This window comes from Brevibacillus sp. NRS-1366, from assembly GCF_050467985.1.
This window is the reverse complement of record NZ_JBITPN010000038.1, coordinates 1-57,671: the sequence shown is the minus strand read 5'-3', so window position 1 is coordinate 57,671 and position 57,671 is coordinate 1. Positions and strand designations below refer to the sequence as shown.

Annotated in this window: 50 protein-coding genes and 1 riboswitch; of the genes, 8 read left to right on the top strand and 42 right to left on the bottom strand. The window is 50.2% G+C overall.

Going from position 1 to position 57,671, the window contains the following annotated elements:
- Position 1: 1 nt before the first annotated feature.
- Positions 2-1,054: a M42 family metallopeptidase gene (locus ACIFQN_RS25590; protein WP_429835858.1), complete on the bottom strand. Its 1,053-nt coding sequence runs from the start codon at positions 1,052-1,054 to the stop codon at positions 2-4.
- A 44-nt stretch (positions 1,055-1,098) separates the two neighbouring features.
- Positions 1,099-1,569, bottom strand: a complete 471-nt coding sequence (gene bcp / locus ACIFQN_RS25585) for a thioredoxin-dependent thiol peroxidase (protein ID WP_429835857.1) — start codon at positions 1,567-1,569, stop codon at positions 1,099-1,101.
- A gap of 367 nt (positions 1,570-1,936) precedes the next feature.
- On the opposite strand from bcp, the gene ACIFQN_RS25580 reads away from it, so the two are divergent.
- The gene (locus tag ACIFQN_RS25580) at positions 1,937-2,554 is read left to right on the top strand and encodes a helix-turn-helix domain-containing protein (protein WP_429835856.1); all 618 of its coding nucleotides are present in this window, start codon (positions 1,937-1,939) and stop codon (positions 2,552-2,554) included.
- 68 nt (positions 2,555-2,622) lie between these two features.
- The gene (locus tag ACIFQN_RS25575) at positions 2,623-3,264 is read left to right on the top strand and encodes an HAD family hydrolase (RefSeq protein WP_429835855.1); all 642 of its coding nucleotides are present in this window, start codon (positions 2,623-2,625) and stop codon (positions 3,262-3,264) included.
- 63 nt (positions 3,265-3,327) lie between these two features.
- Here the strand turns inward: ACIFQN_RS25575 and proS are convergent, their stop codons facing one another.
- The 6 genes from proS to ACIFQN_RS25545 form a co-directional block, all read right to left on the bottom strand.
- Positions 3,328-4,794 carry a proline--tRNA ligase gene (gene proS, locus ACIFQN_RS25570; protein ID WP_429835854.1) on the bottom strand — a complete coding sequence of 489 codons (1,467 nt, stop codon included), beginning with the start codon at positions 4,792-4,794 and terminating at the stop codon, positions 3,328-3,330.
- Positions 4,795-5,140: 346 nt separating this feature from the next.
- A complete protein-coding gene (locus tag ACIFQN_RS25565; protein ID WP_429835853.1) occupies positions 5,141-5,752 on the bottom strand; it encodes an ECF transporter S component in 612 nt (203 codons plus the stop codon).
- Between the two features lie 253 nt (positions 5,753-6,005).
- Positions 6,006-6,161, bottom strand: a riboswitch (FMN riboswitch).
- A gap of 322 nt (positions 6,162-6,483) precedes the next feature.
- On the bottom strand, positions 6,484-7,281 hold the full coding sequence (locus ACIFQN_RS25560) for an ABC transporter permease (RefSeq protein ID WP_429835852.1): 798 nt from the start codon (positions 7,279-7,281) through the stop codon (positions 6,484-6,486).
- Positions 7,282-7,284: 3 nt separating this feature from the next.
- A complete protein-coding gene (locus ACIFQN_RS25555) occupies positions 7,285-8,079 on the bottom strand; it encodes an ABC transporter permease (protein ID WP_429835851.1) in 795 nt (264 codons plus the stop codon).
- Positions 8,072-9,082 carry an ABC transporter ATP-binding protein gene (locus ACIFQN_RS25550; protein ID WP_429835849.1) on the bottom strand — a complete coding sequence of 337 codons (1,011 nt, stop codon included), beginning with the start codon at positions 9,080-9,082 and terminating at the stop codon, positions 8,072-8,074. Before ACIFQN_RS25550 ends, ACIFQN_RS25555 begins: the two co-directional genes overlap by 8 nt.
- A 103-nt stretch (positions 9,083-9,185) precedes the next feature.
- Complete coding sequence (locus ACIFQN_RS25545; protein ID WP_429835848.1) at positions 9,186-10,028, bottom strand: protein phosphatase 2C domain-containing protein; 843 nt, start codon at positions 10,026-10,028, stop codon at positions 9,186-9,188.
- 151 nt (positions 10,029-10,179) lie between these two features.
- Between ACIFQN_RS25545 and ACIFQN_RS25540 the strand changes: the two genes are divergently transcribed.
- The 4 genes from ACIFQN_RS25540 to ACIFQN_RS25525 all read left to right on the top strand — a co-directional run bounded on the left by ACIFQN_RS25540 (position 10,180) and on the right by ACIFQN_RS25525 (position 17,399).
- On the top strand, positions 10,180-11,472 hold the full coding sequence (locus tag ACIFQN_RS25540) for a glutamate-1-semialdehyde 2,1-aminomutase (RefSeq protein WP_429835847.1): 1,293 nt from the start codon (positions 10,180-10,182) through the stop codon (positions 11,470-11,472).
- Between the two features lie 108 nt (positions 11,473-11,580).
- Positions 11,581-11,721: a hypothetical protein gene (locus ACIFQN_RS25535; RefSeq protein ID WP_429835846.1), complete on the top strand. Its 141-nt coding sequence runs from the start codon at positions 11,581-11,583 to the stop codon at positions 11,719-11,721.
- Positions 11,722-11,966: 245 nt separating this feature from the next.
- The gene (locus tag ACIFQN_RS25530; protein ID WP_429835845.1) at positions 11,967-16,499 is read left to right on the top strand and encodes a glutamate synthase-related protein; all 4,533 of its coding nucleotides are present in this window, start codon (positions 11,967-11,969) and stop codon (positions 16,497-16,499) included.
- A 216-nt stretch (positions 16,500-16,715) separates the two neighbouring features.
- Positions 16,716-17,399, top strand: coding sequence for a zinc metallopeptidase (locus tag ACIFQN_RS25525; RefSeq protein ID WP_429835844.1), 684 nt, complete (start codon positions 16,716-16,718; stop codon positions 17,397-17,399).
- 59 nt (positions 17,400-17,458) lie between these two features.
- Here the strand turns inward: ACIFQN_RS25525 and ACIFQN_RS25520 are convergent, their stop codons facing one another.
- The 23 genes from ACIFQN_RS25520 to ACIFQN_RS25410 form a co-directional block, all read right to left on the bottom strand.
- Entirely contained in the window at positions 17,459-18,433 is a 975-nt protein-coding gene (locus ACIFQN_RS25520; RefSeq protein WP_429835842.1) for an electron transfer flavoprotein subunit alpha/FixB family protein, read from the bottom strand.
- Between the two features lie 12 nt (positions 18,434-18,445).
- On the bottom strand, positions 18,446-19,213 hold the full coding sequence (locus ACIFQN_RS25515) for an electron transfer flavoprotein subunit beta/FixA family protein (protein WP_429835841.1): 768 nt from the start codon (positions 19,211-19,213) through the stop codon (positions 18,446-18,448).
- 37 nt (positions 19,214-19,250) lie between these two features.
- The gene (locus ACIFQN_RS25510; RefSeq protein WP_429835840.1) at positions 19,251-20,330 is read right to left on the bottom strand and encodes a tartrate dehydrogenase; all 1,080 of its coding nucleotides are present in this window, start codon (positions 20,328-20,330) and stop codon (positions 19,251-19,253) included.
- Between the two features lie 12 nt (positions 20,331-20,342).
- The gene (locus tag ACIFQN_RS25505) at positions 20,343-21,335 is read right to left on the bottom strand and encodes a hydroxyacid dehydrogenase (RefSeq protein ID WP_429835839.1); all 993 of its coding nucleotides are present in this window, start codon (positions 21,333-21,335) and stop codon (positions 20,343-20,345) included.
- 17 nt (positions 21,336-21,352) lie between these two features.
- Positions 21,353-22,546 (bottom strand): thiolase family protein, encoded by a 1,194-nt coding sequence (locus ACIFQN_RS25500; RefSeq protein ID WP_429835838.1) that lies wholly within the window; start codon positions 22,544-22,546, stop codon positions 21,353-21,355.
- Between the two features lie 134 nt (positions 22,547-22,680).
- Entirely contained in the window at positions 22,681-23,829 is a 1,149-nt protein-coding gene (locus ACIFQN_RS25495; protein WP_429835837.1) for an acyl-CoA dehydrogenase family protein, read from the bottom strand.
- Between the two features lie 20 nt (positions 23,830-23,849).
- On the bottom strand, positions 23,850-24,626 hold the full coding sequence (locus tag ACIFQN_RS25490) for an enoyl-CoA hydratase/isomerase family protein (protein WP_429835836.1): 777 nt from the start codon (positions 24,624-24,626) through the stop codon (positions 23,850-23,852).
- 49 nt (positions 24,627-24,675) lie between these two features.
- Positions 24,676-25,338 (bottom strand): 3-oxoacid CoA-transferase subunit B, encoded by a 663-nt coding sequence (locus ACIFQN_RS25485; RefSeq protein ID WP_429835835.1) that lies wholly within the window; start codon positions 25,336-25,338, stop codon positions 24,676-24,678.
- Positions 25,335-26,036 carry a CoA transferase subunit A gene (locus ACIFQN_RS25480; protein WP_429835834.1) on the bottom strand — a complete coding sequence of 234 codons (702 nt, stop codon included), beginning with the start codon at positions 26,034-26,036 and terminating at the stop codon, positions 25,335-25,337. Before ACIFQN_RS25480 ends, ACIFQN_RS25485 begins: the two co-directional genes overlap by 4 nt.
- Before the next feature lie 52 nt (positions 26,037-26,088).
- The gene (locus tag ACIFQN_RS25475; RefSeq protein ID WP_429835833.1) at positions 26,089-26,856 is read right to left on the bottom strand and encodes an IclR family transcriptional regulator; all 768 of its coding nucleotides are present in this window, start codon (positions 26,854-26,856) and stop codon (positions 26,089-26,091) included.
- Positions 26,857-26,861: 5 nt separating this feature from the next.
- Positions 26,862-27,713, bottom strand: coding sequence for a 3-hydroxyacyl-CoA dehydrogenase family protein (locus ACIFQN_RS25470; protein ID WP_429835832.1), 852 nt, complete (start codon positions 27,711-27,713; stop codon positions 26,862-26,864).
- Positions 27,714-27,949: 236 nt separating this feature from the next.
- Positions 27,950-28,255 (bottom strand): arginase family protein, encoded by a 306-nt coding sequence (locus ACIFQN_RS25465; RefSeq protein WP_429835831.1) that lies wholly within the window; start codon positions 28,253-28,255, stop codon positions 27,950-27,952.
- 180 nt (positions 28,256-28,435) lie between these two features.
- On the bottom strand, positions 28,436-29,548 hold the full coding sequence (gene menC, locus ACIFQN_RS25460) for an o-succinylbenzoate synthase (RefSeq protein ID WP_429835830.1): 1,113 nt from the start codon (positions 29,546-29,548) through the stop codon (positions 28,436-28,438).
- Between the two features lies 1 nt (position 29,549).
- Positions 29,550-30,416: a GNAT family N-acetyltransferase gene (locus ACIFQN_RS25455; RefSeq protein WP_429835829.1), complete on the bottom strand. Its 867-nt coding sequence runs from the start codon at positions 30,414-30,416 to the stop codon at positions 29,550-29,552.
- Positions 30,403-31,584, bottom strand: a complete 1,182-nt coding sequence (locus tag ACIFQN_RS25450; RefSeq protein WP_429835828.1) for a M20 peptidase aminoacylase family protein — start codon at positions 31,582-31,584, stop codon at positions 30,403-30,405. The genes ACIFQN_RS25455 and ACIFQN_RS25450 overlap by 14 nt, the downstream gene beginning before the upstream one ends.
- Before the next feature lie 20 nt (positions 31,585-31,604).
- On the bottom strand, positions 31,605-33,017 hold the full coding sequence (locus tag ACIFQN_RS25445) for an amino acid permease (RefSeq protein ID WP_429835827.1): 1,413 nt from the start codon (positions 33,015-33,017) through the stop codon (positions 31,605-31,607).
- Between the two features lie 109 nt (positions 33,018-33,126).
- Positions 33,127-34,209, bottom strand: a complete 1,083-nt coding sequence (locus ACIFQN_RS25440) for an aromatic ring-hydroxylating oxygenase subunit alpha (RefSeq protein ID WP_429835826.1) — start codon at positions 34,207-34,209, stop codon at positions 33,127-33,129.
- A 114-nt stretch (positions 34,210-34,323) separates the two neighbouring features.
- A complete protein-coding gene (locus tag ACIFQN_RS25435) occupies positions 34,324-36,084 on the bottom strand; it encodes a sigma 54-interacting transcriptional regulator (RefSeq protein WP_429835825.1) in 1,761 nt (586 codons plus the stop codon).
- A gap of 13 nt (positions 36,085-36,097) precedes the next feature.
- Positions 36,098-38,053, bottom strand: coding sequence for an FAD-dependent oxidoreductase (locus tag ACIFQN_RS25430; protein WP_429835824.1), 1,956 nt, complete (start codon positions 38,051-38,053; stop codon positions 36,098-36,100).
- Positions 38,054-38,072: 19 nt separating this feature from the next.
- Positions 38,073-38,792, bottom strand: coding sequence for a (Fe-S)-binding protein (locus ACIFQN_RS25425; protein ID WP_429835823.1), 720 nt, complete (start codon positions 38,790-38,792; stop codon positions 38,073-38,075).
- Positions 38,792-40,063 carry a 4Fe-4S dicluster domain-containing protein gene (locus ACIFQN_RS25420; protein ID WP_429835822.1) on the bottom strand — a complete coding sequence of 424 codons (1,272 nt, stop codon included), beginning with the start codon at positions 40,061-40,063 and terminating at the stop codon, positions 38,792-38,794. The genes ACIFQN_RS25425 and ACIFQN_RS25420 overlap by 1 nt, the downstream gene beginning before the upstream one ends.
- Before the next feature lies 1 nt (position 40,064).
- A complete protein-coding gene (locus tag ACIFQN_RS25415; protein ID WP_429835870.1) occupies positions 40,065-40,952 on the bottom strand; it encodes a hypothetical protein in 888 nt (295 codons plus the stop codon).
- A gap of 5 nt (positions 40,953-40,957) precedes the next feature.
- Positions 40,958-41,941, bottom strand: coding sequence for an electron transfer flavoprotein subunit alpha/FixB family protein (locus ACIFQN_RS25410; RefSeq protein ID WP_429835821.1), 984 nt, complete (start codon positions 41,939-41,941; stop codon positions 40,958-40,960).
- A 282-nt stretch (positions 41,942-42,223) separates the two neighbouring features.
- Here ACIFQN_RS25410 and ACIFQN_RS25405 point away from each other — a divergent pair, with 282 nt between their 5' ends.
- Positions 42,224-43,420: a CdaR family transcriptional regulator gene (locus ACIFQN_RS25405; RefSeq protein ID WP_429835820.1), complete on the top strand. Its 1,197-nt coding sequence runs from the start codon at positions 42,224-42,226 to the stop codon at positions 43,418-43,420.
- A 50-nt stretch (positions 43,421-43,470) separates the two neighbouring features.
- On the opposite strand, the gene ACIFQN_RS25400 is transcribed toward ACIFQN_RS25405, so the two are convergent.
- The 4 genes from ACIFQN_RS25400 to ACIFQN_RS25385 form a co-directional block, all read right to left on the bottom strand.
- Positions 43,471-44,682: a branched-chain amino acid ABC transporter substrate-binding protein gene (locus ACIFQN_RS25400; RefSeq protein WP_429835819.1), complete on the bottom strand. Its 1,212-nt coding sequence runs from the start codon at positions 44,680-44,682 to the stop codon at positions 43,471-43,473.
- 13 nt (positions 44,683-44,695) lie between these two features.
- Complete coding sequence (locus ACIFQN_RS25395; protein ID WP_429835818.1) at positions 44,696-45,862, bottom strand: NAD(P)/FAD-dependent oxidoreductase; 1,167 nt, start codon at positions 45,860-45,862, stop codon at positions 44,696-44,698.
- 184 nt (positions 45,863-46,046) lie between these two features.
- The gene (locus ACIFQN_RS25390) at positions 46,047-47,528 is read right to left on the bottom strand and encodes an aldehyde dehydrogenase family protein (protein ID WP_429835817.1); all 1,482 of its coding nucleotides are present in this window, start codon (positions 47,526-47,528) and stop codon (positions 46,047-46,049) included.
- 33 nt (positions 47,529-47,561) lie between these two features.
- Positions 47,562-48,737 (bottom strand): LL-diaminopimelate aminotransferase, encoded by a 1,176-nt coding sequence (locus tag ACIFQN_RS25385; protein ID WP_429835816.1) that lies wholly within the window; start codon positions 48,735-48,737, stop codon positions 47,562-47,564.
- Positions 48,738-48,890: 153 nt separating this feature from the next.
- Here ACIFQN_RS25385 and ACIFQN_RS25380 point away from each other — a divergent pair, with 153 nt between their 5' ends.
- Positions 48,891-49,763 (top strand): NAD(P)-dependent oxidoreductase, encoded by an 873-nt coding sequence (locus tag ACIFQN_RS25380; protein ID WP_429835815.1) that lies wholly within the window; start codon positions 48,891-48,893, stop codon positions 49,761-49,763.
- Positions 49,764-50,135: 372 nt separating this feature from the next.
- Here the strand turns inward: ACIFQN_RS25380 and ACIFQN_RS25375 are convergent, their stop codons facing one another.
- The 7 genes from ACIFQN_RS25375 to fabL form a co-directional block, all read right to left on the bottom strand.
- Complete coding sequence (locus ACIFQN_RS25375) at positions 50,136-50,681, bottom strand: flavodoxin family protein (protein WP_429835814.1); 546 nt, start codon at positions 50,679-50,681, stop codon at positions 50,136-50,138.
- 89 nt (positions 50,682-50,770) lie between these two features.
- Complete coding sequence (locus tag ACIFQN_RS25370) at positions 50,771-51,991, bottom strand: MFS transporter (protein WP_429835813.1); 1,221 nt, start codon at positions 51,989-51,991, stop codon at positions 50,771-50,773.
- A 197-nt stretch (positions 51,992-52,188) separates the two neighbouring features.
- Positions 52,189-53,409, bottom strand: a complete 1,221-nt coding sequence (locus ACIFQN_RS25365; RefSeq protein ID WP_429835812.1) for an MFS transporter — start codon at positions 53,407-53,409, stop codon at positions 52,189-52,191.
- Positions 53,410-53,441: 32 nt separating this feature from the next.
- Positions 53,442-55,217 (bottom strand): ABC transporter ATP-binding protein, encoded by a 1,776-nt coding sequence (locus ACIFQN_RS25360; protein WP_429835811.1) that lies wholly within the window; start codon positions 55,215-55,217, stop codon positions 53,442-53,444.
- A gap of 56 nt (positions 55,218-55,273) precedes the next feature.
- A complete protein-coding gene (locus ACIFQN_RS25355) occupies positions 55,274-55,810 on the bottom strand; it encodes a DUF402 domain-containing protein (RefSeq protein ID WP_429835810.1) in 537 nt (178 codons plus the stop codon).
- A gap of 48 nt (positions 55,811-55,858) precedes the next feature.
- Positions 55,859-56,272 (bottom strand): GNAT family N-acetyltransferase, encoded by a 414-nt coding sequence (locus ACIFQN_RS25350; protein ID WP_429835809.1) that lies wholly within the window; start codon positions 56,270-56,272, stop codon positions 55,859-55,861.
- 133 nt (positions 56,273-56,405) lie between these two features.
- A complete protein-coding gene (fabL, locus tag ACIFQN_RS25345; protein ID WP_103109239.1) occupies positions 56,406-57,161 on the bottom strand; it encodes an enoyl-[acyl-carrier-protein] reductase FabL in 756 nt (251 codons plus the stop codon).
- Positions 57,162-57,671: the final 510 nt, after the last annotated feature.

Genomic DNA, 57,671 nt, shown 5'->3' with positions numbered 1-57,671 from the left:
CCTATGCTTGCAGTTCTTTTGATTGGAGGTATGCCATAACGAGCTTCGCTGTGTTGTCGAGTGCTTCTTTATGTGTCCGTTCATGGGAATGGGAAGCATCGACACCAGGTCCAATCAGTCCATGCACGATATCGTATCCAGCACGAAGCGCCGCACTCGCATCCGAGCCGTAGTAAGGATAAATATCGACCTGATAGTTCAAACCGTTTGCTTCTGCCAGCTTGGTCAAATGTGTGCGCAATCCGTAATGGTACGGTCCAGAGGAATCCTTGGCACAAATGGAGACACAATATTCATCTGTCGTCTGTCCATCGCCGATCGCTCCCATATCCACAGCCAGATACTCCACGACATCGGCTGGGATGCTGGAATTGCCACCGTAGCCGATTTCTTCATTGTTGCTGATGAAAAAGTGTGTAGTGTACGGCAGCTTCTCCCCTGTTTCGCAGAGCGATTTCAGTACGCCAAGCAGGATGGCAACACTCGCTTTGTCGTCAATATGGCGTGACTTGATGAAGCCACTTTCAGTCACAGTCACCCGAGGATCAAACGAGACAAAATCGCCAACCGAAATACCGAGAGCCTGCACTTCCTGCTTGTTGGTCACTTTTTCATCCAGGCGCACTTCCATGTTTGTATCCGTCCGTTCTGCTTTGCCAGCTTCCCGACCGTATACATGAACAGAAGCCTTTGTAGACAAAATGGTACCAGTCACTAAGCGCCCGCTGCCTGTTTCCACCACGCAGTGTTCCCCTTCCACTGCATTGAATTCAAATCCGCCGATCAACGTCAGCTTCAAGCGGCCATTGCTCTTGATCTCCTTTACCATGGCACCCAATGTATCGACGTGGGCAGTGAGCAATCGAGCTTTTTGTGTGTTTTCTCCCGGAACGGTTGCAATCAAGGCTCCCTTGTTCGTGCGCACAAACTCAGCGCCCAGCTTTTCCAGCTCCTGCGCCACCCATGCCATCACTTTTTGGGTATTGCCAGATGGACTGGCGATTTTGGCTAATTGGCAAAAAGACTCCACTACATACTCTGTTGACACGCTCATCTTTCGTTCCTCCATTCGCGGACAGCGATCATTCGTCTTCCTAATTACTTTTTTAGTTCTTCTTTAATAAATTGGAGCACTTCCTGTACGTGTCCCTTTACTTTTACCTTTGGCCATGCTTTGGCGATCTTGCCTTCTTTATCAATGACAAACGTGGAGCGTTCGATCCCCATATACTCCCGTCCGTACATTTTCTTTAATACCCATACCCCATAGGCTTCGGCTACCTCGTGGTCAGGGTCCGCCAAGAGCGTAAACGGCAGCTCATGCTTGGCAATAAACTTATCATGTGATTTCACAGTATCCGGGCTGATTCCCAGGACGACTGTATCCAGTTCGGAAAACATAGGGTGGTAATCACGAAAATCGCATGCTTCCGTTGTGCAACCCGGTGTCATATCTTTTGGATAAAAATAAAGCACAACATTTTTTCCGTGAAACTGGGAAAGTGAGATCGTCTGATTATCATTCGCCTGCAAGGTAAACAGAGGCGCAGCTTGTCCGATTGCGGCCATGCTATCCCTTCTTTCGACAAAAGTCCTGGAATTTACTTGTCCCATTTTACCACAACCTGACAGTCACTTCATCTGTATACACGTTGCGCTTTCAATCAGAAAACGCTAGAATTAATTAAGAAAAATTAAAAAACCTCTATCGAGGAATGCACCAGTGAAGAGCGACCGTGTCGGATCATGGCCTGCTCGCTAATGAGCAACCTTGTTTTGGAGGAAGGTTTTACTGAAGTAATGCCGGGTGCGAACGCAAAAGGCACCTTGTTATGCGTTCCGGAACGTTTAAGTAACGTAGCACTCACATTGTGAAATACTTAAACATTCCTATACGAAAAAAATTTGGCCTAGTCAGTTGGATGGTGAGAAATGCATGAAAGAGTTTTTTGAGGTAACGGACCCCGAAGCACTAAAATCCCTTGCCATAGCCGAACGAGTTAAGATTTTGGAACTTTTCGAGGATTTGGAGCCACGGACAGCCAAACAAATCGCTACGGAACTGGGCGAAAACGCTGCTCGTCTTCACTATCATGTGAAGGAATTAGTACGCGTTGGTTTGTTGGAACAGGTAGATACTCGCGTAAAAGGTTCCATCGTTGAGAAATACTACGAGCCGGTTGCCAAGGTGATTCAAGTAAAGCTTCAACTCATGATTGAAGAAAATGCACAACAATTGAGCGACGTCATGTTTACCCCTTTCCGGACCACGGAAAAGGATCTCATGCGCACACTCAATCGTTTTGTAGCAAGCGATCGGGATGTACGTAAGGAGTACAAGCATACCTTCGCGTTCAACCTGACTGAATTTTATTTGAGCCAAGAAGAACGCAATCAACTGGTTGAAGAAATTAGTGAACTGCTTCACAAGTACAAAGGCCTTAAAAACGAAGAAGGACGCCGCAAGTTCAAGTTTTTTGACGTTCTTTTTCCATTGACTCCTGCTGATCCGACAGATGATCCAGAAGAACCATTTAACGATTCAGAAGAGTAATAAGTACACCCAAGAAAACCATCGAGTGAGATGGTTTTCTTTATTGTCATCCAATAGGAGGACTGCCCATGCGTACGATCTTGTTTGATTTTGACGGCACGGTTGCGGATACACTTCCTCTCATTTTTACTGCTTTTCGCTCTACCTTCCAGCATTATTTACAGGAGCATTACACCGATGAACAAATTGTCGCCCTCTTTGGCCCCACAGAGACCGAGATTTTGAAAAACAAGCTTCCGGATCACGAACACGATGCTGCCCTGACCTATTTTTTCGATGTGTACACGGGGGAGCATCAACGTGTGCAAAATCCAGATGGAATTGTTCGCATGCTTGAGGCTTTTCAAACTGCCGGCATCAAAATGGGCATCGTCACGGGAAAAGGGCGCAAAAGCGCAGATATTTCACTCTCTGCCTGGGGACTGGAGAAGTATTTCGACGTTGTCATTACAGGCGATGAAGTCACCCAGCCCAAGCCTCATCCAGAAGGGATTTTGGCAGCGCTGCAGCAACTAGGGACCACTCCAGAAGAGGCAATCTTTGTGGGAGACAGCGATGCTGATGTCGTGGCAGGTCGGGCCGCTGGCTTGCGAACGGTAGGAGTCGATTGGCTGCTCGTCTCACAAAAAGCGGGCAGCTTTGATCCAGCGCCTGACTTCCTGTTTACGGATGTCCAGGATTTTACGAAATGGGTGCTCGCTCACATCTAGTATCGCGTCAATAAAGAAAAGGGTGCGTTCTCACGAGCCTGAAGAACACACCCTTTCGTTTGACTAATACGCCCGTCCGAACCAGACAGTATGCTGCGCCTCTTTTCCACAACAGATGCAAGTCTGTTTCGTTACTGGCGGCTCAAACGGTATATTGCGGGTCGTAAACTTGGTTTCTTCCTTCACTTGTGCCTCACACTGATCATCCCCACACCAGCCTGCGAGCACCCAGCCGCTCGTCGTATTTTCGCTCTCGCTTTTGGCGATATGGGCCGACAATTGCTCCAGCGTATCCATATCCAGATGGGAGTTGGCATCTCGATAGGCCAACGCTTTCTGGAACATGTTTTGCTGAATCTCCTCCAGCAGTCCGATCACTGTCTGTGCAATTCCCTCCAGAGACACCGTTACTTTCTCCCCCGTATCTCTGCGGGCGAGGATGACTTGCCCGTTTTCCACATCGCGTGGGCCCAGTTCCAGACGCAGCGGTACTCCGCGCATTTCCCACTCGTTGAATTTCCAGCCTGGCGTTTCTTCGCGCAAATCAGCACGGACTCGCACGCCTGCGGCTTTGATTTCGTCAAAGAGCGGATCGAATGCCTCCATCACTTTTTCGCGCAGCTTCATCGGGCCAACCGGGATCATAATTACTTGTGTAGGAGCCATCCGCGGTGGCAGCGCCAGACCGCGATCATCACCATGGACCATGATCATGGAGCCAATCAGGCGAGTCGAGGATCCCCACGATGTCGTATGGACGTACTTGAATTGGTTGTCGCGATCCAAGAACTTGATCTCAAAGCCGCGCGCAAATTTATCCCCCAGATAGTGGGAGGTGCCTGCCTGCACGGCTTTTCCATCCTTCATCATCGCTTCGATCGAATAGGTGTCCACTGCACCCGCAAAACGTTCACTCGGTGTTTTTTGTCCCTTCCAGACCGGAATGGCCAGCTCCTGCTCGACGACCTCTCTGTAGATCTCCAGCATTTGCATCGTCTCTTGACGGGCTTCTTCTTCTGTTGCGTGAGCCGTATGACCTTCCTGCCATAGGAACTCCGATGTTCGGAGGAAAGGCATCGTCCGCTTTTCCCAGCGGAATACGTTTGCCCACTGATTGATCAGGATAGGGAGATCGCGGTAGCTTTGAATCCACTGGCTGTACATATGGCCGATAATCGTTTCCGACGTAGGGCGCAGCGCCAGCTTTTCCTCCAGCTGCTCTCCACCCGCTTCTGTCACCCATGGCAGCTCTGGATTGAAGCCTTCGATATGCTCTTTTTCTTTTTGGAAAAAAGACTCAGGAATCAACATCGGAAAATAGGCGTTCCGGTGGCCCGTTTCCTTGAAGCGCTTGTTCATCGCCTCCTGGATTCGTTCCCACAGCTCAAACCCGTCCGGCTTGAATACGATACAGCCGCGCACTGGTGTATAATCCATTAAATCCGCTTTCTTGATTGCGTCGATGTACCAGCGCGAAAAATCTTCAGCCTGTGGCGTAATCTCTTTTACAAATGCTTTTTCCTCTTTCATCGATATTCGCTCCTTTTTTGGCTTTGCCCGGACTTTTTGAATTCTCTTTTGGAAATGCAAAAATCCCCCATCCCACAATAGGGACGGAGGATCAACATCCGCGGTACCACCCTGATTGACTGAAACACAAAACGTTCAGTCCGCTCAAAAGTCCCGATAACGGTGGGGCATCCGGCATGGCTCTTCGCCAGCAGCTTGGGGGTGGGGTGCAGGTATGCCTGTGTATCAGCCTTCCAGACTAGAGCTGACTCTCTGTGACCAGGGGATAGCTGCGGGTCCTTTCATTGCCTTTATTTTTACGTAAGTCTTATTTAAATAGATATGTTAACAAGTCACGCAGCTCTTGTCAATTTGTGGCACGTACAGCGATTCGTGAGCCGAGCTTGACGTAGATCGGATAAGCAACCAAAGAAATGACAGCACCCTTGAAAATGTTAAACGGCACGATACCTACCAAGACGAGTGACCAGATGCTTGTCGCGTTGAACATTTGGAGCAGTTGCTCAATCGGCATTTGATACAGGACAGCGTAAGCAGGCAGCAAAACGTAAGCATTGGCGATTGCCATCACGATTGTAATCAAGAGCGTGCCGAGTGCAAGACCTGTCAGGAAACCTTTTTTCCCCAGGCCCAATCGCTGCATATAAATCGCTGGCAGGATAAAGCTGGCTCCCGCGATTACATTGGCAAGCTCACCGATTAAAAGGCCATCTGTATTTTTAAAGAGCAGGTGCAGCGTATTTTTCAATACCTCAATGATGATGCCTGCTATAGGACCGTACATGAGTCCCCCGATCAAGGCTGGCAGCGTACTGAAGTCCAGCTTCAAAAAACTGGGCGTCAGCGGAATCGGAACCTCCAAGTATTGCAAAATAAAGGCAACCGCAGCCAGCATCGGAATCGTCACCAGCCGTTGGGTTGAGCGCGAGCGTGAAGTATGCAGCGCTGTTTCTTTCATGTGTACCATCTCCTCAGCTTATTCTCCTTCTTGAGGAATGGCAACAGCAATCGTGATCCACACGTCCTGACGCTTTGCAAACGAACAAAAAACCCTGAGGAGACGTCGTCCTCAGGGCTAATGCAGGCGTATGACAAAAGCACGCGCAAAAATGGGTACAAGAAACAATAGGGCGGTTTTTTCAAACCCAAAGTACCCCTGCGTCCCATCCCGTTTGCACAGGCAAACAAGCACGTGTGTAAAACGTACTGTCGTCATCCTTCTCCCATCCAGACTGTACTGTCGGCTCTGGAATCGCACCAGATCCTGCACTCCGTCGCTACTTACAAGCTCGGGAGGCTCGCGGGCTTAACACGCACAAGGCATGATCACCGCCGGTCGGGAATTTCACCCTGCCCCGAAGGAATGTGTAGTTGTATAAAGCATATTATACTGCTGTTTTTTGATTTGACAATAGTGGAAAGTGGCAAAACGACACTTTCAACACGTTTTTCCGATGTTTTTAGTCGGAATAATAGTTGCCTTGACCAAAAAGAAATAGACCGCCCTTGAGTTGACAGCTCTGCGGTCTATTTCACATCCAGTATTGAGCCGCCACCTTGTGAGAAGCGACTATTGTACAGACCGTTCCGGTTGCAGCCGGGCGGTCTTTTTTTGTTACATGCCTACCTTACTCTTAAAATGCTTCCCTATATAAGGTATGCCCTACAGGGGTGCCTTGATTCTCGTCCCTATGACCCCGCTCCCCTGTACTTCGTGACACCCCAGTTCCAAACTAACAAACCGATCCCAAAAAAGATGACGGCCATCAGTGGCGTAAGTGCCGCGTACGTATACCAAACTTCTTTGCGCAAAAAGTAAGCTGCCGGATAGACACCGACAAATGCAAATGGCAGTACGTAAGTGAGTACAAAGCGAATGACCTTGTTGTACACATCCACCGGATAGCGCCCGTATTGCTGAATGTTGTAAATCATCGGGGCAATCCCTGTGCGCGAGTCGGAGAAAAAGCTGACGGCCGCGATCGCTGTGTACACTCCCCCATAGATCAGGGCACCACTAATGACAAGCCCAATAAAAATGAGCGGGTCGTACCAGTAAAAGGACAGCTTGAGCGAAATGGCCGCGTAGCCCATAATGATCAACCCTGTGATAACACCAAAGATACGGTCGGGAGCAATGGATTCCAGACAGACCTGAGCCAAGTTGTGAATCGGTCTGGTCAGGATGCGGTCCATCTCCCCGCGGATGATGTAGCGCTCGTTGAAGTCCCAGAAGCCAAAGAACATCGAGAATAGCGCATACGGAACCAGAAAGAATCCGTAGATGAAGATGATTTCGTCGCGCGTCCACTCCTTCATCATCGGAACATGTGTAAACACAACGATAATAAACACCAGATTGATCAGCTCAGAAATCAGATTAGAAACCAGATCGCCGAGGAAATCGGCCCGGTAGGCGAGCCTTGTCTTAAAATACTGACTCAGGTAGTCTGCGAAAATGCCGATGATATGCTTGATGTTTTGCATGATCTACCCTCCTTGCACGACCAGCTTGCTTTTGGCTCTGCGCCAGAGAAGCAAGATGGGAACCAGAATCACGACCATCCAGATCACCTGAAATCCGATCAGCTCCCACGCCCGGGAAGGAGTGATCGCCCCTGTAAAGATCAAGCTGGGGTAGTAGTTAATCGCCTGAAACGGTAAAAAGCCCATAACAGTCTGTGCCCATCCCGGAAAAAAGCTGATCGGCAGCACGAGACCGGACATCAGGTCGACGACGACCCGCTTCGCCCGCATCATGCCGTCATTGCGGAACAGGAAAAAAGTGAACAAACCCGTCAACAGGTTCACCTGCGTGTTGATCAAAAAGGCAAACATCAGGCTTATGAGATACAAGCCCCATCCCGTCGCAGTAGCCGGGAAGGTGAACGGTATAATCAGGCTAATGAGGAAGATCCCTGGTCCGGCGAAAAACAGAAACCGGAAAATCCCTTCCCCGAATGCCTGCGCTGTTTTCACGGAAAGATAATTATAGGGTCGGATCATTTCGATCGCGACCTTGCCCTCTCGCACGTCTTGGGCAATTTCCGTGTCGATATTGTTGAAATAAAAAGCCCGAGACATCCAGGCAATCGCCACATAAGAGGTCATCTGCTCAACTGACAGACCGCCTAGCTGCTGCTGCCCGCCGTAGATGGCTCCCCATAAAAAGTAGTACGCTCCGATATTGATCGCGTAGATGATGATGCCGCTATAGTAGTTCACCCGGTAAGCCAGCATGGTCAAAAAGCGCATGCGAATCAGTTCCATGTACAGCTTACGCATGGCTTGCTACCTCGCTGTCTGTCGAGTAAATATTGCGTACAATGTCCTCCGTGCTCGTTTCCAGAATTTTGACGTCACTGACTTCAAAAGTAGACATGACGGTGGACAAGACAAACGGCATCATTTCCTGGCTGCGCGCCACTTTTACACTGAGAGCGTAATCGTTGACCTGCTCGATCTGACAGGGCATATCCCCCAAAGCCCGGCGCAGATCCTCTGCCGATGTGCGCTTTTTCATCTGGAACGATACTTCTGTGCCATTGCCCCACTTTTCTTTCAGGTCATTTAGCAGACCGTCAAAAATCAGCTTGCCTTTGTCCATGACCAGCACGCGCTTGCATAGCGCTTCGATATCCGAGACATCATGGGTGGTCAACAGGATTGTCATATGTTCCGTCTCGTTTAGATTGCGCAAAAACTCACGGATTTTTTGCTTAACCAGTACGTCCAGTCCGACAGTCGGCTCATCGAGGAACAATAGGCGCGGCTTGTGAATCAAAGAGGCAGCGACCTCGCAGCGCATCCGCTGCCCCAGGCTTAGCTTGCGTACTGGCTGACTGACAAACGGTGTGATTTCCAGCTCTTCAATCAAGCGGTTCAGCCACTTCTCTCCCTCTGTTTCATCAACCTTGTAGACGCTTTTGAGCAGACGGAACGACTCCAGCGGGGACAAATCCCACCAAAGCTGCGAGCGCTGTCCGAAGACGACGCCAATCGAGCGTACATATTCCTCCCGTTGTTTGAAAGGAACGTAGCCATTGATCACGATCTCGCCATCACTCGGGGTCAGAATCCCCGTCAGCATCTTGATCGTCGTCGATTTGCCTGCACCGTTTTCCCCGATAAGTGCAAACATCTCGCCTTCTTCTACGGTAAAGGTAAGATCGTTCACCGCTTTTACTGTTTTGTATTCACGGCTGAACAAATCACGAAAAGCACCACCAAGGCCTGATCTGGCTTGATGAATGCGGAACTCCTTTTGCAAATGATTTACTTGAATCATGGAAAACCGTCCTTTTTGAACATCATCTTATATCTTCGTTGACAACACCTGTTAGTGTATATGAGCTCACGGAATTGTGCAAAAGGCAAACTGCACCAAACTGTTACTCCAAATACAGTACAATTCCGGTCTTGTCGTCTGATTTTTTGAAGCGGACAAAAGCGGTGCATTCGGGATCACTGTTTTCTAGCGTCAAGAGGTCGTCTGTATAGCGCTGCAATCCTTTGTGGACGATCGGCAAAACTGTTTCCGCCCAATTTGGCTCGACTCCGCCACAGGGACGCGGAAGGAAAAGTCCATCGGTCAATAGCACCAGCGCCTTTATTTCGATACGGTTTATCCGCCCATACTCGATAAAGTCCCGACAGGCAGCGTCGCCATTCAATACGCCGTAACCCCCTGGCGCATTTGCCTGATAGCGATTATGAATCAAAATATCCATGCATTGCCCAAGCAGCTCGGTGCGCGTCTGCAAGCCTTGGGCGATCCCTTCCTCCCACTTGGCAAAAGCCGTGCTCTCTAAATGGCTGACCTGTGGATACGTCAAAGGACGTACCGTATCGTCTGCATAAACAGCAAAAATCATACAGTCACCGGTCTGGGCGTATTCCAAATGCGCATCTCCTACCCGAACCACAGCACATGCTGCTCCCCACAAAGCTTCCTTTTTTGTCAGGTCGATCTGACTCTTACTCATGCGATCGCGCAGCCGTTCATTTGCCATGACGAGGGCGTCCTGCAGCCCCACTTCATCCGACAATTCTTCCAGATGACGCCGGACGAGCTCAGCTGCAATGGCTCCACCTGTCTGTCCCGCTTCGTCTTCATACGGGACGAGAGAAGATACACCATCTACAACGGCAAAAACACGCTTGGCCTGATGAATGACATAGGCATCCTCGTTGATATTGCTGCTCCCTTTGATCGAAAGGCATTCGAGTTTCATAGTGGACAACCGCCTTCTATGTGTTGTGATTTGCCCAAAAATTGTATCATTTTTCCTTTTATTGATCTATAGTTCTCCGTCCATACCCACCCGTCCATTTGCTGTGGTAAGATAATGAAGGACTTTTTTGACAAGAAAAGAGGGATTACGCATGAAACGTGAACGATCCGCGCAGCTGCACGAACAAGCCATGGACGTGATTCTAGGTGGGGTAAACAGCCCTTCCAGATCCTTCAAGGCTGTAGGCGGGGGTGCCCCAGTAACGATGGAGCGTGCCAGTGGCGCGTACTTCTGGGACGTGGACGGGAATCAATATATTGACTATCTAGCAGCGTACGGGCCAATCATCACAGGTCACGCTCACCCGCACGTAACCAAAGTGATTTGCGAAGCTGCGGCCAATGGTACGCTATACGGTACGCCAACACCATGGGAAGTCACCTTCGCAGGCATGATTCGCGATGCCATTCCTTCCATGGAGCGCATCCGCTTTAACAACTCTGGCACAGAAGCAGTCATGACCTGCATCCGTGTAGCCCGAGCGTACACAGGTCGTGTAAAAATCATCAAATTCGCCGGCTGCTACCACGGCCATTCTGATTTGGTGCTGGTGGCAGCTGGCTCTGGCCCTTCCACATTGGGCATTCCAGACAGTGCCGGCATCCCGCAAAGCATTGCGAGTGAAGTAATCACTGTTCCTTTTAACAATAAAGAAGCATTCGCCGAGGCGATAAGCAAGTGGGGTAACGAAACCGCATGCGTACTCGTCGAGCCGATTGTCGGCAACTTCGGCATTGTGACGCCAGAGCCTGGTTTCCTGGAGGAAGTGAATCGACTGACTCATGAAGCAGGTGCACTAGTTGTGTACGACGAAGTGATCACAGCCTTCCGCTTTTGCTATGGCGGGGCACAAAACCTGCTCGGCGTTGAGCCGGACCTGACAGCTCTGGGAAAAATCATTGGGGGCGGTCTACCGATCGGAGCATACGGCGGTCGCCAGGAAATCATGGAACAGGTAGCGCCACTCGGCCCAGCGTACCAAGCGGGAACCATGGCTGGCAATCCTGCCTCCATTCGTGCCGGCATCGCTTGCCTGGAAGTACTGAAGCAGCCTGGTGTATACGACGAATTCGAGCGTCTCGGTGCAATGCTAGAAAATGGCATTCGCCATGCGGCAAGTACACATGGCGTTACGATCCAGCTCAACCGTGTCAAAGGCGCAATGGCTGTTTATTTCACGGACGAGCCTGTACACGATTACGATGCTGCGCAAAAAGCCGACGGAGAGATTTTTGCCCGCTTCTTTCGCCTCTTGCTCGATGAGGGTATTTGCCTTGCTCCATCTAAATACGAAGCTTGGTTCATCACGACAGCTCATACGGAAGAAGATATTCAGAAAACGATTGCTGCGGTAGACCGGGCTTTTGCAAAGCTGAACGCATAACCTGGGGGTAGTTGAGGTACAATAGGGAGCCAACTATTGCCACTTTCATGAGCTCCTCTTTCGGGAAATACTAACGGATGTTTCGTATATTCTGAAGGAGGAGATCTGGTGTCAAAAGGTGAAAAGACCTACCCGCAAGCTCCTGAAAAAACATTGGATTCCAAGATGAACAGCAAAATGTTAGAGGTAACCGGATTCCAAAAACCTCGGAAGACCGAACACCACAAAACGCAAAATCACGACCGGTAGACACCTAAAATAGACACATTCCACCATTTCCCATGGAGAATGTGTCTATTTTTTGACGTTGGCATGTCTGGATTCTTATCGACAAAAAAACTTTTCTTAACAGTAAAACGCTTACATTCCGATTTGGCCCTTTTCGCTTTATTGCGCTGAGCGAATGTTCATGATATTCTAAACAACACAATATTATTAGAAGTTTCAGAATTGTTTATAGGAGGTGGATGGTCAGTCGCTACTGACCGAAAATCATGCTGAACAGAGACCAAAAAGAAACCATCGAACAATTTCACGATTATCATCGAATGGAACATGACAGCTGTGGGATTATTTGTATTATCGAAAAACAAGGCTTGCCTACTCGAAAAAATATAGATGAGACCATTCGCTCATTGATTCAAATGGAGCATCGCTCTGGCTTTATCGACGGCGAAGGGGACGGCTGTGGGATCTTGACCGACATTCCCCGCGCTCTCTGGTCGAGATATTTGCATCAGGCAGGACTGGACGGAGATTTTGCTCATGATCCTCGCTTTGCCGTAGCTCATGTGTTTGTACCGCGCGGCGGCCATGATGCGAAAAGCGTGCAGGAAGAAATCCGCTCCCTGTTCACAAACGATCAGCTCACTATTTTGCTTGAACGGGAAAATGCTGTAAACTCGGACGTGCTCGGTCGAAACGGCAAGAGAGATGAGCCAATATTCTGGCAAATCGCCATCGCCGCTACAGAAGGCTTGACCGAGGCCAATTATAGCAAACAACTGTTTGAGATTCATACTGCAATCGAGTCCGCGCACAATGTCCACGTGGCTTCACTCAGTCCCGTAAGCAGTGCCTACAAGGTCATGGGTGCTGCAAACATTTTGCCTACGTACTTTCTCGATCTGGCGGATGAACAGTTCCTCTCCTCCGTAACCGTCGGCCACAATCGTTACTCGACCAATACTCTGTCCAATTTCTTTCGCGTCCAGCCGTTTTCCTTGCTCGGCCACAACGGAGAGATCAATACGATCAGCAAACTGGAAGAAGAAGCGCAAATGCTCGGCGTTCCACTCGTTAATGGCGGCAGTGACTCGCAAAATATGAACCGAACCATTGAGACGTTCATACACCGTTATGGACTGAGCTTGTTTGAAGCGATGGAAGTCGTCTTTCCTCCGATTCATCACGAAATGAAGCTGCTTCCCGCTCACCTGCAGGATCTATACGTTTACCTGCGCCAAGCTTGGGGCCATTTTGCCCAAGGGCCTGCCGGGATCGTTTCCCGCTATTCCAACGAATGCGTATTTAGTGTGGATGCTCTCGGCTTGCGTCCGCTCTGGATGGTGGAAGGTCCTGCCTCGCTGTACTTCTCTTCTGAGCAGGGAGTCATCCCCGTTCATCAAATGGCAAGTGAACCTAAATCGCTTGCTCCTGGCGAAAAAGTGGGCGTTGTCCTGCATCCTGGAAAAAATGTGGAGGTAATAGCGCACCACCAGCTCCAGCAAATCATTTACGAGCGCTTTTCGCAAAAAATCGAGAGCGCGGGCTCACGTCAGCATCTTCACTACCTCTACGAATCAGATGTTCTTACGACAGAACCGGAAATCGCCGCTCCTACCTCATCCGTGTACAGCGCATTTGGCTGGGATCGCGAGCAGGTGCAGTTGATCGAACAGATGGCATCCAATGGGGTGGAGCCGATTCGTTCACTCGGTCACGACGGTCCGCTCGGTGCTCTTTCCAAGGAACGTCAAAACCTGGCTGATTTCATGAAGGAAAGCGTTGCAGTCGTAACAAACCCTGCGATTGACCGCGACCGGGAGATGGAGCATTTCTCCACTCGTGTCGTCATCGGTTCGCGCGTTCCGCTTTCCTCCAAATCGGGAAGCTATCAGCGCTTGGAGCTGCCTTCACCGCTGCTCGTCGAAGGGCAGGCCTTGCAAAGAACCGCTGCAGAGCAAAGGACGCTTTCACTGGAGCAAGTGATTCATTACTTCAACAACCACCCTACCAGCATTTCAATTTTATCTACGCATTTCACAGCGGATACAGGCTATGCGCAAGGATTGAAGCAGCTTACGCAAGCGGCTGTTCAAGCGGTCAAAAACGGTGCAGTGGTGCTCATTCTCGACGATACAGACGCACATCAGCAAGAAAAATACTGGATGGATCCGCTGCTCGTAATCGCTACCGTCGATCAGGCTCTAAAGGCTTCGTTTGACACAGAAGGGATCAGCCTGCGCCGCAGGGCCAGCCTGATTCTACGTTCCGGGGCGATCCGCTCCCTGCATGATTTGTCGCTTTCGATCGGCTCCGGCGCTGATGCCGTTTCGCCATACTTGATGTTCGCGACAGCGGCTGCCAAAGATGGAGATGCCTCTGCCAGCAACTTGTACAGTGCTTTGAACAAAGGATTGGAAAAAGTCATCTCGACTATCGGCATCCATGAGCTGCGTGGCTACGGCCGTCTCTTCTCTGCAATCGGTCTGCGCCAAGAAGTAGCAGAAGCGCTTGGCATCGTCAACTTCTGTGGCTCCAGTGAGGCGGGTCTGTCTTTTGCCGATCTAGAGGAAGACAGCATTCGCCGCTATCACGATTTCACCAGTGAAACAGCACGCGAGTCCAAAACGTTCCATATTTTCCCTAGGCTATGGAAGCTAATCGGGCAAATGGCCGCCGGTGATATTCCGTACTCCGACTACGCCCTGAAGCTGGATGAAAACGAACGGGAAAATCCGATCGCCATCCGTCACGTAGCCGACTTTGATTTTGAACAGGCAAAAGAACAAGTAGATCCTGAGCTGGTAGATATCAGTGTAGGAGATCATTCCTTGCCATTCTTGATTTCGTCCATGTCTTTCGGATCGCAGAATGAAACGGCCTTCCGGGCTTATCCAGAAGCGGCTGACCAGCTCAACATGATTTGCATGAACGGCGAAGGCGGCGAGATCAAGGATATGCTCGGTCGCTACCGAAATACACGCGGCATCCAGGTCGCATCTGGTCGCTTTGGGATCAACGTGGAGCTGGCAAACGCCGCTTACTTGCTGGAAATCAAAATCGGGCAAGGGGCAAAGCCAGGTGAAGGTGGTCATCTGCCTGGCTCCAAAGTAACTGCCAAAATCGCAGCAGCCCGTAATGCAACGATCGGCTCTGACCTGATCTCGCCATCCAACAACCACGATATTTACTCGATCGAAGACTTGGCTCAGATGATTACCGAGCTGAAAACAGCCAATGATAAGGCAAAAATCTGCGTCAAAGTGCCGATTGTACCAAACATCGGGACAATTGCCGTCGGAGTAGCCAAGGCGGGTGCTGATTATATCACGCTCTCCGGCTTCGATGGCGGAACTGGCGCTGCCCGCGTCCATGCGCTTCAGCACGTAGGCTTGCCTGCCGAGATCGGGGTCAAAGCAGCTCACAACGCGCTGCTGGAAGCAGGATTGCGTGATCAGGTGGAGCTGTGGGCTGATGGTGGCGTAAAGAGTGCGGCAGACGTCGTCAAGCTGATGCTGCTCGGCGCCAACCGGATCGGCTTTGCGACACTCGCGATGATTGCTGTAGGCTGCACCACCTGCCGCGGCTGTCATCTGGATACTTGTCACGTAGGGATCGCCACTCAAATCGACAATGTGGAGGAAGCACACGAAAAGGGTCTGCGCCGTTTCGTACCGCGTCAAGGTGATCTCGCTGTTTCCGGTCTCAAAACGTTCTTTACCCTGTTTGGCGAAGAAGTGCGCCGGATCACCGCTGCTCTCGGCTTTACCCGTGCACAGGATCTGGTCGGACGCTCTGACCTTCTCGTACAAAAGCGCCTATTGGACAAAATCGACCTGACCGCTCTTCTGGCGGTGCATCCGCTCTACCAAGCAGCGACTAGCACCGTGGTTGACGAAGCAGAGGAACGCGTCCTCGTAGCCGCAGGTGCTCACGCCAGCGAAACAGCCAGCCGTTATTTTAGCGCAGATCGTCCCATTCAGGAGACATTCACCAGCATCCTCTCGGGAGAGCGAGTACTCGGCAGCCGCTGGGCTGGAGCACGCGTAGAAAATCATTTGGATGGCAGCTACACGTCGTTGCCAGAAGTATCGCTCAACTTTGTCGCAGGTAGTGTACCAGGTAACGGTTTGGCTGCTTACAACGTTCAAGGCGTCAATATCCGTGTCGAAGGTGGCGCACAGGATGGCGTCGGCAAAACGAGCTTCGGCGGTCGTGTCTCCATACTGAAAGCAAAAGGGTTGCAAGGCGTTTATGTCAATGGCTCTGTCGGCAAAAGCTTCTGCTATGGTGCACAAAAAGGATTGTTTGTCGTACAAGGCAATGCCGATTCCCGGGCCTGCATCCGCCTCTCTGGAGCTGATATTGTCTTTGGCGGAGAGATCACGCAGCCAATCCAGGACGAACTGGGCGGTATCGGTTCCCGCGCTAATCTAAAAGGCTTTGCCTTTGAATACATGACAAACGGACGCGCCGTTGTTCTGGGCGACCCGGGCCCATGGATTTGCGCAGGAATGACCGGGGGCGTCGTCTACGTCAAGCTGAACCCGGAAATGGGATTTGATCAGGCTGCATTGGAGCGCCGTATCGCCAAAGGAGCCAAGGTCTTCCTCTACGGCCTGGATGGGCAAGGTGTCGACGATGTGCAGGAGCTGCTCGGCGCCTATAAGGAAGAACTGCTCGCAACCGAGCAATACGAAACAGCTGGTCGTGTGCAAAAATGGATCGACGAAGCAGCATCCCACTTCGTGATGATTTCGCCGAAGAAAGAGCAAGCAGATCCGTCAGTATCTACTGAATAAGCGCTTGAAACATCTTCTTCTACTGCTCCTCCCTTTTATTGGGGGGAGTTCTTTTTTCACACATATAAGCGTTTATTAATATTGTCAAGATTGGTCAGAGATTGTACAATAAATATGAAACTGCCATGATGCTTATTCGTATATATGGATATGGGACACACTGAATAGAAATTGCTTTTATGCTTTTGTAATAGAGAAAAAAGGAGTGAGCTTTCGATGTTTCTTTTTCACCCCATGGATTTTCTGATTTTCATCGCATTCGGACTGTCGCTCTGGGCGCAATTTCGCGTCAAAGGAACCTTTAAAAAGTTTGAAGATGTTCCTACTTCCTCCGGTCTCACCGGTGCAGAAGCAGCAAGACGGATGCTGGATGCAAATGGCTTGACCAGCGTGCCGGTAGAACACATCCCAGGCACACTGACTGACCACTATGATCCGATGTCACGCGTCGTTCGCCTGTCCGATCCTGTTTACTTCGGCAACTCTATTGCCTCTCTGTCTGTTGCCTGTCACGAAGTCGGTCATGCGATCCAACACAAGGTTTCCTACCCAATGCTGGTTGCGCGTCATCGCATTTTTCCAGTAGTCAATCTCGTTTCTGGTGTGGCTCCATTACTGCTTTTGGCTGGTTTCTTTTTCAAAATGACGGGTCTTCTGCTGCTGGGGATTATTTTCTTCTCTGGAGCCGTTGCCTTCCAGTTGATCACACTGCCTGTAGAATTCAACGCTAGCAGCCGTGCCAAAGAACTGATGGTCAAAATGGGCTTCATCCGCAATAGCGAGGAAGGTGGCGCGAGCAAGGTACTCGGTGCCGCTGCCCTGACTTATGTCGCTGCTGCGCTGATCTCTGTTCTGGAGCTGGCGAAATACGTAATGATCTTCAGAAGCTCTGACGACTAATGATATGGATACAAAAAGGTACAGCTTTCTTCATCGAAGCTGTACCTTTCTTGTTTCCTCTATACTTTACACAACATTTGCTTCAGCTCTTCGGTCAGCATCGGGAGCACTTCGAACAAATCACCGACGATCCCATAGTCAGCTACTTGGAAGATCGGCGCTTCCGGATCCTTGTTGATCGCCACGATAACTTTGGAGTTGGACATGCCCGCCAAATGCTGAATGGCGCCTGAAATGCCTGCGGCGATGTATAAATCCGGTGTAACTACCTTGCCCGTCTGCCCGATCTGCAAAGAATAATCGCAGTAACCGGCGTCGCAAGCCCCGCGCGAAGCACCTACAGCTCCCCCTAGTACGTCCGCCAGCTCCTGCAGAGGTGCGAAGCCCTCTGCCGTTTTGACTCCACGCCCACCCGAAATGATGACTTTCGCTTCCGTCAAATCTACCTTTCCGGACGTTTTACGAACTACCTCGCGGATGATTGTTCGCAGCTCCTTGATATCGGCGGAAAATTCGATCTTTACAGCTGTCGAAACGCCTGTATCGCGAATCGGTATATTGTTAGGGCGAATCGTGGCAAAAGGAATTCCCTCCACCATTCTTTTTTGTTCAAATGCTTTCCCTGAATAGATCGGACGCGTGAAAAGCACTTCACCATCGACAAGCTTGATATCCGTCACATCGGACACCAATCCAAGGCCCAGCCGCGCTGCGATTCTGGGAGCCAAATCCTTGCCCAATGCGGTATGCGGCATCAGGATGGCATCCGCTTTGACGCTATCAATCACCTGCAAAAGCGCTTGCGAGTATGCTTCTGTCGTGTAGTTGTCCAGCTCCCGATTATTCACAGTGACCACACGATGCGCACCGTATTGTCCCAGCACTTCTACATACTTAGCGCTTTCGCTGCCGAACAGGACTGCAGTAATTTCTCCCCCATCCGTCAATCGTTCGGCTGCTGCCAGGATCTCCAGAGAAACGTTACGCAAACTGCCGTCTCTTGTTTCTGCTACTGTCAGTATGTTTCTCACCATCTCGTTTTCCCCCTATAGGACGTTAGCCTCGGTCCGCAGTAAGTTTGCCAATTCCTGTACTTGTTGCTCCACAGCTCCTGCCAAGACACGACCTGCCTCTTTTTTCGGTAACAAAAAGGTTTCCACCACTGCCGTTCTTGGCCGCAGATGCTCTTTTTCTATGGAGAGGTCATCAAGTGTCAAGCGTTCCAACGGCTTTTTCTTTGCTTTCATGATGTTGGGCAAGGAAGGATAGCGCGGTTCATTCAATCCTTGTTGAGCCGTAACAACGACTGGCAAAGGTACCTCGATCGTTTCACTATCGCCTTCCACATCCCGTACTGCCACGGCTCGATCATTTTCTATGCTTAGCTTGGTGATTGTCGTCACCTGCGAGATCTGCAGCAGATCAGCCAGACGCGGACCTATCTGGCCGGAGCCATTGTCGATAGAGAGATTTCCGCCCAGGATGATATCGTACTCCCGCTCTCTCAGCACTTCTGCCAAAATAAGAGCTGTACTGTACTCGTCTGTTGCCAGACCTTCATCGTCTACGAGCACTGCCTTGTCAGCCCCCATCGCGAGCGCTGTACGCAAAGCGGCTTCCGCCCTGTCCGGCCCCACTGAAATGACCGTAATTTCTCCACCATGCGCCTCTCGCAACTGGATGGCTTCCTCAATCGCATACTCATCATAGGGATTGACGATATACTCCACACTGTTTTCCGCGATCGCACCCGACTCGATGACGATCTTCTCTTCCGTATCAAATGTCTGTTTGAGCAAAACGATCAGATTCATTGTTCTCTCTCGCCCTCTTTGTTATTGCTTCATTTCTCTATCTAGCGTGTATTTTTAATCTTTCGCAGATGAGGTCACCCATCTCTTCTGTAGTGGCTTTCCCTCCGAGATCGGGGGTCACGACCTTGCCTTCCTCCAATACATCCTCTACTGCCTGCATGACAGCCTCTGCCAATCTGGCTTCGCCCAAATGCTCCAGCATCATGCTCGCGCACCAGATAGCCGCTACCGGGTTAGCAATCCCTTTTCCTGCGATATCTGGCGCAGATCCATGCACTGGCTCAAACATGGACGGGTAGTTCTTTTCCGGATTGATATTGGCTGAAGGAGCAATCCCCATTCCTCCAACGATAGCTGCTCCCAGATCGGTCAAAATGTCCCCGAACAAATTGGAGGCGACCACGACATCAAACGTATCCGGCTTGGAAACGAAGTAAGCGCAGAGGGCATCGATGTGAACCGTACTCGTCTCGATCTCGGGATACTCTTTGTTTATTTTTTGCACGTATTCATCCCAGAACGGCATGGTGTGATTAATCCCGTTCGACTTGGTCGCAGCGGTCAGCCGCTTACGCTTGCTCTTTTCCTGTGCCAGCCGATACGCATAGCGGAGCACCTTTTCCACGCCCTGCCTTGTAAATACGCTGTTTTGAATCGCCATGTCCTGATCCGTGCCCTCGTACATGCGACCGCCGATACTCGAATATTCACCCTCATTATTTTCTCGAATGACGATGAAATCGAGATCCTCGCGAGTCCGTTCAGCCAATGGTGATTTGAGTCCGCGCAACAGCTTGACCGGTCGGATGTTGATGTACTGCTGGAAGGATCGGCGAATCGGCAATAACAGCCCCCACAGCGAGACGTGATCCGGAACACCTGGATACCCTACCGCACCGAGATAAATGGAATCAAAGTTTTTCAGTATTTCAAGCCCGTTATCAGGCATCATTTTCCCATGCTTCGCGTAATACTCGCAGCTCCATTCAAAGCTCTCGTAATCGAGTGAAACACCGCCGTCCAGCTCGCAGACAGCATCCAGTACTTTTTTTCCTTCGCGTATTACGTCTACACCAATCCCATCGCCTGGAATCAGAGCAATCGAATAATGTCTCATGGCTCGCACCTCCTATTGGTTGATCGAATCGAGTACATCTGGGTTACCGATAAATTCCGGTCTCTCCCCGTTAAGCACACGCAGGACGTTTTTGGCTACGGTCGTCGCCATGATGTAGTTGCACTCCACTGTGGTTCCGCCCACATGCGGTGTGACGATGACATTGGGCAGTGACAGGAGAGGCAGATCTGGCTGTGGCGGTTCAGGCTCGAATACATCCAGCCCTGCCCCAGCGATTTCTCCATTTTTCAGCGCTTCATATAGATCCTCTTGGTTCACTACACCGCCGCGGGCCGTATTAATAAGATAGGCGGTCGGCTTCATCAATGAGAAGTGGTGACGGTTGATTACCCCTCTGGTCTGTTTCTGCAGCGGAATATGCAGGCTGACAAAATCAGACTCGGAGAAGACCCGGTCCAGGTCGGTTGTTATCTCAAGACCCAGTTCTTCTGCGAGTCCATGCTTGTTTTTGTCGTATTCTCTCACCCAGACGATGACGTCCATGGCGAGTCCCAGCTTGACGCGCCGTGCCACTTCTTTAGCGATGCTGCCAAAGCCTACGATCCCTACTCGCTTGCCCTTTAGCTCGTACGTCTTCAACTCGGTACGGGAGGCGTAGTTGCCCTGACTCATCTCTTTATGAAACGGCAGGAGTGATTTCCCCAGTGCCATAATCAAGGTGACAGCGTGCTCAGCCGTTGAAATAGCATTGACGGATGGAGCGTGCAGGACGGGGATGCGCTTTTCGGTTGCATAAGCGACATCAATGTTATCCAGACCGACTCCTGCGCCGGAGATGACCTTCACCCGTGCTGCCGCATCAATGATTTCCCGGGTGATCTTGGCAGGAGCCCGCAGGACAATTCCATCCACATCACGCACAAGCTCGCGCAAATGCTCCTCATCGACTCGATCGGTACGAATCACTTCTGCGCCTTCATGCAAGATTTCTTCCCCCGCCTCGTGGTACATGGATAAAATTTGTAGAACTTTAGGTCTAGTCATCTGGTCAACCCCACCCTTTATACGCGTAAGTTCTCAAAGATCGTTGTTGTTCCTTGACCGCCTCCGATGCATAGTGTCACCAGACCGTACCGACCGCCCCGCCGTTCCAGCTCGTTCATCAGCTTGGTTACGAGAATCGCGCCCGTACCGCCCAACGGATGACCTAATGCGATCGCGCCGCCATTTACATTGAGCTTTTTCTGATCAATGCACAGCTCCTTGACACACGCCAGCGCCTGAGCAGCAAACGCCTCGTTTAATTCGATCAAATCGATATCGTCTAGTGTAAGCCCTGCCTGCTTCAGTGCCTTTCGTGTCGATGGTGCGGGACCGATGCCCATGATTTCCGGGGAAACGCCGGCCGATGCTTGTGCTATGATACGCATCCGTGGTTTCAGCCCGCGTCTTATTGCTTCATCTTCCGCCATCACGAGCAAGGCAGATGCACCGTCATTACGGCCGCTGGAGTTACCCGCCGTCACCGTGCCCGCTTGTTTAAAGACAGGCTTCAGCTCCGCCAGTTTATCAAACGAAGTGAGCCGCGGATGTTCGTCCTGCATAAAGAGGATGGTTTCTTTCTTCTTTTTCAACTCATAGGGTACAATCTCACTCTCAAACTTGCCTGCGGAAATGGCTGCAGCCGCCTTCTCCTGACTAGCCAAAGCAAACTCGTCCTGCTCCTCGCGGCTAATTTCGTATTTTACCGCCAAGTTTTCTGCGGTCAATCCCATAGTCAGATGACCGTATACTTCCATTGGTTGCGCGCGCGGCTGGCTTTCCGTATTCGAGTCTACCAGCTCAGCGTTCCCCGCTTCGTAGCCGTAACGTGCTTTGCGTAAATAGTATGGAGCTGTGCTCATGCTTTCAGCGCCACCCGCCAGCACTACATCAGAGAGACCGGACATGATCTCCTGTGCCGCGCTGTTGATCGCCTGCAGCCCCGATGCGCATTGACGGTGAACCGTATAGCCTGGCACACTGATCGGCAGGCCCGCCCTGAGCGCTGCCAATCGAGCGACATTCGGATTGTCTGAGCTTTGCTTGGTGTGACCCCAGATTACCTGATCGATCGCCTCTTTCTCCAATCCTGTCCGTTTCACTACCTCACCCATCACTTTTGCCGCCAGAAATTCAACCTCAACGTCTTTTAACGCGCCGCCCATCCGCCCTATCGCGGTACGTACGCCATCAACGATCACTACATTGCGCATCCACAATCCCTCCCATTATTTTTGTTAAAAAAACCTCTATCGAGGCCTGCTCGCCGAAGAACGACCGCGTTTTAGTGGAAAGTTTTTATGCGCTCCAGAATTCATAAGCGCTCTCGCTTATAAATTCCTATACGTTAAGAAAATTCCCGCTTTAATTCTGCGGCAATGATATTCTTTTGGATTTGGGTCGTTCCCTCATAAATTTTCGTGATGCGAGCATCGCGGTAGAATCGCTCAATCGGATAATCCCGCATGTAGCCGATGCCTCCGTGAATTTGTACAGCCAGATCAGCCACGCGATTGTATACTTCAGAGCCGTACAGCTTTGCCATCGCCGCCTCTTTGACCACACGCATTTCTTTGTCTCCCATCCAGGCCACACGATAGGTCATGGCACGCAATACCTCAATTTCCATCGCCATATCGCTGAGCATATGCTGCACTGCTTGCTGTTCAAAAATCGGCTTACCAAACTGAACCCGCTGGAGCGCATAATCCATGCTCATCTCAAGCAGCTTCTGGCAAGATCCCAAGTTCCGGGCTGCCAATCCGGCGCGGCCATTCGCCAATATTTTCAGTGCGTTGACGTATCCACTGCCCTCGGCGCCCAGAACATTTTCCTCCGGCACTTCCATGTCCTCGAAAAACAGCTCGGCTGAATGCGAACCGCGCAGCCCCATCTTGCGCTCTACTGCCCCTAACTTGAAGCCTGGGAAGTTCTTTTCCACGATAAAGGAGGTGATTCCTTTGGCCCCTTTTGTCGGATCCGTTACAGCCATTACCGTGAAAATGTTGCCGCAAACGGCATTGGTGATGTAATGCTTCGAGCCGTTGATGATATAGCGATCACCTTTTTTCACCGCAGTCGTTTTCAAGTTGGCGGCATTAGAGCCAGCGCTCGGCTCCGTCAGGGCAAACGCCCCGATCCATTCGCCACTCGCCATTTTCGGCAAGTATTTCTGCTTTTGCTCCGCTGTCCCGAGCTCAACAATCCCGACGCTACCGATTCCGGTATGGGCACCGATCAGCGTAGTGTAGCCATTGTGGGTTTTGCCCAATTCCTCGTAGATGGCGCATTTGCCGACCATGTCCAGCCCAAGACCGCCGTACTCTTCCGGGATGCTCAAGCCGAACAACCCCATCTCTTTGGAAAGCCGGGCGATATGATTCGGAATTTCATCTGTCTCTTCAATTTCCATAGCAACCTTCTCTACTTCATTCAGAACAAAATCTCTAACTGCCTTGCGCAATAGTTCAATGTCTTCGGAAAAAGTAAAATCCATGTCGGATCGCTCCTATCGTGTTATTTTCCTTGAAATTCAGGTGTGCGTTTGTCCAAAAACGCCTGTGTGCCTTCCAGCTTGTCTTCGGTCCCCATTAAAATGGTTTGCGCCAGCTTTTCTAGGAACAGTGCCGTACCCATATCGATATCTGCCCCCTTATTCACAACTGCTTTTGCCAACCGAACTGCCAAAGGTCCCTTTGCCGCTATTTTCTTGGCGTATTCTCTTGCTTGTGGCAGCAGCTCTTCTGGCGATACGGCTTTGCTGATCAGACCAATCCGCTCTGCTTTTTCGGCAGTGAGCACATCCCCTGTCAAAATCAGCTCCATCGCTCTGCCTTTGCCGATAATCCGGCAAAGTCGCTGCGTTCCACCTGCGCCTGGTATAATCGCCAAATTCAACTCGGGCAGACCCATTTTTGCCTGTTCGGAAGCGATGCGTATATCGCAGGCCAGGGCAAGCTCAAAGCCTCCACCCAGCGCGAAGCCATTAATTGCTGCAATCGTTGGCTTTTCGAATTCCTCTATGATTAGGTAGGTTGCCGTCATATTGGGCATCAGCGCTTCTGTCATCGTCCGCTTTTGAAGCTGGGCGATATCTGCTCCTGCCGCAAACGACTTTTCACCAGCACCCGTGAAAATGACTGCCCGCACCTCTTCGTCGTATCGCCACTCGGCGAGCGCATTCTCTATCTCTCCCAGTGTGAACAGGTCTAGCGCATTTCGCACCTCGGGACGGTTGATCACAATCAGACCGATGCCCTCTTCCTTTTGTGCCACAATGTTTTGAAAGCCCATCTCCATGCCTCCTTTGCCAATTACGCGAATCCAGCCGGTTTAACGTCCTTTAATACACCATCGTTTTCAAATCTTTTGCCAGCTCAAACCGTGCTCCCGTAGTCTGTCGAATGTCCTCTAATGTGCTGCCCTCTGCGATTTCCGTCAAAAACATCCGGCCATCTTCCACGACGAAAACGCCCTTTTCGGTCACGATCATTTCCGCGCAGCGAATCCCGCTCGTCGGGTAGGTGAGCTCTTGCACCAGCTTGGGCTGACCATCCTTGGATACATGCGTGATCGCAATAATAATCCGCTTTGCCCCAGGCACGAGATCCATCGCTCCGCCAACTCCGAGAATGTCTTCTCCTGGCACCGCCCAGTTTGCTATCTCCCCACGTTCGCTGATCTGAAGCGCTCCGAGCACTGCGACATCCACATGTCCGCCGCGAATCATTACAAAGGAGTCAGCACTGGAGAATAGCGAAGCACCGGGTCCCAGCGTAACGGGATGCTTACTGGCACTGATGAGATCCATATCGATTTCATCCGGTGGCGGTGTCGGACCCATGCCCAGCAAGCCATTTTCCGATTGCAAAAATACATGTTGGTCCGTCCGTAAATAATCAGGAATCAAGGTGGGAATACCTACCCCCAAATTCACTACCGTACCTGCTTGCAGCTCTTGGGCAATCCGTTTGGCAATCCGCACGCGATCAGGATGACTTTTCATTTGGCGTACTCACCCCCAACTTTGCGATAACGACTGGAAACGATGATATCGACGTAGTTGTGTGGCGTCACAATCGACTCTGCATCCAGCTCGCCTACCTCTACCACCTCATCCACCTCGGCAATGACCAAATCAGCCGCTGTCGCCATCATCGGGTTAAAATTGCGCGCGGTCCGCGAGTAGACGAGATTCCCCATCTTGTCCGCCTTCCACGCCTTGATCAGAGCGACCCGTGCCCGAATACCCTCGATCAAAATGTACCGCTCGCCCCGAAAAACTCGTTCTTCTTTACCGTCCGCCAGTTGTGTTCCGACGCCCGTCTTGATGTAAAATCCAGCAATCCCGGCGCCGCCCGCCCGCACTGCCTCTGCCAAGGTTCCCTGTGGAATCAGCTCAATTTCCAGCTCTCCATTTTTCCACGCCTTGACGGCATCCCGGTTGGAGGTGAAGTACGAGCCCACTGCTTTTTTCAAGTGCCCTGAGAGCAATAGCTTGCCTAGCCCTTTTCCCGGCTCGCCCAAATTATTGCTGATCACTGTAAGATTTCGCGCCTTGTCTTGTACGGCTATTGCGTCAATGAGTGTGAAGGGAGAACCGCATAAACCAAAACCTCCAACGAGTAACGAGTCTCCGTCCTCGATCAAAGCTACGGCTTCTTCAACTGTCCTCCACTTTTTCACCTCTGTTTCCATGCTCATCACGCTAACCTCCCTTCCTGCTACAAATCGTTTCAATTATTGAAATGCCATTTCAGTTCATGTACATAGATCCGCATTCGCGTGAGATATCTTTTGCCGTCTCCCTGATCCGTTTGATGAGATGTTCCGTTTTTTCCGGCTGAAAGGTATCCCCCGGTATCGCAATCGTCAACGAGGCTATCACCTTCTCCGTATGGTCCCGGATCGGTGCCGAGATGCCCAGCGTGCCTGTCACGTACTCGCCGTAGCTAACGGAATACCCGCGCTCGCGAATCTCATGCAGTACTTGCCGCAGTTCGCTAGCATCTGTAATCGTTGCATCCGTATAGGGAGCCAATGTGAGCTGGCGCAGCATTTCTTCTTGCTCTTCTCGTCTCATGTACGCAAATAACAGTCGTGGACCTGAGCCCGCGTAGAGTGGCGTGCGCAGACCGATACGCGTAAACAGCCTCATCGGACGGTCCGTCTCGACCCGTTCTACATATACGGCCTCTCTCCGCTCGCGGACTACCAGATGGATGACTTCGTCCAGTTCGTCTCTCAGCCTTGCCATGTGCGGCAGAGCCAATTTTCTTACCTCGATCTGCTCTTGGACCAAATTGCCTAACGCAAGCAAGCGAAGCCCCAATTGGTAAAGTCTGTCTTCGTGCGCGAGGCTGCTGCGGGTAATGAAACCTTCTTCCTCCAAAGCTTTTAAAAAACGATAGGCAGTCGGCTTTGATAGGCCAGACATTTTCGCGATTTCTGCGAGCGACAGCTTAGGCCGTTCCAGACTAAAGTACTGCAGCAGCTTGAGAGCCTTCCCCACACTTTGGTTCATAGCTGCTACTGCCCGCTGTAATCGTAAAACCCGATGCCTGATTTGCGGCCCAATCGCCCCGCTTTGACATATTTGATCAAGATCGGGCAAGGACGGTATTTTTCCCCGAGTGTTTTGTACAAGTACTCCATATTGCGCAGCCGCGTATCCAGTCCAACCAAGTCAGCAAGCTCCAGCGGTCCCATCGGATGGTTTAACCCGAGCTTCATCGCCTTGTCGATGTCGGCTGCCGAAGCGACTCCTTCCATGAGCATGTTCATCGCTTCATTCCCGATCAGGCAATTCATCCGGCTCGTGACAAAACCCGGGAATTCGTTCACCTCGACCGTTTCCTTGCCCAATCTGGCAGACACTTTTTGAGCCATCCATACTGTCTCATCGGATGTGTCCAGCCCGCGCACGATCTCAATCAGCTTCATTTTGTGAACAGGATTGAAGAAGTGCATCGCTACACATTTATCCGCTCTCTTGGTCTGAGCCGCAATTTCAGTCGGACTCATGGTAGAGGTGTTAGTGGCGAGAATCGTATGTGGCGGGCAAAGCTCATCTAGTTGTTTAAATATTCCGACCTTTACTTCCATTAATTCAAACGCAGCTTCTATGACGATGTCCGCCTCTTGCACGGCCTCTTCCATATTGGTCGTGTAAAAAAGATTTTCTATCGCCTGACTGGCTTCGTCGGAGGTGATAAAGCCCCGCTCCGCACTTTTTTTCAGCTCTTTCTCGATATGGACTTGAGCTTTTTCTACAGCCTCGCTGTGCACGTCCTGCACATGCACACGAAAGCCTCCCAGCGCTGCTACATAAGCGATCCCTCTGCCCATCGTTCCTGAGCCGATAACAGCAAAGTTTTGCATTCGCGTTCCCCTTTCCAGTTGCGAAGTGAAATGGTGAAAAATTCTGTCTTTATCATCTGATTTTCTCTGTTCAAATGCTATGTATAGATTGAACAAAAATGACTGCGAAAGACTGGCCCCGCCCTATACACTTTTTCCAAGTCCCGCTAGAATGCAAAAAGGCGAGCTATGCCCGCCTTCGATCTTACAAAATCCAAAGATCACGCTTCAATGGCGTCAGCAATTCATAGCCATCCTCAGTGATCAAAATGGGCATCGATGTGGACGATCCCAAACGGTTTATCCAGTGCCCGGTTGATTCCGCGCAGTACAGGAATCGTCGTGGAGTGGTCCCCGCCAAGCATGGTTAACAATTTGCCCGCCTTTACGATGGAGTAGGCGGTCTCTTCGGCATACCGAAACATTTCATCCCTTTGTTCCCCGGAGACATCCCCCAAATCCAACACGTTGCATTCCGAAAGATCTTCCCAATGCTCCGTTGTAGGCGGATTGGTGTAGGTGATTTCACGGATAAGGAATCCCGAAAACAACGACGTCCGCATCTTCCATCCCGATGCTGGAGCGATTTAGTCCGGCCCAAATGATATTTTTCTGGATCATCTGGTCAACCGTTTTCATGTTAACTTCCCCTTCCGAAAGTTTATAAGTAGAGCCCCCAAATTACTGGGGGCGTGTGGTATCAGGCAGATCGATTAGCATTCTCTTTTTTCGTTTATCAAAAATTATTCAGCCCGATATAATTTACTAATCAAGGTTCTTTCTTCAATTCGCTCACGATTTGGTTCATACCCGATCCCCGGTGTACTTGGGACGGTTATCATTCCATTGTCTACCGCTACCTCTGGATCAATAATGTCCTCCTTCCAGTACCTCGAGGATGCAGCCGTATCTCCCGGCAAAAGAAAGTTTGGCAATGTCGTAATCGCCACATTGTGCGCTCTTCCTATCCCTGATTCCAGCATCCCACCGCACCAGACAGGGATTTGATGAACTTCACACATATCGTGAATCTTTTTCGCCTCTGTCAGCCCACCAACACGCCCAATCTTTATGTTGATGACTTTGCAGCTTCCCAAATGGATGGCTTTCCGGACGTCATCCACGGAGTGAATGCTTTCATCCAGGCAAATCGGGGTCTTTAATCTCGCCTGCAACTGTGCATGATCAACAATATCGTCGTGTGCCAACGGCTGCTCAATCATCGTCAGGTTATACTCATCCAGAGCTGCTAAACGATCAATATCTTTCAAGGAATATGCGCTGTTCGCATCAGCCATCAATGGAATATCCGGAAACCGTCTTCTCACTTGTGCGATTACATCAACATCCCAACCAGGCTGAATTTTGACTTTCATCCGTTTATAGCCTTGCTCGAGATTTCGTTCAATCAGACGAAGCAGCTGATCGACAGTTTCTTGGATTCCGATGCTTATGCCTACCTCTATCTTCTCTTTTTGTCCACCTAATGCTTTTGCCAGTGGAATTCCTTTCTGTTTCGCGTACAGATCCCAAATCGCGCCTTCCAATGCAGATTTGGCCATGTAATTTCCTCGGATATGTGCAAATCGCTCGGAGACTTCATCCGGATGCTTGATCGGCTCTCGGAAAAGCAGAGGGATTAAAAAATCCTCCATGATATGCCAGTTGGTTTTTACTGTTTCTTCTTTATAAAGAGGATCTAATGCTGCTACAGACTCCGCCCAGCCTGATATGCCGCTCTTTGACTTTATTTCTACCAAAATAAAATCTTTATCGTAGTCCGTGCCTAAACTTGTGGTAAAAGGGTGTAACAATTGCATTTTTACATGACGCAATACGATGTGCTTCAGTTCCATTTTATCCCCTCCTCTTTTTTTGCATTACATAATAGTGAACAGTGTCTCGGTCGTCTTTATTCGAAGATTCACTCTTGATAAAATCAATCACTTTCCAGCCTTTTTGAAAATAGTAGATAAAAGCTGCTCGCGTTTTCATACGCCACAGGACAGCCAAATCCAAATCATGATCCTTTATCTTTTGAAAACCTCCAGGAACAGGAACGAACAACCGATCGGAGCGCTGGTCCAAATTACAATCAACCTTCACTGGAACTGGGAACCCGTCATCATTTATTTCACTCCTGATCACGTTCAGATGCCCCAGTAAATGGTCCTGATTCCATCTATGATTCGAAAGCTTCTGAATGACATGGTCGTCTTGAATCCACCACTCCACTAGAAACCTGTCTGATGGAACTCCTGCATTCAGGATATCCGTCATTTCTCCATAACAATTCTCGATATACGTAGAGCAAATACCCCCCAGCTTTTTCATATTCAAGTTAGCGTTAACCGTTTCCAAAGGATCAAAGGTCCATGTAATCAGGTCGTATCCTTTTTTGATCGCCTCTATGCGTTGTGCCAGCTTTAATTTCTCTCCGATTCCACTGATCCTGAAATTTGGATGAATACCAAGGGTATGCGAGCAGAGATACGTCTTTTGGCCGTTAAATCCGGCAAAGCTGTACTGAAATCCAATGAGTTGATCCCCGATGTAGGCACCGAGAACCATGCCTCCATTTTTCACTGCTGTTACTGCATGAGACACAGGAACCGGGTCATCGTCTCCCCAGATGAGTTTTTCAAGGTCTCTGACCTCAGTCAATTCTCCAATGGAATCGATGAGCCGAATGGAGAGACATGGTGCCATTTCAATTTTCTCCAATGAATAGATCTCCTTTCCTTTCACTCGGTGAAGAAATGGCTGCTTCCAGTAACGCGGTAGTCAAAATTTTCGTTCCGTAGACGAGTGCATCCAATCGAAATGACATATGGGGATGGTGAAGTCCCGGCCTTAAATCACTGCCTAGACCGATCATCGTCGCTGAAAGATCAGGATTTTCCAGCGCATAAAAGTGGAAATCTTCCCCACCTTGAGTGACGCACGATTCTGCCAGGTTTTCGGGTCCTAGTACCTTGGCGATCGCACCAGCTGCCAGCTTGATCATCTTGTCATTCAATGTTGCGGCAGGAGAGTACCCATCGCTTTCCCATTCGATGCTGGTACCTGTTAATGCGGCAACCGTTTCCATCGTGTGGACGGTTTTCTCCTTTAACTCAGCCATTCCTTCATTCGTTTGGGCACGCATGTCTAATGTAAATGTGGCTTTATCCGGAATGATATTAGAGCTCTCCCCGCCAGCATGCAATTGTGTCATCTTCACAGAGAAAGGGTCGCCTGCTTGAAGGCGGATCCCTTGGAGGGCTTGAATGAGGAACGATGCAGCTTCTATCGGATTTTTTCCGTTTTGCGGCCGGGCCGCATGAGCTTGCAGTCCCTTGATCACTCCTCGAATCGATGTGGAAGCACCATGTAATATCGCTGGAGCAGCTTTACCATAAGGGACTTCCATTACGGGACGCAGATGTACTCCCAACAACATTTTCACATTGTTCAGTGCCCCGTCCGTAATCAATTGCAGTGCTCCCTCACCCTTTTCTTCCGCTGGTTGAAAAATAAATCGAACTGTTTTGTAAGGCCGTAAGTTGCCCGAGGCCAGGGCTATCGCCGTATGCAAAACCATCGTGCTGTGCGCATCGTGGCCACAAGAATGGTTCGCTTTCACCACTCCATCCACATCTTGCACAAGAGCGTCCATATCCGCTCGCAGGGCCACTACATCACTCGTCTCTCCTTCAATCTGTGCAATCAGACCGTAGTGACCTTCAAATTGTTGAACGGAATAACCAACTTCCTCTAAACGATGAAGCAAGTAGTCCGAGGTCCTTTTTTCTTCCCAGCTTGGCTCTGCCAGTTCATGTAGATCACGATATGTTTGAATAATGCGCTCTTGGTTTTGATTCAAATAATCGATTGGCGTTAAAGTACTCATCGGTAACTCCTTATGATTGATTAACTGACGATGATTTCATCCGTAGATTGATTCAACTTTTTTCGTCCATATCTGAAATAGTAATACAGATAGCATGCGAGCATAAAACCAATCCCGATGAAGAATGAGGTGCGCTGTGTCGGGTCATACACGGTAAATCCAAAGATGAACATGCACATGAGAATACACAGGATGGGAACGATCGGGAAGAAGGGGACGGCGAACTTTAAGTCCTCCACCTTTCCGCCGCCGCGGATATATTGCTTGCGGAAATTGTACTGTGCCCATGCGATGACGGCCCAAGCAACCGTACCCCCAATTGCAGCGACAGAATACAGCAGAATGAATACTGTTTCGGGTGCGATCAGGCTAGACAGTAAGGACAACAGCGCATAGCCCAGCGTGACAAGCAGCGCATACAACGGAACTCCTCTTTTCGTCAACTTTGAAAAAACTGAGTGTGCCATTCCTTTTTGCGACATCGAGTAGAGAATGCGTGTACTGACAAAAAGACCTGAATTTCCTACCGACAAAAGAGCTGTCAAGATAACAAAATTCATAATATCTGCAGCATAAGGGATGCCAACCATATCGAACACAGTGACAAACGGGCTTTCCATCAAACCGGCTTCCTTCCAGGGGACGATCGCCGCCAAAACAAACATGGCCGCCACATAGAAGAGCAACAGGCGAAAGACGATGTTTCTGATTGATCTGGGGATATTTTTTTCTGGTTCTTCCGTCTCCCCTGCGGCAACACCAAAGACTTCCGAACCTTGAAATGCGTATACGACGGTCATCATGGTAATGAATACGCCGGTAAATCCATTGGGGAAGAGCCCCCCCTCACCAGTGAAATTGGAGAGAAATGGTGTAGGCCGATCTGCCATGCTCATGAACCCGAAAATAGCGGCTCCACCTACGATGATAAATAAAATGACAGCAACAACCTTAATACCTGCAAACCAATACTCCGTCTCCGCAAATGCTCTCGTGGTGAGTGCATTTAATGAAAAGAGCAAAACGACAAATAGCGCACTCCAAATCCAAACGGGTGTATCTGGAAACCATCTTTGCATCAGGATGCCGGCTGCCGTAAACTCTGAGCCTACCGTGGTGCCCCAGCTCATCCAATAGACCCACCCTACCGTAAATCCTGTGGCTGGACCAATAAACTTGGTTGCGTGAGCCTGAAAGGAACCGGAAACGGGCATCACCAACGATAATTCACCGAGGCAGACCATAACGAGGTACATCAGAAGACCAGCTACAAGGTAGGCAATAATAGCTCCCCCTGGTCCAGCCTCGCCAATCGTATAGCCTGAACTTAAGAAAAGCCCGGTACCGATTGTTCCCCCTAGAGAAAGCATGAACAAGTGCCTGCTTTTCATTGAACGCTTCAATTGCCCGCCGTTTCCTTGCTCTGTTGACATAAGATCCCCCCACATTAACCATCTTTTGTAAGCGCTTTCAACCAAAGGCTTGTACCTATCCGAAATCCTCCCCGCTGGTTGTTCCGCGGAGAGGATGGATGGCCTTTTCTCACTTGGCCGGCAATGGCAAGACTTCTTGCAATGCTTCCTGGACAATCAAGTGGAAATGATGCACGCAGTTTTCCGTCAGCGAAAATCTGCCTTGCGTATAGGCGCCGGTATCCAAACCTTTCTGTACCAATTCGCAAATATCGAGGTCTTCTTTGCGAACGTCGAGGTCTATGGCGAACAAATCTTCTTCTTCTTTGGTCATCGTCTCGTTCATCAAGAACGTCGTATACACGTACTTGGTTGTTTTGTGGTCAATCGGAATCGATTGGTGGATCGACAAATTTGCTGGTCCCGGGTCAAAGGAAAACCACATATTCGGATACAGCCAGTAATATCGGCCGCCTTTTCCCAATTCATATTGATCTCCTGTGATCCCTTTGAGTGGGACACCTTGGTAGACATACTTTTCCATAATGCTGACTTCATAGCTGTCCATGTTTACCTTTTTCATCAATGATTTATGGACCAGCGGACAGTGATCGCATTCCAGGTAATTATCGATTCCCACTTTCCAGTTCGATCGGCAAACAGTCTCGACCACTCTAACCTTTTTCAAATTTTCCAGATGAAGCTTCTCAAAGCCTTCAAAAAGACCCCCGAATACCTCTGCCATCTGCTTTGCGTTAGGATCGAGATTGACGAAGATAAAGGACGCCTGGATTTCCAAGCGTATCTGTTTCAGGCAAAAATCCTTGTGATCGAAATGTTCAACACCCTTCATGTTGGGGGCCTTGTTGAGTTGGCCGTCTGCGTGGAATGTCCAGGCATGGTACGGACAGGTGAACACGCTTTTGTTGCCTTCCCCCTCGACCAGCTTTGAGCCACGATGGGTACATACATTGTAAAACGCTCTGACGACCCCGTCGTTCCCCCTCGCGACAATGATCGGCTTGTCGGCAACCTCTGCCGTAATATAGTCGCCAGGTCGCTGCACTTGCGTGACATGTCCGACATACTGCCAGGTCTTGCTGAAGATCTTCTTTTTCTCCACTTCCAGAACGTCCGGATTTGTATACAGCCATGCCGGCAGGGTGAATGCCTCACTTAATTTTTCGCTAACTCTCACATCTGTGTGCGGCAATGCCAATCCCTCCTCTCATCGGGTAATGTTGTGAATTCATTTTATAATAGAAATGTTCTGAAAACATATGTGTAAAATAAACAAAAATGGCGTGATGCAGGCTCACCGATTTGTTCAATCCGCTTCCCCGATTTGATACTTCTGCATTTTGCGCAAGACGGTCGCTTGATTGATTCCCAGAATACGGGCCACTTTCCTCGATGTCCGATATTGTTTCCAGGCGAGCTGCACGATTTGCTTCTCCACTTCTTCCACCGCTTCCCTGATCGGGACAAGCTGTTTGACCGACACCGCCTTTTCACCGGAATATGCGGTATGCCGAATATAGTCAGGCAAATCCTCGACTCCGATTCTGTTGCGTTCCACCGTGACGACCAACCGTTCCATCAGATTTTCAATCTCCCTCACATTTCCGGGCCAATGATAGGCGAGAAGAGGTGGAAGCGCATCCGTATCCAATCGGACGTTTCGGCCGAATCTGCCATTGTAATCCTGCAAAAAATGTTCGATCATCAGTTGGCAATCTTCCGGGCGATAGCGGATGGCCGGGATCTGGATCGGGATCACGTGAATGCGGTAATACAAGTCTTCGCGAAAATCCCCGGTCTTCACCATCTGTTTCAAATCGCGATGGGTAGCTGCGATGATCCGCACATCCGCTTCGATTGGACGTTTCCCCCCTACTTTCGTGAACCTCTTTTCCTGGATCACCTGGAGGATCTTCACCTGCAGAGATGGCGGAATTTCAGCGATTTCATCTAAAAACAACGTTCCTTTGGCAGCCGACTCAACCAGACCGGTCTTCCCCCGTCTTTCCGCGCCTGTAAATGCCCCCCCTTCATACCCGAACAATTCAGACTCAAGCAGATTACCGGGGATCGCTCCACAGTTGATATGCACAAAGGGCTCATCCTTGCGCAGGCTGTGATCGTGAATATGCTTGGCGAGGGCTCCTTTCCCGACCCCTGTCTCCCCCAAAAGAAGAACTGTGGAATCGACAGCCGCGATCTTTTGGGCAAGCTGCAAAATATCGGTCATGACCTTGCTGGATGCGATGATCTCCTTGCCATCCGTTTTGCCGCTGCGCAACTGGTTTAATTCATCCCGGTAATAGCCGATCAGCTCTTCCGCTTCTTCCAGGCGTTTCTGCAGCTCCACAAGCTCGGTGACGTCCCTGACGTTGCTGATAATCCGGTAAAGCTCCCCTTGCTCATCCAGAACGGGGTTGGCGGTTACAATAAACTGTTTTCCGTTCACGATGATTTTACCTGTTTGGGTTTTCTTCGTTTCAATCACTTTCGGATTCACCGAGTGGATGATGTCGCCTTCTTGTTCCAGTTCGAAACAGCTTTTCCCGATATAGTAGGCGGGAGGTTTACCGGTGGTCCGCTGGCACGCTTGATTGACGTACAAAGTAACGCCGCTTCCGTCGGCAACATAGATCTCATCAAATGAGTGGTCAAAAATGAGCTGCAGTTCTGCTTTTCCGGATCGCAGCATATGGTGGAGACGCTCAGCCATTTCCACTTTTGCCAGGAACCGGACAGGCTTCTCTCCCTCCATCAAAAGACAGGAATGTGTAGCGTCACGGTAGAGGTGTTCCACCTCATACTCTGCCAACGACTGCCACTCTTCCATTTGCATGCACTTTGCTTTTTGCAGCGGAAGAGCGGCGAGAGGAGTGTCTTCCCGCTGCTCCAGCATGGCTTGCAAGATGGTTTCAGTCGTAATCACTCCAAGAAATGTACCGTTTCCGTCTCGGACGAGAGCCGCAGCGGCTTTTCTGTTAGCCAGTCCCCATCCGGCTTCAATAGCCGGCACATTTCCATCGAGGATGACGACTTCTTCCCGTATCGCATTCCCAAGCAGGTTCATACTTCTCACCTCTTTACAGTTTGGCTGCCAATTCAAATCCTTCCAAAATGGCGTTTTCGGCCGTGCGGGGAGCCAGGCAATCGCCGATCCGGTAGATTTCCTTGCCCAGCTCTTTCAATTGATAGTACAGATCGGTTCGCTGGATGTAGCCGGTCGACATCACTACGCCATCCACACCATCAATGGCATAAAGTTCATAGTTGAATATATTATAAAATACGATGGAACTTCCGTTCACTTCTTGTATACGGTAATGAGGCGTCATTTTCACCTGTTTGCTGTACAAATTACCGAGATACACGTCAAGCAGATATTTTTGCAATTTTTCGCCGACGATATGCGTGCCTGACACGATTTCTACCTCTTTGCCCTGATCGGCCAGATATTCCGCAACACCGACACCTGCCCAATCCCCTTTCCAGTCGTACACGACGACACGCTGTCCCGGGTCAACCAGACCATTCAGCACATCCTCGACGGAATAGATGTTGCCTTGGTCGATTCCACCGATCTGCGGGTAGTAGGGATCGCTGCCTACCGCCAAGACGACCGCATCGGGATTTGCATCGGTGACGACCGACTTGTCCACCGCCGAATGGAGATGGACGTGCACGCCGGAGAAGTTCAGTTCACGCTTTAGGTTTAGAATCAAATCACCGAATTCGCTGCGGTTCGGCGCTTTGATCGCGGTGCGGACAAGCCCGCCCAGTTCGCCCTCTCTTTCGTACAAATGAACTTCATGCCCCCGCTGGGCGGCGACCACCGCGCACTTCATACCGGCGGGACCGCCGCCGATCACCATTACTTTCTTCGATTTTTCCGCCCGGGGAAGCTCCGCGTATTGAAGTTCCCGTCCGGTGACCGGGTTTTGGATGCAACTGATCGGCAGACCCAGCTCCATGTGTCCGATACAGGCCTGATTGCATCCGATGCAGTATCGGATTTGCTCCATTTTTCCCTGATTCGCTTTATTCGGCATATGCGGGTCACAGATCAGCGCCCGCGTCATTCCCACCACATCAGCCTGCCCATTGGCCAGAATCTTGTCCGCGATAACCGGATCGTTCACCCGCAAATTCATGAAGATCGGCGTTTTCAACTGTGTTTTAAACTGTCCGGAGACCGGAGCGAAAACGCCGGGTTCGACAGGGGCAGGCGGCGCGATAAAGACGGCAGCCGTCTCGGTCGACGAGTGTCCCCCGGTGATATTGAAATAATCCAATCCCGCGTTCTCTTCGATGTACTCGCAAATCTGCAGGATTTCGTCAGTCGCCAATCCCTGTTCAGCCAAATCGTCTCCGGAGAGCCGCATGCCGACGACAAAGTCGTCACCGACTGATTCCCGAACCCGCTGAATGACTTCTATGGTAAACCGCATTCTCCCTTCAAAACTGCCCCCGTATTCGTCCTCGCGGAGATTGGTTCCCTGCGACCAGAACTGGTTGAACAAATAGCCATGCGATGCCACCAGCTCGACGCCGTCCAACCCGCCATCTTTGACGCGTCGCGCAGCCGAAGCGTATCCGTCGATGATTTCTTCGATTTCTTCTGTTTCTAGTTCTTTGGGCATGTTTTTAAACCGGGCGGTGGGGATCGCTGACGGAGCGACGCCAGGAAATCCCGGAGGGCCCGATTCGTTCACTTCCCTTCCCGGATGAAACAACTGGACAAACATCTTGGTTCCGTATTTATGGACGGCATCCGCCAACTGATGATAGTACGGGACGATCTCATCCGTATAGGCAACCAGCGTGTCTGCCGTGAAATAGGCGGTGGGATGAATCGCGTTGGCTTCCATGACAATCAGCCCCGCTCCCCCTTTTGCCCGTTCCTCATGATAGGCGATCAATCGGTCGTTTGGCAAACGGTCCTCCACGAACGTAGTCATGTGACCTGTGCTCATGATCCGGTTTTGCAAAATGAGATTTCCCACTCTTACAGGTGTAAACAAAAATTGAAATTGGTCCATTTCGCTGTTCCCCCTCGTCTCAATCGGTATGTTCGTCGATGATTTCCGCTATGTCCTTGACCACCATTTGTTTTCCCGTCAGATTGACCCCTTCTTCCAGCATGATCGTGCAAAACGGACAGCCGCTGGCGACGACTTCCGCTCCTGTCGCGACAGCTTCCTCGACGCGGATGGTGTTGATTTTTTCCCCTTGCCTGTTTCCGCCCCAGATCGCGGCGCCGCCAGCCCCGCAGCAGAAGCTTTTCTCTTTGTTTCGCGGCATTTCCGTTACCGGAGCGCCACCAGCTGCTTGGAGCACTTTTCGCGGTTCTTCGAATACTCCGTTATGTCTGCCCAAATAGCACGGATCGTGGTAGGTGATTGATTTCTCCAGCTGCCTCGTCAGCGTCAATCTCCCTTCCTCAATCAGCTGCCACAAGTATTGGCTGTGATGGACGACTTCAAAATCGCCCCCGAACATCTGGTACTCTTTGCCGATGCAGGTAAAACAGTGCGGGCACGCGGTGAGAATTTTCTTTGCGCGGTGCTCGCGCAGTGTCTTGATGTTGTGAATGGCCAATTCTTGAAACAGCGCTTCATCTCCAGCGCGGCGGGCCAAATCGCCTGTACAGCGCTCCTCTTTGCCCAGAATGGCAAAGTCGACCTTCGCTTTCTGCAGCACGCGAACGATTGCCCTGGCAATATCTCTTGCACGTGGATCAAAGGCAGGCGCGCACCCTGTCCAATAAAGGATTTCCATCAACCGACCTCCTCCTCTTTTTCCGCTGCTGCGACTGTGACTGAAAGCCCCTTCGTCCAATCCGTTCGTGTGTAGCCGGGATTTCCCCACGGATTATGGTAGTTTTGCAGATTGGATAAGGTGTGCTCCATCTCCGGTTCCAGCGCGTTTTCAGCGATCAGTCCCTGGCGGAGCGAGACAATCATGGGCACATGCCTGATGGAGACTGGGCATCTCTCCATGCACGCCCCGCACGTGGTGCAGGACAGGAGTTCCTCCTCGCTGAAGCCTGCGAGCTGCTGATCCGGCTGGTGCATCTGATCACGCAGCTTCATCACGATGCTTCGCGGTGCAAGCGGCTTTCCGCTCCCTGCTGCCGGACAAACCTCATCACAGCGGCCGCACTCCGTACAGGCGTCCAAGCTCAAGAGCTGGGAGAATGTAAAATCTTTTGGCATCCTCCCGCCCAAGCCCAGATTGCCTGCCGCTACTTCCTCCATCGACTGGTTTGCGAGATTGAATGCCGGATTCACGTCCGTTTCCGTGAGCGGTCCGGTCAGAATGATATTGATCGGCGCCACAAAAATATGCAGCAATTTTGTAAAAGGGATCATTGCGATCAGCGCGAGGGCAACGATCATATGAAACACCCACATCCCTACATAAAGTGGTTCCGAAGACGGCCCCACCCCCCACGCCTGCAGGAGCGCGGCAAGCGAAAACCCTACGAACGACCAGCCGCCATGACTGGGAGTAGTGATGGCCAGCCGAATCGCTTCCAGCACGAAACCGCTGATCCCAATCACAAGCATGAGAAGAAGCATGACGCGGTCGGCCGTTGTGGTCCGCAGACGGGCGATTTTGCCCAGCGGCAGCCGGTTGACGATGGCCAACCCTACGCCAATTACGAACAGCACGCCAAACAAATCCAATGTCAGCTCGTAGAGAAGGTAGAACCATCCCCGCAAAATAGGAAGCCCTAAATCGTAATCGAAAAAGACGAGTACCGTTCCGATAAAAAGGACAACCATCCCAGCACTCAGAAGCATGTGCATGCGGCCGCTCTTTTTTTCCTCTCGGATCCGCTTCTGGCTGATGATGGCAGAGACCCGCTCCAACAGTACCGTTTTCACCCTTTTCCATGTGAGAGAAGATGGTCTACCTTTTTTCCAGAGCTGGTAGCGGCGGTAAAATCCATATCCGAATAGAAACAGGCTGATTGCGCTTGCGGCATATAAAAGAATTTGAACGCCAAGCGGCACTGCCCAAAAGGTATCGCGATAGATCTCCACGCTATCTCTCCTTCCTCCACTCCTCCAGCTTCTCAAGCAAAAGCTCTGCCGCCTTTTGGGCTGACTCTGTCACTACTACTTTTGCATTTTGCTCTTTTTTCTCTGTCCGCGAACCGCCCATCATCATTTTCATTCGGGCCGCCAAAGGATTGCCTCGCGTTGGCCCTCTCGCTGGGGGCGCTTCCTTCGCCGGTGCTGGCGATGCCTTTGTTCTCGGTTTGACCTCGGACAGCTTTTCAAACACGATCCTCCTGTCATTGACTTGGTGCTCTTCGGTGGAAAAAGCGACCTTTTCCAATGGGATTTCCCTGTTCTTGAGATAGACTCTGCTCAGCCGCGGGACGTAGGAGACGGTTTCATGCCGGGACAGAGAGAGAACCGCCGGCAGCGTCACCAGAAACGTTCCCTTGTATCCTTTTTGATACGCGGTTTCCACCGTTACTTGTGTGCGGTCCGATTCACATGCGATTTTCTCTACTCCTCCCATGTGGGCGTATTGAAGCAATTCCGCCAGCCAGGCTCCTGTAAACGAATGAAACCCGTCGGATTGCATGTGGCTGCAAAGTACGATTTGCGGCGAATACCTCTGGATGAGCGAAGCCAACTGCGCGACTCTTTGCAACGGAGCATCCAAAGCTGGGTACGGGGTACTCGCCAATACGGCGCGGCTAACACCGACAAGCGAGAGGGTGGAAAACAGGGCCTCATCCATTTCCGTACCTACCACGATCACGGTCAGCTCCGTGCAGTGTTCCTTCGCCAGTTCCTTTCCTCTATCCAACACGCTCAGATCGAATCGGCTGATCACCTGGGCCTGACCATCTAACGCTTCCGTTTGCAGGTCGTACCGCATGATGAGCGGATCAGCCGTCACTTCCAAAATGGCCACGATGCTCAAGAAACCACCTCCAGTGTCTCCGTCTGCATCTCCAGAAGGAATGGGATCACTTTCTCGAAGTCCATGGCAATCACCAATTCGGCATTCTCCGTAATCGGAGCGTTTGTCTCGGGATTGATCACGACGAGATGCTTGACTTCTTTTATTCCTGCGAGGTGGTGAGGCGCACCGGATATTCCGATCGCCAGGTAGATGTGGCATGCGATATTTTTTCCGCTGGCTCCGATGCGAAACTCCCTAGTGATGAGCCCACTCTCATCCGCCACCTTACTCCCTCCGATCGGACAGTTCCACTTTTCAGCGAGCTTTTGAATGGTTCTCATGCCTTCCTTGGTGACTCCCCGTCCCACACCGATGACGAAATCAGCTTCATGCAGAGAGAGCTCGCTCCAGTGAATCGGCTCCACTTTTTGCAGGACAATGCGCGGCTGTTCGCATCGGCAAGAAAACGGGACGATCTCCAGCTCCTCAACCGGCTGTTCCAGCTTCTCCAAAGCATCCAGCGAAATCGTCAGAATGGACATTGCCCCGCCCTCCAGCGTAAATAGGGCGTGCACATTCCCGCCGTATGCCTTTTTGCGCAGCTGCAGCTTGCCCTTGGATTTCCCGTAGTCGACAATCTCCCCCAATACACCTGCTTGAAAGCGGATGGACAAGCGGGCGGCCCACTCATTCCCCAAAGAATTGGCTGCGAAAAGCAAATGGTCCGGCTGTATGGCAGCAAGCAATTGCGAAAGCCCCTGTAGGCTCGGTACAACGTCCGGATGGCTGCCATCGTCCGCCTCCAACACGTACACTTTGCGGATTCCGTATCGTTTTAAGCGGCCAATCTCTTCTTTTGCCTCCCCACTGACAACGGCACAAGGCTTCACGCCGGTTTGTTTGCTGAATCGAACCGTTTCGGCTGCGATTTTGAGCCCTATATCCAAAATCTTCCCTTTATCTGTTTCGACCCAGCTCCACACTTCGTTTATGCCCATCAAACAAACCACCTTTGAATTTGTTTGTCTATTTTGAATTGCAAGTTTTATACCAACAAACGGACATGGTGATATCAATCCTCTGATGTAGGGCCATCAAATCTTATGATGCATTGGTGCTTCACTTTTAAAGGGAGAATGGACAGAAATGCATCTGTTTCTTGCATGCATAAGCTGACGCATAAATGCTTCGATCGAAGCAGAAATGCATCGTCCATTTGTACAAAAATCAGCTACAATGATAAGAGTCGCCATACCCTCGAAAGGAAGGACGGATTCCTGATGAAAATTCTGGAGCATATCGCCCAGGAAATCGCTGTAAAGACAACCGAAATCTTGGGATACCCGATCAGCATTACAGATAAGGAAGGGTACATCATCGGATCAACAGACCGTACCCGACTCGGGATTTTCCATCAGCCGTCACTAGAAGTACTAAAGAACAACGGCCTCGTGACCTGCTATGCCCAGGAGGAGCCCAAAATCTTGCCCGGCGTTTCCGTTCCCCTGATGTTTAGCAACAAGCCCATAGGCGTCCTTGGAATTGTCGGTGATCCTGCAGAGGTAGAAAAGTATGTGCAGCTCGTAAAAAACCAGGTGGAAATGATGTGCCAGGAAGCCTTTCGCAAAGAAGTGCTCGAGCTGGAATCCAAGATGGTGGAGGTGTTTGTTCAACAAATCATCCATTTTGAGAACGATGCCAACACGGACCATATTTTGCAATACGCCAAAACGCTTGGCTACGATCTGGATATAAGCCGTGCGTGCCTCTTGATCGACGTCGACATCGACATGAGCTCCCTGAACAGCAGCTCCAATGTCTCCGACCGATTCTCCTTGCCTTATTTCCAGCGCGAAGCACTCGATTTTCTCAGTCTGATCTTCCGCGAAACGAAGGACGACATTGTTTCGTTCTTGAACGTGGAACGGTTTATTATTATAAAAGCTTTCCGCTCGAATGAGGCGCATCTCGCATTTTTGGACAAGCTTAAACAAAAGCTGGAGAAACTAAACAAATTCTTGGAATCCAAGTATACGTTCTCCGCTTCTATTGCGGTAGGGGATTTGAAATTAGGAATTCGCGGGATCGCAGAGTCATACCGGAATGCATCCAAAGCAATGCAGGTTGGCAAGCGCGGCAATCCATTGCCGAAAATCTACCTCTACGATGATTGGGATATCACGCTCCAGCTCCTGCCAAAAGAATTGGCCCCAGATCTGCGCAGGAAATTGACTTCCATGATCCAGCCGCTGATCGATCAGGACAATTTTGATGTTTTGGTATCCACCTTTCTCGGTTACTGCAAGCACAACATGAATGTGAGCGAGACATCTCGAAACCTGTTCATTCACCGAAATACGATCATTTACCGACTGGAGAGAATCAATGAATTGACCTCTCTGAACTCCGGCAATTTTGAACATTGCATGCTGCTTTATACAGCGATACGCCAGTATGAGGAGACAACTCATGCATAAGGAAAAGAATCCCCCCGGTTAATTCGAGCGGGGATTCTTCTTCTGGTTGCCTATTCTACTTTTCCCAGGAAAAGCGCCTTTCCGTTTTCAAACTTGTACATGAACACATCAGCCAGCTTGTTATCCCCTTTTTCATCAAAGGAAACCTTCGTAAACATGCCCTTGAAATCAGTCGTTTTGTGGACAGCATCCAATACTTGTTCACGGCTTGGCTTCTTCCCACCATTGGCTTTGATTGCTTCTTTGATCCCGTTTAGGACGACACCCATGGCATCATACCCATAGACGGAGAAAGTCTCAGGCTTTTTGCCTATTTTGCTTTCATATTCCTGCGCCCATTTCTTTCCTTCTTCCGTCCGGGTCACATCTCCAGCCGCAGAGGAAAAGATAACTCCTTCAGCAGCAGGTCCGGCGATCTTTACAAAATCCGATGAATCCAGTCCTGCTCCCCCCATGATGATCCCTTGGTAGTTTTTCTCACGCGCTTGTTTAACCAAAATGCCTCCTTCGGGATACAACCCGCCAAAGAAGATGAGCTCCGGGTTCATAGAGACGGCACTGTAAATCACGGAACTAAAATCTTTCTCTCCTGGAGTAATTCCTTCGTAGCCAAGCACTTTCACGCCGTCTTTTTCATATTGGGCTTTTACTTGATCAGCCAGCCCTTGGCCGTAAGAGGTTTTGTCGTGAATGATAAAAGCTGATTTTACACCTAGCTGTTTTATGGAATATTTAGCGGCCTCCGGTCCTTCCTGATCATCTCTTGCACAGATCCTGTGTACCGTCTTCTTCCCTTCTTCCGTCAGCTTTACTCCTGTATTGGCCGGACCGACCATCACCAGTTGCCCCTCTTCGTACTTGACCGACGACGGGATGGCTACCCCCGTATTGTAATGCCCCACGACCCCGAGTACATCCGGATTGGAGACGAGCAACTCGGCGTTCGCTACCCCTTGCTTGGGGTCCGCCTGATCATCTTGCGGGAACAACTGCAAATCAAAACCAAGCTTCTTAAATTCTTCCTTTTGTTGGCTCAGCGCTAATTCCGCTCCAGATTTGATTGCATCGCCAACGGCAGACTGAGGTCCGGAAAGCGGGGTTTGCGTGGCAATCAATATTTTTTCGCCACCACCTGCCGAACTGGTAGCCGAAGAAGTGCTTGCCTGTGTAGAAGTCCCGCCACCTGTGCCACCGCCGCATCCCGTGATGGTCATGCTCGCTGTCAAAAGCATCGTAAGCAAACCCAATGGAATCTTCTTCATCTACCTTCCCTCCTCAGACAACTGCATCTTCCATAATCAGATCGTTTTCCGCAAACCGCTCCACTCGCAGCGGTGTGAGATCAATGGATTTGTATTTCCCTGTACGGATCAGTTCAGAAAGCCCTACTCCGACAGCCGGCGCTTGCTGCATACCATGTCCGCTAAATCCAAATGCGACATAGTATCCTTTCATCCCCGGATACCTGCCGATGATCGCGTTATGGTCCTGGGTATTGAAATCGTATAACCCGGCCCACCCCCGTTCGATTTTCGCCTGTTCGAAATTCGGAATGCGCGCGGCAAGTATGGGCCAAAGCTCCTCCATAAAATAAGACCTTTTCCACGTAAAGTCATACCCCGGTTCCCTGTCTTCCGAAAAACCGGCAATCAGCTTTTCGCCCTCATGGCGGAAGTACACTCCCGTTGGATCAATGGTCAACGGAAGATATTTTCGCAAGGGCTGCACGATGTCAAACTGAAATACCTGTCGGGGGAGGGGAACGACAGGCAAAGGCAGCCCCATCTGCTCACTCAATAAAGGAGCCCATGCACCGGCGCAATTTACCACGATCGGGGCACGATATTCCCGCCCGTTCCGCAGGCGGACACCCGTGATGGCGTCCTGTTCGCTCAGGATCGTATCCACATCGTCATAGATGTATTCTGCCCCCAATTTTTTCGCACAGCGAATATATCCCTGCATGACGGAATACGGGTCAAGATATCCATCCTCCGCGCAGTACAAACCTCCAGCCAGATCATTGATATTCAATTCAGGGATGATGTCGAGCAATTCATTTTTCTGCAGCAATTGCGAAGGCACACCGTACTTATTTTGAATCTTCATGTGGATTTCCAGACGGGGGAGCATTTCTTCGGTTGCCAAAAACAGATACCCTCGCTGCTTAAAATCGATTTCCGCAGGCTCTCCATCAACGGCCATCGTCTGCGGGAATGCTTTGTATGCCTGCAGACTGAATCGGCTCAGCTGGATATTAATATCAGTCGTAAACAGTTGGCGAATGCCGCCAGCGCTTCTCGGTGTCGAGGCATACTCGTAAACCTTGTCTCTCTCAAACACGATCACTTTTCCGTCATACCCGTCTTTTTGTAGATGATAGGCAATACTGGAACCGATGACACCCCCGCCGACGATGATGATATCCGCTTCCATTTTCAATTGACCTCCACCTTCCGATGTTTCAAAATGGAAAATCTACTTTTAAATGTAACTGCTTAGAATAACTCGCACCATATTCATTTTTCACAAAATTCAGTCTAAAACTGCGGTAGTTATTGGCTACTATTAATAAGAGACCGAACCAACGATTGTTGATTCGGCCTTTTGCCTTTTGTGTTTGCTATTAATTATTGTCGATTTGCGCCCGTTGAAGCTTGCCGCTGTAATCGACATAGATCGATTTCCACTCCGTAAAGACGTCCAGCGCGGCTACGCCAGAGTCACGATGTCCGTTCCCAGTTCCTTTGGTACCCCCAAACGGCAGATGAATCTCCGCTCCAGTCGTTCCAGCATTGACGTAAACGATCCCTGTATCCAGATCGCGCATGGCGGCAAACGCCTTGTTGATATCCTGTGTGAAAATGGAACTGGACAGACCAAATGCCACGCTGTTGTTCACTTCGATCGCCTCTTCCAGACTCTTGACAGGAATGATTGAAGCAACTGGGCCAAAAATCTCTTCCTGTGCGATGCGCATATCGGCGGTTACGTCTGTGAAGAGCGTTGGGGCAAAGAAGTTTCCTTTATCCAAGCCGTTCTCTGTCAAAATTTCTCCACCGGCAAGTAGCTTTGCCCCTTCTTCCACTCCGATGTGAACGTACTGTGCAATTTTCTCCAGGGATGATCGGTTGATGACGGGCCCCACATCAATGGACTCATCCAATCCGTCGCCTACCCGCAGCTGGGCAATACGCGCCAGCAGCTTGGTCTCCAGCTCCTCTTTGACTGCCTCGTGCACGATGATACGGCTGCATGCCGTACATCTTTGTCCGCTTGTTCCATACGCACTCCAGATGATCCCGTCCACTGCCAAATCGAGATCCGCATCTTCCAGCACCGTAACCGCGTTTTTTCCACCCATCTCAAGCGAGGTCCGCTTCAACAAGCCGCCTGCTCTTTCGTTGATCTGTTTGCCCACTTCATTGGAGCCAGTAAAGGAGATCAGGTCAATTTCAGGGTGATCCACAATCGCGTTTCCAACGACACTCCCCGAGCCGAAGACGAGGTTGATCAGTCCTTTTGGCAGGCCGGCATCTTCATAAACCCGGACGAATTCTGCAGCAATAAACGGCGTTTCAGATGCGGGCTTCCAGACGATGGCATTTCCCGCTACCAATGCCGGCAAAGACTTCCACGATGCAATCGCAATCGGGAAATTCCAAGGTGTGATAAATCCGGCAATCCCTACAGGAACGCGAATACTCATCGCAAATTTGTTGCGAAGCTCGGATGGAACCGTTTCCCCAACTAGACGGCGTCCTTCTCCTGCCATGTAATACGCCATGTCGATGGCTTCCTGTACCTCGCCTCTTGCCTCCTCGATCACTTTTCCCATCTCTTTGGTAATCGTCTGTGCCAGCTCTTCCTTGCGCTCTTTCAGGAGCTGCGCAACGCGATACAGAACCTCCGCGCGCTCAGGGGCAGGTACAAGTCGCCAAGATTTTTGCGCTGCCTTTGCCGCCTGGACAGCACGCTCGACATCCTCCTGCGTAGATTGCGCTACTTCTCCCAGCACTTCACCCGTAGCAGGATTCGTATTTGCAGCATACTTTTTGGAAGAAGACTCTACCCATTCACCATTGATATAGTTCAGATAACGTTTCATTTGTATTTCTCCTTTTCTCTATGATTAAATGCTCTATTTTGTGGGGATACGTACCTTTTGCTTGATTCTTTCAACTGCTTCATACAGCCTGTCACTCTGCAAGGAAAGAGAGGCGCGGAAGTAGCCTTCTCCTGACTTACCAAACGCGCTTCCAGGGGTGAGGATGACTCCCGTCTGCTCCAGCACACTCGTCACGAATTCATTTGATGTAAAGCCTTCTGGCACGGGTGCCCAGATGAAAAAACTGCCTTTTGGCGGCTCCACATTCACACCGATTGATTTTAGCCCGCGGGTCATGGCCGTCATCCGTTCTTGGTAGATCCGGTTGTGGATTTCGATACAGCTCTGATCGCTGCTTAGGGCAAAGGCCGCGGCTTTCTGAATCGGGGTAAACTGCCCCGTATCCGTATTGCTTTTATAAATAGATAAGGATTGAATGATTTCCTTGTTGCCCACCACATACCCGATTCTCCAGCCCGTCATGTTATACGTTTTGGAGAGAGAGCCGAATTCCACGGCTACTTCCTTGGCCCCTTGTACTTGAAGAATGCTGGGTGCCTTGTATCCATCAAACGTGATCATGTTGTAGGCGGAATCATGCGCAATCGGGATGCCGTTCTCTTTTCCGAATTGTACGGCACGCTGGAAAAATGCATGATCCACTGTAGCAGTAGTCGGATTGCCCGGGTAATTAAGGATCATCAGCCTAGAGCGATTCAAGATTTCCTGAGGGATCATGTCAAATTGGGGCTCGAAGTTGTTTTCCCGTAAGAGTGGCATATCGTAGCACTCGCCGTTAGCCAAATACGTAGCCATCCGGCATGGCGGATAGCACGGGTCAGGAAGCAGGACTACCTCCCCTGGATCAATCAAGGTAGGGATCAAATGAGTAATCCCCTCTTTTGACCCGATCAATGCCAGAACTTCTGTTTCAGGATCGAGCTCTACCTGAAACTGTCGCTTGTAAAAGTCGGCAACGGCATGACGAAACTCTGCACATCCGTGAAAATGGGGATATCTCCCGTTTTCCGGTCGACGGGCTTCTTCGATCAGCTTCTCTACAATGTGGGGCGGTGTCGGCAGGTCAGGGTCTCCGATCCCCAGATCAATTACATCTATCCCTGCTTTTTTCATCGCTTCTTTTTTCTTGTTTAGCTCCGCGAACATGTAGGGCGGAATCTGCGAGACCCTATTAGAGCGATAGCGCATCTGTTGTTCACCTACTTTCTTTTCATCCCGTGTATTTACTGTATATTTTTTGGAATTTTCTAGCCATGTTCGTTTTACACAAAAATATCATTATGATACGCTACTATTCAGTACAGTTTTCACAAATACAGAATGGAAGAAGAGAATTAGATCATGAAAATCGGTTGGATTGGACTCGGGAACATGGGGATTCCAATGGCAGGTAATTTGCTCGCAGCAGGCTTTGACCTGCATGTTTGGAACCGCACACCAGACAGAGCGGCTCCACTGCTTGCACTAGGAGCAAAACATATGGCTACACTGGCAAAGCTGGTCGACGAGTGCGATATCTTGTTTTCCATGGTGAGTGACGATGATGCAGTAAAGGCGATTTATCTCGGTGCCAATGGACTGCTTGAGGCTGACATAAAAGGGAAGCTGGCCATTGACATGAGTACAATAGCGCCAGATACATCCCGTTTTCTGGCTGAGAGGGCCAAACACGCTGGATTGCGCTTTCTCGATGCACCTGTTTCGGGTAGTGTCGGGCCAGCCAAGGAAGGCAAGCTGGTCATCATGGTGGGCGGCGATCATGCTGATTACGTGGAAGCTAGGCCACTTTTGGACAAGCTGGGGAAAGTAGCGCTGCATCTGGGGCCAAACGGGTCGGGAGCATCTGCCAAGCTGGCGATTAATCTGCTTTTAGGGATTACTGTGCAGGGCGTGTCAGAAACGGTGCTCTTTGCCCGCTCTCTCGGAATTAGTACTGAACAAATGCTGAATATTATTTCTGAAAGCGCTGTGGGAACACCATTGATTCGTGGAAAGGCAGCCTCTATCCTCGCTGATGATTTCCCTGCTGCTTTTGCTTTGAAGCATATGGCAAAGGATCTTCGACTGGCTAGGCAAGCGGGAGTATCCACACCTATGGCAGAAACGGCAGATGCATCCTACCGTGAAGCCTTGGAGGGCGATCTTGGGGAACTGGATTTGATGGCGATCCTACGGCATTTGGATCAAAAAGAGGAAGCCTTACTCAAGCTGTAGTGGTGGGAGGAAAAAGGAGAAAACGCTCCAGCTTCTTGTGACATTTGCTGGGTGTCATGACTGTCCGGTTCCATTCCAAAAGGGAAACCGCGTCCAAAGTAGCCGATTCATGACGCTTCTCAGAGGTGGACGCTTAAGAACGTGTTTCCCTTTTTCCATTCCACCTCGGTGATGTCACAAAGATCTTCGCTTTTTTCTCCTTTTTCCTCGGTCGGCTTTTCTTTTCTTTTCTTTCTCGCCTTCTTTTGGGTCGATTCGCGGGAGCCATGGGCATAAAGAGCATAAACTAATCTCTATAGGTTCTAATAGTAAAAAAGACCAGAAATAAGATTCCGGTCTTTTTTATCGTGGACATATCATCTTCAGAGGACGTTATTGCTGAGACTTCAGCCACTCATTGAAAATTTTCGCATCCTCAATCGCTCGTTTGTCATCCAAAATATCCCCCGGCTTGTTGCCCTCTCCGATGATATAACCCGCATACGTCGTTCCCACAAAGGAAAATATGTACTGGAATTGCTGGATCAGGGGGAGTCCTTTCAAACGAGGCTGATCCCCGCCTGTTGTAATGACGTACGCGCTTTTTTGCCCCATTGCCTCTTTGAAGGAATACCGCTTGTCTCGGAGACTCTGCGACCAGCGATCCACAAAGTTTTTCATGTGGCCGGACATCCCGTACCAGTAAATCGGAGTGGAGAAAATCAGGAAATCATGAGCCAAAACCGCTTCTATCACTTCATCGTAATCGTCTGCGACTGAAGTGAAACCATCTGCGTCGTGTCTTTGATCGTGAATCGGACGAATTTCCTTTTCTCTCAAACGAATGCTGGTGTGAGGAATCCCCTGCAATGCCAAATGGGTCAACTGTTCTGTATTCCCCTCATCTCTTGAGCTTCCGTGCAAAACGAGAATCTTCATAGTCCTTCACTCCTTTTCCGTTTTCCCATCTCTTTTTACCACCTCTTATTGTAGCAAAAACCCCCTGGCACACTGCCAGAGGGTTACACTTACGAAGAAGATACACTTGCCATGCCAACCTGCTTCCGATGCAGCCTCCACGCCAAGAGAAACGCAACACCCAGAAGTCCTGCCGAGAGAAAGAACGCTGCTCGCGTGCCCAGCCATTCTGCAACTCCGCCCATGATGAGTGCCGATACACCAAACACAAACATGTCGATTGTTCCTTTAGCCGACAACACATATGGCAATACCGCTTCTTTTGTTGCCTGTTGCAGAACCGTCTGTTTGCTAACCAAATACAATTCCAGAAAGGGTCCAAGCAGAAAGGAAAAAAGCAGAGCTGCAAAAGCATTTGTACTGCTGCCAAAGAAAAAGGTAATGGCACAAGCGATTATGCTTCCAACGAGAATCGCAGAATACAAATGGCGACTCATCCGATGAGCGAAAGTCAACAGCAAAGTACCACCGATGATTGAGCCGAGCATGTAGCCGGCATTGATATACCCCCACCATTCCTCGCCTTTTCCCAATACGTCATGGACAAAGGGAAGCAGAATGGCGGCAATCCAGGCTGCACCTGACATCCCTACCACGATATCCATTGCGACCAAAAGGCGTAAGGACGCAACCTCCCGGATAACCCTCCATCCTGTGAGCCAATCCTTTTGTACCTCTTCCTCTTCAGACGGCTTTTGGTTTGTCCGAGCAGGTGCAACCCCCAGCATAGCCACGGTGGCTACTACATAGGCTCCCACTGTTCCAGCCAATACGCTGCTCGCTCCCAGCCAAGCAACAAGAAGGCCTCCTGCCGCCCATCCAGCAAAATGGACCGTTTGATCAGAGGTTGCCAACAGACCATTTGCCCGTATCAATTCTGGTCTGGCTACCAATTGAGGTACGAGGGCATTGCGAGCTGGATTGGCCCAGCCATCCATAAAGGCGATCAAAGAAGCTAACCCAAAAAGCAGCCAAACCATTTCACGCTGATCTCCCATTCCAACGACAACCGAGGCCGCGCCAAGCAGAATGGTTTTGAGCCCTTGAGAAAGCACGAGCATTTTCGGTAAAGACAAGCGTTGAAAAATCAAGGGAGCGAGGAGTCCGCTCACAGTCATCGCTGTCACGTTCACCACGGGTATGAAAGACGTAAACAGGACAGAACCCGTTGCCGTGTACACAACTGATATAAACGCGACAATATAAAAAACATCCCCCAGATTGGCCAGAGTCTGACCCGCCCAGAGGCAAATAAAACGTCGATTCCACACGGTGCCAAGCCTCCTGTCGGTTCAGGACCTTTCTTGTACAGATAGGAATTTATAAAATTCCTATCCAGTATAAGCACAACCGCGGCTCTGCCAAAAGAAATGGCGTAGCCAGGTTTCCTAATCCTGATGGAATATGAAATTAGTTCCACCGACAAGTTATCACAATGGAGGTGCACCTCGTTTTCGCAAAGTTTCTCTTATTCTATTCCAGAATCAGTATGCTGTATAGCTCTATTTCTAAAAAAGCTATAGTACACCCAGCCCGCATTTATAAACAAAAAAGCACTCGTCATGAAAAAGACGCCTTGGATGCTCACATAACCCGCGAGGAAACCGCCGATCATCGGGCCGAGCATACTGCCGATGCTGACAAAGCTGTTATTGTAGCCGTAGACGCGACTCACCATATGCGTAGGGGTCGCGCGCCGCAGCAAAGAATTGACTGACGGCAGCAAACCTCCCAGCGACAGTCCCAGCAGGAATCTGAGCAGAATAAGCTGCCATACGGTTGCCACCAGCCCTTGCGGAATAAACAGGACAGCAGCCATCAGCAAGGCAACAAAGAGTACCTTTTGTGATCCGTACTGGTCCCCTAATCGACCAAGACGAGGGGATGCAAAAACGTTGGCCACCCCCATCGCCGCCTGGACAATCCCTGCCCACAGCGCTACCTTTGCTCCCTCAGAGCCAAGCAGCTGCGCTATGTAGATCGGGAGGACAGGAACGATACTAAACAAGGCAAACTGGATCATCACGGTTACAAAAAAGAGCGCCGGCAACTCTTTCGACGAGAAAATCATTTGAAAATCCTCGCGCAGACTTGAGCGATCCTTTTTTTCAGGGGGAACAAATGTCTCTTTTACCGTAAACGTAATGACCAATGTAGCTAAGAGCAGCAGGCAGCCCGTAATGACAAAAATCATCCGAAAGCCAATACGTCCCGCCAAAACCCCACCGAATAACGGACCCATAATCGTCCCCGCCGTAATGAACGACTGGAGCATACCTTGTGCCCAACCAATTTGTTCTTTCGGAACCGATGATGCGACCAAGGCTGTACTCGCAGGAATGATCCCTCCGACGAGTCCATTGATTAACCGCAGCGCCAGTAGTTGCCATACGCTTCCGGCAAACCCGGTCAGCGCCACAGTGATCGACATAAAGTAGCCGGAGCGCAAAATCATAATCTTGCGCCCGTGCTTGTCCGCCAGATTTCCCCAGATCGGGGACACTAGTCCAGCCGTCAAAAAGTTGGCTCCGAAAATAATGCCCGCCCAAGCGGTTACCTGATGCGGGTCTTTAATTCCGAAATCTTGTTGGATGTACAGAGGCAAAAAGGGCATGATCATGCTCATCGCTAGCATCACGACGAACAAAGACCCACATAATACATATAAATTGCGGCGCCATATCTCCATCGGATTCCCCCCGTTCCCTCACTTTATCATCCCTATTCTTCGTCGGTTACACTCCCTAAATCTTGGACACTCCACAGGCCGTGGTATACGCCCCTTTTTTCCAGCAGTTCTTCATGTGTACCTTCCTCGGCAATTTGGCCATCCTTCATAACAATGATTTTATCCGCATGCGTGATCGTCGATAAACGGTGAGCAACGATGATCGTAGTTCGCCCTTTTGTCAGTCTCGCCAGTGATTCTTGAATCGTGTGTTCTGATTCCAAGTCAAGAGCAGATGTCGCTTCGTCCAAAATCAGAATGCCCGGATCACGCAAAAAAACACGAGCAATGGCGATCCGCTGCTTTTGTCCCCCGGAGAGCTTTACTCCCCGTTCTCCCAGCTCCGTATCGTAGCCGTCGGGCAGTTCGCTAATAAAATCATGGGCGTGCGCTGCTTTCGCTGCTTCTTTGACGGCATGATCATCTGCATCAGGATTGCCCATTAAAATATTCACCTTTGCAGACTCACTGAACAAAATGTTGTCTTGTTGAACCATCCCAATATGGTTACGTAGATTCCGCTGTTTGATATCCCGGACGTCCATACCATCAATGGTAATTTGTCCTTCTGTCACGTCCCAAAACCGCGGCAATAGACTGATCAGTGACGATTTACCGCCACCAGACATCCCCACTAGGGCTACAGTCTCTCCCGGCTCGATCGTTAGATTCACGTTTTTCAGTACGAGCGACCCTTCCTCACGATAGCGGAACGAAACATTTTTAAACTCGATCTTTCCGCGAATCCGGTTGGTTACAGGATCAACCGGCAGTGCACCCGCATTTGGCTTATCGACAATATCGTACTGCTCATCAATAAACTCAAACATCCGGTCCATAGAGGCAATCGCTTGTGTCAGGACGGTGCTGGAATTGACCAAACGCCGCAGCGGAGTATACAGACGATCTAGATAAACGTAGAAAGCGACCAGTGTCCCCACACTCATGCTCCCGCCAATCACCTGGTATCCGGCATAGGCAATGACCAATAGCGGTGCGATGTCTGTAACGGTATTGACCACGGAGAACGTTCTGGCATTCCACCGAGTATGTGCCAGCGCTTTATGGAGGAAATGATTGTTTTCCTTGGCAAACTCCTTGCTCTCATGCTCTTCCAATGCAAAGCTGCGAATCAAGGACATGCCATTCACGCGTTCGTACAGATGTCCCTGCAAATGAGCCAACGCCGCAGAGCGGTCTTTTGTCAGTTGACGTAACCGCTTATAAAAGAATTTGACAGAAATGCTGTACAGCGGAAATACGATGATCGCCACAATCGTCAGCTCCACATCCATGTAAAACATGATGCCTAGCGTCAGCGCAATCGTAATCGTATCGAGCCATAGATTCATCAAACCCGTCTCTACAAAGCTTTTCGTGGATTCGACATCGTTTATGACGCGGGAGATGACTTCACCTGTTTTGGTATTGTTGTAGTAACGCATCGAGAGGCGTTGCAAATGAGAGAAAAGTTGATTGCGAATGTCAAACAAAATGCGGCTGGATACCCACTGCGCGTAGTACTGCCGTATGTATTCTACGGGAGCGCGAACAACTGTAAATAACAAAAACGCTCCGAGCATCAGCCAGAATAGCTGCGTCAGTTTTTCCGCTTGTGGAAGGGGACTAGGTAACAAATCGTCAATGACGTACTTGATGAGAAGCGGCAAGGCCAATGGGATGGAAAATTTAATAATGCCAATAAAAATGGTGCCCACTATCTGCTTCCAATAGGGCCATACATATGCCAAATAGCGACGTATGCTCAACAGTCATACCTCCTTTGCAAACAAGGAAATCCCTCCCCCGAATTACGGGAAAGGGATTATTCCTCATCATCTCGTACTAAAAGATAACGCTCGTACCAACGCTGGACGAAACCGCTTTGAAATGGGCCGCGACGTGCACTCACCCAACCCAGTACTTCTCTGAGCGCCGTCTGTACCCTTTCCACGACAAACGGAGGGTAGTTCATCTGTCTGGAGTGCAACAGAAACTCCTCTTCATCGAGAATCGAATACGTCATGTCAGGAAATACTTTTACGTCGAGATCATAGTCTATGTAACTAAGAAGCTGCCCCTTCATGCTAAAGGGTGAACCAAGGTTGCAATAATAGTAAATGCCGTCGTCGCGAATCATGGCTATGGTATTAAACCACTGGCCTCGGCCAAATGTACAAATAGCCGGTTCACGCGTACGCCACTCCCGCCCGTCTGCTTCTGTCACCTTGACCCGATCGTTTCCCCCAATCACCACCGCATCACTGGTATGAATCAGCGTGGATTTATCCCATATGCGGTGCAACGAATGGTCATGTTTATAACTTTCAATGCGGATATTGGAGCCCGGAGTTGGCGACATGACTCTCCCCTTTCTTCTCTTCTCTATCTGAATGGGGACAAGCCTCCTTTAAGAAGAGAGCTTTTTGGAAAGTGTAACATATTTTTGTACTTCATAGCCAAGCGAAAGGTAAAACGGAAGGACTTCGGGATTAGCCTGGTTGACCATGATCAGGACGTTATTGACGCCTCTTTGCTTGAACCGCTTTTCAATAGCTGCAACGAGTTCACGGCCAATACCACTACCTTGCATCACTGGAAGGACAGCCAGTCTGTAAAAATAGGCGCGCGCTCCATCAATTGTACCTACGACAACACCTACGACCTTCTCTTCCAGTTCCGCAACCATCACCAGATCGCTGTCCCAAGCCAACTGCTGGGCCAAGTCATTCAGCGACTCCGTCTCCGATTGGTCCAAACCCGTTTCCTGCCAAATCCTTGTGATAGCCGAATAGTCACCGAGTCGAAACGGACGAATCAGCATACGTTGCCTCCTTCGTAGCCTTCTTACTCTATTGTACAACACTTGGACAACTTTGTCTTGTGTGGTAACACGTCAAAGTCTCCAACTCCGCGCTTTTGCATAGAGGACCGGGAAGCATCCTTTATGCAAAATGTTAGGTCAAAAGAGAAATTCCGCCGTCGACAATCAGCGTCTGTCCGCGAACCATCCATGCCTTGTCGGAGAGTAAAAACATTACGGCGTTTGCCAGATCTTCCGGCTCTACAATACGACCTGCAGGTGTGCGTTCTGCGGAGCTGCCGAGCAATTCCTCACGATTCGGGAAGTGTTTGAGAGCATCTGTATCTACCGCGCCACCGGAAACCGCGTTGACAACAATATTATGAGGAGCCAGTTCAACAGCCAAATAACGAGTGATTGCTTCTACCGCAGCTTTGGACACACCAACGGCTGTATAGTTGTCCAGAACACGAATAGAGCCGAGGCTGGAGAGGCTGACAATTTTTCCGCCGTTGCCACCCTTGATCATTAGTTTTGCCGCTTCTTGCGCACAAAACAACAACGCTTTGCTATTAATTTCCATGGTCCAATCCCAATGGCTTTCTTCCAGTTCCATCAACGGACGAAGGACGCCGGATGCCGCATTGTTGACGAACACGTCCAAACGGCCAAATTCCTGGTCAATTTCAGCGAACAGTTCTTTGATTTTTGCCACGTCTCCGACATTTGCTTTAATCAGGTGGACACGAGCACCCTTTGCTTCCAATTCGGCTGCTGCTTCTCTTGCCGCTGTCCGATTGCGCAGGTAATTCAATACCAGATCATACCCTTGTTCAGCCAATTGAAGGGCAATTGCCTTTCCGATCCCTCTTGTTCCCCCGGTAACCAATGCTACTTTTTTTGTATTCATAAAAGTATTGCCTCCTAATCTCACACCAACTATTAACAGCAGGTACTAATATGTAAAATCACTCATTTATTATACAACTCCTTTTCGGCTTTTTCTACCTGATGCATTTTCATACCAGTGATTGGAACTGCTGATGACGAGCCATACTAAACAAGCATCGTACATAAATACAGACACGCTAGCCGTCATTCATGCAGCAAGATGTGTCTACAGAACAACGGAGGAGGATGACGAATGTACATAGGACGCGATCTGTCTGAGTTAACCATGGTACCCCTTGATCGTTGGGAACTGAACGAGCTTTTGTACCATCACCATATTTTTTCCCAGGTTGCTCTCTATCTCAGCACAGAGGGTGCTTCATTACATGTCAAAGTAATCAGGGAACTCGAATCAAGAGGCCCTGTTAATGGAGATAGCGGGGGCTGGGATCACTCTTCCTCCCCGATTTACGATTGATCCAAAGAAAAAGAATGAGCAGCCCTCCAACGATGATATGCTCCCTTTCGG

Bases quoted from the DNA above. Each gene is read 5' to 3' on its own strand.
- ACIFQN_RS25590 (WP_429835858.1), bottom strand. From the start codon at position 1,054: ATGAGCGTGTCAACAGAGTATGTAGTGGAGTCTTTTTGCCAATTAGCC.
- bcp (WP_429835857.1), bottom strand. From the start codon at position 1,569: ATGGCCGCAATCGGACAAGCTGCGCCTCTGTTTACCTTGCAGGCGAAT.
- ACIFQN_RS25580 (WP_429835856.1), top strand. From the start codon at position 1,937: ATGAAAGAGTTTTTTGAGGTAACGGACCCCGAAGCACTAAAATCCCTT.
- ACIFQN_RS25575 (WP_429835855.1), top strand. From the start codon at position 2,623: ATGCGTACGATCTTGTTTGATTTTGACGGCACGGTTGCGGATACACTT.
- proS (WP_429835854.1), bottom strand. From the start codon at position 4,794: ATGAAAGAGGAAAAAGCATTTGTAAAAGAGATTACGCCACAGGCTGAA.
- ACIFQN_RS25565 (WP_429835853.1), bottom strand. From the start codon at position 5,752: ATGAAAGAAACAGCGCTGCATACTTCACGCTCGCGCTCAACCCAACGG.
- ACIFQN_RS25560 (WP_429835852.1), bottom strand. From the start codon at position 7,281: ATGCAAAACATCAAGCATATCATCGGCATTTTCGCAGACTACCTGAGT.
- ACIFQN_RS25555 (WP_429835851.1), bottom strand. From the start codon at position 8,079: ATGCGTAAGCTGTACATGGAACTGATTCGCATGCGCTTTTTGACCATG.
- ACIFQN_RS25550 (WP_429835849.1), bottom strand. From the start codon at position 9,082: ATGATTCAAGTAAATCATTTGCAAAAGGAGTTCCGCATTCATCAAGCC.
- ACIFQN_RS25545 (WP_429835848.1), bottom strand. From the start codon at position 10,028: ATGAAACTCGAATGCCTTTCGATCAAAGGGAGCAGCAATATCAACGAG.
- ACIFQN_RS25540 (WP_429835847.1), top strand. From the start codon at position 10,180: ATGAAACGTGAACGATCCGCGCAGCTGCACGAACAAGCCATGGACGTG.
- ACIFQN_RS25530 (WP_429835845.1), top strand. From the start codon at position 11,967: ATGCTGAACAGAGACCAAAAAGAAACCATCGAACAATTTCACGATTAT.
- ACIFQN_RS25525 (WP_429835844.1), top strand. From the start codon at position 16,716: ATGTTTCTTTTTCACCCCATGGATTTTCTGATTTTCATCGCATTCGGA.
- ACIFQN_RS25520 (WP_429835842.1), bottom strand. From the start codon at position 18,433: ATGGTGAGAAACATACTGACAGTAGCAGAAACAAGAGACGGCAGTTTG.
- ACIFQN_RS25515 (WP_429835841.1), bottom strand. From the start codon at position 19,213: ATGAATCTGATCGTTTTGCTCAAACAGACATTTGATACGGAAGAGAAG.
- ACIFQN_RS25510 (WP_429835840.1), bottom strand. From the start codon at position 20,330: ATGAGACATTATTCGATTGCTCTGATTCCAGGCGATGGGATTGGTGTA.
- ACIFQN_RS25505 (WP_429835839.1), bottom strand. From the start codon at position 21,335: ATGACTAGACCTAAAGTTCTACAAATTTTATCCATGTACCACGAGGCG.
- ACIFQN_RS25500 (WP_429835838.1), bottom strand. From the start codon at position 22,546: ATGCGCAATGTAGTGATCGTTGATGGCGTACGTACCGCGATAGGGCGG.
- ACIFQN_RS25495 (WP_429835837.1), bottom strand. From the start codon at position 23,829: ATGGATTTTACTTTTTCCGAAGACATTGAACTATTGCGCAAGGCAGTT.
- ACIFQN_RS25490 (WP_429835836.1), bottom strand. From the start codon at position 24,626: ATGGGCTTTCAAAACATTGTGGCACAAAAGGAAGAGGGCATCGGTCTG.
- ACIFQN_RS25485 (WP_429835835.1), bottom strand. From the start codon at position 25,338: ATGAAAAGTCATCCTGATCGCGTGCGGATTGCCAAACGGATTGCCCAA.
- ACIFQN_RS25480 (WP_429835834.1), bottom strand. From the start codon at position 26,036: ATGAGCATGGAAACAGAGGTGAAAAAGTGGAGGACAGTTGAAGAAGCC.
- ACIFQN_RS25475 (WP_429835833.1), bottom strand. From the start codon at position 26,856: ATGAACCAAAGTGTGGGGAAGGCTCTCAAGCTGCTGCAGTACTTTAGT.
- ACIFQN_RS25470 (WP_429835832.1), bottom strand. From the start codon at position 27,713: ATGCAAAACTTTGCTGTTATCGGCTCAGGAACGATGGGCAGAGGGATC.
- ACIFQN_RS25465 (WP_429835831.1), bottom strand. From the start codon at position 28,255: ATGCGGACGTCGTTGTTTTCGGGATTCCTTATCCGTGAAATCACCTAC.
- menC (WP_429835830.1), bottom strand. From the start codon at position 29,548: ATGGAACTGAAGCACATCGTATTGCGTCATGTAAAAATGCAATTGTTA.
- ACIFQN_RS25450 (WP_429835828.1), bottom strand. From the start codon at position 31,584: ATGAGTACTTTAACGCCAATCGATTATTTGAATCAAAACCAAGAGCGC.
- ACIFQN_RS25445 (WP_429835827.1), bottom strand. From the start codon at position 33,017: ATGTCAACAGAGCAAGGAAACGGCGGGCAATTGAAGCGTTCAATGAAA.
- ACIFQN_RS25435 (WP_429835825.1), bottom strand. From the start codon at position 36,084: ATGAACCTGCTTGGGAATGCGATACGGGAAGAAGTCGTCATCCTCGAT.
- ACIFQN_RS25430 (WP_429835824.1), bottom strand. From the start codon at position 38,053: ATGGACCAATTTCAATTTTTGTTTACACCTGTAAGAGTGGGAAATCTC.
- ACIFQN_RS25425 (WP_429835823.1), bottom strand. From the start codon at position 38,792: ATGGAAATCCTTTATTGGACAGGGTGCGCGCCTGCCTTTGATCCACGT.
- ACIFQN_RS25410 (WP_429835821.1), bottom strand. From the start codon at position 41,941: ATGGGCATAAACGAAGTGTGGAGCTGGGTCGAAACAGATAAAGGGAAG.
- ACIFQN_RS25405 (WP_429835820.1), top strand. From the start codon at position 42,224: ATGAAAATTCTGGAGCATATCGCCCAGGAAATCGCTGTAAAGACAACC.
- ACIFQN_RS25400 (WP_429835819.1), bottom strand. From the start codon at position 44,682: ATGAAGAAGATTCCATTGGGTTTGCTTACGATGCTTTTGACAGCGAGC.
- ACIFQN_RS25390 (WP_429835817.1), bottom strand. From the start codon at position 47,528: ATGAAACGTTATCTGAACTATATCAATGGTGAATGGGTAGAGTCTTCT.
- ACIFQN_RS25385 (WP_429835816.1), bottom strand. From the start codon at position 48,737: ATGCGCTATCGCTCTAATAGGGTCTCGCAGATTCCGCCCTACATGTTC.
- ACIFQN_RS25380 (WP_429835815.1), top strand. From the start codon at position 48,891: ATGAAAATCGGTTGGATTGGACTCGGGAACATGGGGATTCCAATGGCA.
- ACIFQN_RS25375 (WP_429835814.1), bottom strand. From the start codon at position 50,681: ATGAAGATTCTCGTTTTGCACGGAAGCTCAAGAGATGAGGGGAATACA.
- ACIFQN_RS25365 (WP_429835812.1), bottom strand. From the start codon at position 53,409: ATGGAGATATGGCGCCGCAATTTATATGTATTATGTGGGTCTTTGTTC.
- ACIFQN_RS25355 (WP_429835810.1), bottom strand. From the start codon at position 55,810: ATGTCGCCAACTCCGGGCTCCAATATCCGCATTGAAAGTTATAAACAT.
- ACIFQN_RS25350 (WP_429835809.1), bottom strand. From the start codon at position 56,272: ATGCTGATTCGTCCGTTTCGACTCGGTGACTATTCGGCTATCACAAGG.
- fabL (WP_103109239.1), bottom strand. From the start codon at position 57,161: ATGAATACAAAAAAAGTAGCATTGGTTACCGGGGGAACAAGAGGGATC.